General features: G+C 39.9%; 52 protein-coding genes, 2 pseudogenes and 1 other annotated feature (2 of these 55 cut by a window edge). Of the genes and pseudogenes, 17 read left to right on the forward strand and 37 right to left on the reverse strand.

All coding sequences use genetic code 11. The features are described from left to right. The 4 genes from thiI to ezrA all read right to left on the reverse strand — a co-directional run. Nucleotides 1-1,033: the 5' portion of a tRNA uracil 4-sulfurtransferase ThiI gene (gene thiI, locus C1A12_RS14315; RefSeq protein WP_101844673.1), read on the reverse strand. The gene continues 173 nt to the left of window position 1, outside the view; only the first 1,033 of its 1,206 coding nucleotides appear in the window; its start codon is at nucleotides 1,031-1,033; the stop codon falls past the left edge of the window. After that, nucleotides 1,030-2,175, reverse strand: coding sequence for a cysteine desulfurase family protein (locus tag C1A12_RS14320; RefSeq protein ID WP_101844674.1), 1,146 nt, complete (start codon nucleotides 2,173-2,175; stop codon nucleotides 1,030-1,032). Before C1A12_RS14320 ends, thiI begins: the two co-directional genes overlap by 4 nt. A gap of 122 nt (nucleotides 2,176-2,297) precedes the next feature. Further along, on the reverse strand, nucleotides 2,298-2,627 hold the full coding sequence (locus C1A12_RS14325) for a hypothetical protein (protein WP_101844675.1): 330 nt from the start codon (nucleotides 2,625-2,627) through the stop codon (nucleotides 2,298-2,300). Between the two features lie 12 nt (nucleotides 2,628-2,639). Further along, nucleotides 2,640-4,331, reverse strand: coding sequence for a septation ring formation regulator EzrA (gene ezrA, locus C1A12_RS14330; RefSeq protein WP_101844677.1), 1,692 nt, complete (start codon nucleotides 4,329-4,331; stop codon nucleotides 2,640-2,642). A gap of 160 nt (nucleotides 4,332-4,491) precedes the next feature. On the opposite strand from ezrA, the gene hisJ reads away from it, so the two are divergent. Continuing rightward, entirely contained in the window at nucleotides 4,492-5,295 is an 804-nt protein-coding gene (hisJ, locus tag C1A12_RS14335) for a histidinol-phosphatase HisJ (protein WP_101844679.1), read from the forward strand. On the opposite strand, the gene refZ is transcribed toward hisJ, so the two are convergent. Further along, nucleotides 5,285-5,887, reverse strand: a complete 603-nt coding sequence (gene refZ, locus C1A12_RS14340) for a forespore capture DNA-binding protein RefZ (RefSeq protein WP_101844681.1) — start codon at nucleotides 5,885-5,887, stop codon at nucleotides 5,285-5,287. The two genes, hisJ and refZ, sit on opposite strands and share 11 nt — an antisense overlap. Nucleotides 5,888-6,010: 123 nt before the next feature. Between refZ and C1A12_RS14345 the strand changes: the two genes are divergently transcribed. Continuing rightward, nucleotides 6,011-6,490, forward strand: coding sequence for a GAF domain-containing protein (locus C1A12_RS14345; protein ID WP_101844683.1), 480 nt, complete (start codon nucleotides 6,011-6,013; stop codon nucleotides 6,488-6,490). Between the two features lie 260 nt (nucleotides 6,491-6,750). Further along, nucleotides 6,751-7,353: a 30S ribosomal protein S4 gene (gene rpsD, locus C1A12_RS14350; protein ID WP_101844686.1), complete on the forward strand. Its 603-nt coding sequence runs from the start codon at nucleotides 6,751-6,753 to the stop codon at nucleotides 7,351-7,353. A gap of 283 nt (nucleotides 7,354-7,636) precedes the next feature. Here the strand turns inward: rpsD and C1A12_RS21130 are convergent, their stop codons facing one another. Beyond that, nucleotides 7,637-7,801, reverse strand: coding sequence for a hypothetical protein (locus tag C1A12_RS21130; RefSeq protein ID WP_159462196.1), 165 nt, complete (start codon nucleotides 7,799-7,801; stop codon nucleotides 7,637-7,639). A 200-nt stretch (nucleotides 7,802-8,001) separates the two neighbouring features. Next, nucleotides 8,002-8,187: a hypothetical protein gene (locus C1A12_RS14355; RefSeq protein WP_101844688.1), complete on the reverse strand. Its 186-nt coding sequence runs from the start codon at nucleotides 8,185-8,187 to the stop codon at nucleotides 8,002-8,004. Between the two features lie 535 nt (nucleotides 8,188-8,722). Here C1A12_RS14355 and arr point away from each other — a divergent pair. Beyond that, nucleotides 8,723-9,139, forward strand: coding sequence for an NAD(+)--rifampin ADP-ribosyltransferase (arr, locus tag C1A12_RS14360; protein ID WP_101844690.1), 417 nt, complete (start codon nucleotides 8,723-8,725; stop codon nucleotides 9,137-9,139). A 180-nt stretch (nucleotides 9,140-9,319) separates the two neighbouring features. Here the strand turns inward: arr and C1A12_RS14365 are convergent, their stop codons facing one another. From C1A12_RS14365 to C1A12_RS14400, 9 genes and pseudogenes are all read right to left on the reverse strand, one after another. After that, complete coding sequence (locus C1A12_RS14365) at nucleotides 9,320-10,453, reverse strand: zinc-dependent alcohol dehydrogenase (RefSeq protein ID WP_101844692.1); 1,134 nt, start codon at nucleotides 10,451-10,453, stop codon at nucleotides 9,320-9,322. 547 nt (nucleotides 10,454-11,000) lie between these two features. Next, the gene (locus C1A12_RS14370) at nucleotides 11,001-12,356 is read right to left on the reverse strand and encodes an aromatic acid/H+ symport family MFS transporter (protein ID WP_101844694.1); all 1,356 of its coding nucleotides are present in this window, start codon (nucleotides 12,354-12,356) and stop codon (nucleotides 11,001-11,003) included. Between the two features lie 66 nt (nucleotides 12,357-12,422). Beyond that, nucleotides 12,423-12,716: a Dabb family protein gene (locus tag C1A12_RS14375; RefSeq protein ID WP_101844696.1), complete on the reverse strand. Its 294-nt coding sequence runs from the start codon at nucleotides 12,714-12,716 to the stop codon at nucleotides 12,423-12,425. A gap of 10 nt (nucleotides 12,717-12,726) precedes the next feature. After that, nucleotides 12,727-13,977 carry a flavin-dependent oxidoreductase gene (locus C1A12_RS14380; protein WP_101844698.1) on the reverse strand — a complete coding sequence of 417 codons (1,251 nt, stop codon included), beginning with the start codon at nucleotides 13,975-13,977 and terminating at the stop codon, nucleotides 12,727-12,729. 391 nt (nucleotides 13,978-14,368) lie between these two features. Then, entirely contained in the window at nucleotides 14,369-15,982 is a 1,614-nt protein-coding gene (locus tag C1A12_RS14385) for an ABC transporter permease (protein WP_101844700.1), read from the reverse strand. 25 nt (nucleotides 15,983-16,007) lie between these two features. Continuing rightward, complete coding sequence (locus C1A12_RS14390) at nucleotides 16,008-16,889, reverse strand: ABC transporter ATP-binding protein (protein WP_101844702.1); 882 nt, start codon at nucleotides 16,887-16,889, stop codon at nucleotides 16,008-16,010. A 60-nt stretch (nucleotides 16,890-16,949) separates the two neighbouring features. Next, nucleotides 16,950-17,285, reverse strand: coding sequence for a hypothetical protein (locus C1A12_RS21415; RefSeq protein ID WP_235001602.1), 336 nt, complete (start codon nucleotides 17,283-17,285; stop codon nucleotides 16,950-16,952). 117 nt (nucleotides 17,286-17,402) lie between these two features. After that, a pseudogene (locus C1A12_RS21520) lies at nucleotides 17,403-17,579 on the reverse strand (TetR/AcrR family transcriptional regulator); the annotation flags it as partial. Nucleotides 17,580-17,944: 365 nt separating this feature from the next. Continuing rightward, complete coding sequence (locus C1A12_RS14400; RefSeq protein ID WP_101844706.1) at nucleotides 17,945-18,406, reverse strand: GNAT family N-acetyltransferase; 462 nt, start codon at nucleotides 18,404-18,406, stop codon at nucleotides 17,945-17,947. Nucleotides 18,407-19,139: 733 nt separating this feature from the next. Here C1A12_RS14400 and C1A12_RS14410 point away from each other — a divergent pair. Then, nucleotides 19,140-19,601, forward strand: a complete 462-nt coding sequence (locus C1A12_RS14410) for a CarD family transcriptional regulator (protein ID WP_145997053.1) — start codon at nucleotides 19,140-19,142, stop codon at nucleotides 19,599-19,601. Between the two features lie 753 nt (nucleotides 19,602-20,354). Continuing rightward, nucleotides 20,355-21,628, forward strand: a pseudogene (locus tag C1A12_RS14415) (IS110 family transposase). 117 nt (nucleotides 21,629-21,745) lie between these two features. Here the strand turns inward: C1A12_RS14415 and C1A12_RS14420 are convergent. Beyond that, entirely contained in the window at nucleotides 21,746-22,666 is a 921-nt protein-coding gene (locus C1A12_RS14420; RefSeq protein ID WP_101844710.1) for a DMT family transporter, read from the reverse strand. A 169-nt stretch (nucleotides 22,667-22,835) separates the two neighbouring features. Between C1A12_RS14420 and C1A12_RS14425 the strand changes: the two genes are divergently transcribed. Further along, the gene (locus C1A12_RS14425; protein ID WP_159462197.1) at nucleotides 22,836-24,278 is read left to right on the forward strand and encodes a PLP-dependent aminotransferase family protein; all 1,443 of its coding nucleotides are present in this window, start codon (nucleotides 22,836-22,838) and stop codon (nucleotides 24,276-24,278) included. A gap of 118 nt (nucleotides 24,279-24,396) precedes the next feature. On the opposite strand, the gene C1A12_RS14430 is transcribed toward C1A12_RS14425, so the two are convergent. Then, nucleotides 24,397-25,101 (reverse strand): hypothetical protein, encoded by a 705-nt coding sequence (locus tag C1A12_RS14430; protein WP_145997054.1) that lies wholly within the window; start codon nucleotides 25,099-25,101, stop codon nucleotides 24,397-24,399. Between the two features lie 494 nt (nucleotides 25,102-25,595). Beyond that, on the reverse strand, nucleotides 25,596-26,858 hold the full coding sequence (locus C1A12_RS14435) for an MFS transporter (RefSeq protein WP_101844947.1): 1,263 nt from the start codon (nucleotides 26,856-26,858) through the stop codon (nucleotides 25,596-25,598). Between the two features lie 431 nt (nucleotides 26,859-27,289). On the opposite strand from C1A12_RS14435, the gene C1A12_RS14440 reads away from it, so the two are divergent. The 5 genes from C1A12_RS14440 to C1A12_RS14460 are packed head-to-tail and all read left to right on the forward strand — an operon-like array spanning nucleotide 27,290 to nucleotide 33,291. Next, on the forward strand, nucleotides 27,290-29,377 hold the full coding sequence (locus tag C1A12_RS14440; protein WP_101844726.1) for a bifunctional aldolase/short-chain dehydrogenase: 2,088 nt from the start codon (nucleotides 27,290-27,292) through the stop codon (nucleotides 29,375-29,377). A 23-nt stretch (nucleotides 29,378-29,400) separates the two neighbouring features. After that, a complete protein-coding gene (locus C1A12_RS14445; RefSeq protein ID WP_101844728.1) occupies nucleotides 29,401-29,772 on the forward strand; it encodes a sensory rhodopsin transducer in 372 nt (123 codons plus the stop codon). A 27-nt stretch (nucleotides 29,773-29,799) separates the two neighbouring features. After that, nucleotides 29,800-31,020 carry an L-rhamnose isomerase gene (gene rhaI, locus C1A12_RS14450; RefSeq protein ID WP_101844730.1) on the forward strand — a complete coding sequence of 407 codons (1,221 nt, stop codon included), beginning with the start codon at nucleotides 29,800-29,802 and terminating at the stop codon, nucleotides 31,018-31,020. Beyond that, nucleotides 31,017-32,507: a rhamnulokinase gene (gene rhaB / locus C1A12_RS14455; RefSeq protein ID WP_101844732.1), complete on the forward strand. Its 1,491-nt coding sequence runs from the start codon at nucleotides 31,017-31,019 to the stop codon at nucleotides 32,505-32,507. Before rhaI ends, rhaB begins: the two co-directional genes overlap by 4 nt. A gap of 19 nt (nucleotides 32,508-32,526) precedes the next feature. Further along, the gene (locus tag C1A12_RS14460; protein ID WP_101844949.1) at nucleotides 32,527-33,291 is read left to right on the forward strand and encodes a DeoR/GlpR family DNA-binding transcription regulator; all 765 of its coding nucleotides are present in this window, start codon (nucleotides 32,527-32,529) and stop codon (nucleotides 33,289-33,291) included. Nucleotides 33,292-33,540: 249 nt separating this feature from the next. Here C1A12_RS14460 and C1A12_RS21250 read toward each other — a convergent pair whose 3' ends face one another. Next, nucleotides 33,541-33,696 carry a hypothetical protein gene (locus C1A12_RS21250; protein WP_200816593.1) on the reverse strand — a complete coding sequence of 52 codons (156 nt, stop codon included), beginning with the start codon at nucleotides 33,694-33,696 and terminating at the stop codon, nucleotides 33,541-33,543. A gap of 124 nt (nucleotides 33,697-33,820) precedes the next feature. Further along, nucleotides 33,821-35,092 carry a tyrosine--tRNA ligase gene (gene tyrS, locus C1A12_RS14465; protein WP_101844734.1) on the reverse strand — a complete coding sequence of 424 codons (1,272 nt, stop codon included), beginning with the start codon at nucleotides 35,090-35,092 and terminating at the stop codon, nucleotides 33,821-33,823. Nucleotides 35,093-35,147: 55 nt separating this feature from the next. After that, nucleotides 35,148-35,357 (reverse strand) — a binding site (T-box leader). 119 nt (nucleotides 35,358-35,476) lie between these two features. On the opposite strand from tyrS, the gene C1A12_RS14470 reads away from it, so the two are divergent. The 4 genes from C1A12_RS14470 to C1A12_RS14485 all read left to right on the forward strand — a co-directional run bounded on the left by C1A12_RS14470 (nucleotide 35,477) and on the right by C1A12_RS14485 (nucleotide 41,206). Then, the gene (locus tag C1A12_RS14470; RefSeq protein WP_101844736.1) at nucleotides 35,477-38,596 is read left to right on the forward strand and encodes a transglycosylase domain-containing protein; all 3,120 of its coding nucleotides are present in this window, start codon (nucleotides 35,477-35,479) and stop codon (nucleotides 38,594-38,596) included. Between the two features lie 137 nt (nucleotides 38,597-38,733). After that, a complete protein-coding gene (locus C1A12_RS14475) occupies nucleotides 38,734-39,384 on the forward strand; it encodes a GNAT family N-acetyltransferase (RefSeq protein WP_101844738.1) in 651 nt (216 codons plus the stop codon). 2 nt (nucleotides 39,385-39,386) lie between these two features. After that, nucleotides 39,387-40,034, forward strand: a complete 648-nt coding sequence (locus C1A12_RS14480) for an acetoin utilization AcuB family protein (RefSeq protein ID WP_101844740.1) — start codon at nucleotides 39,387-39,389, stop codon at nucleotides 40,032-40,034. Then, on the forward strand, nucleotides 40,031-41,206 hold the full coding sequence (locus C1A12_RS14485; RefSeq protein ID WP_101844742.1) for an acetoin utilization protein AcuC: 1,176 nt from the start codon (nucleotides 40,031-40,033) through the stop codon (nucleotides 41,204-41,206). Before C1A12_RS14480 ends, C1A12_RS14485 begins: the two co-directional genes overlap by 4 nt. Nucleotides 41,207-41,270: 64 nt before the next feature. Here the strand turns inward: C1A12_RS14485 and motS are convergent, their stop codons facing one another. From motS to C1A12_RS14555, 14 genes are all read right to left on the reverse strand, one after another. Beyond that, nucleotides 41,271-42,062: a flagellar motor protein MotS gene (gene motS / locus C1A12_RS14490; protein ID WP_101844744.1), complete on the reverse strand. Its 792-nt coding sequence runs from the start codon at nucleotides 42,060-42,062 to the stop codon at nucleotides 41,271-41,273. Then, the gene (gene motP, locus C1A12_RS14495) at nucleotides 42,052-42,882 is read right to left on the reverse strand and encodes a flagellar motor protein MotP (protein ID WP_101844746.1); all 831 of its coding nucleotides are present in this window, start codon (nucleotides 42,880-42,882) and stop codon (nucleotides 42,052-42,054) included. The genes motS and motP overlap by 11 nt, the downstream gene beginning before the upstream one ends. Nucleotides 42,883-42,931: 49 nt before the next feature. Beyond that, nucleotides 42,932-43,933, reverse strand: coding sequence for a catabolite control protein A (gene ccpA / locus C1A12_RS14500; protein ID WP_101844748.1), 1,002 nt, complete (start codon nucleotides 43,931-43,933; stop codon nucleotides 42,932-42,934). Between the two features lie 180 nt (nucleotides 43,934-44,113). Next, the gene (locus C1A12_RS14505; RefSeq protein ID WP_101844749.1) at nucleotides 44,114-45,172 is read right to left on the reverse strand and encodes a bifunctional 3-deoxy-7-phosphoheptulonate synthase/chorismate mutase; all 1,059 of its coding nucleotides are present in this window, start codon (nucleotides 45,170-45,172) and stop codon (nucleotides 44,114-44,116) included. Between the two features lie 145 nt (nucleotides 45,173-45,317). After that, nucleotides 45,318-45,644: a bacillithiol system redox-active protein YtxJ gene (gene ytxJ, locus C1A12_RS14510; RefSeq protein ID WP_101844751.1), complete on the reverse strand. Its 327-nt coding sequence runs from the start codon at nucleotides 45,642-45,644 to the stop codon at nucleotides 45,318-45,320. A gap of 60 nt (nucleotides 45,645-45,704) precedes the next feature. After that, a complete protein-coding gene (locus tag C1A12_RS14515) occupies nucleotides 45,705-46,139 on the reverse strand; it encodes a YtxH domain-containing protein (RefSeq protein WP_101844752.1) in 435 nt (144 codons plus the stop codon). Nucleotides 46,140-46,144: 5 nt separating this feature from the next. Continuing rightward, entirely contained in the window at nucleotides 46,145-46,573 is a 429-nt protein-coding gene (locus tag C1A12_RS14520; protein ID WP_101844950.1) for a DUF948 domain-containing protein, read from the reverse strand. Nucleotides 46,574-46,720: 147 nt separating this feature from the next. Further along, nucleotides 46,721-48,034, reverse strand: a complete 1,314-nt coding sequence (gene murC, locus C1A12_RS14525; protein ID WP_101844753.1) for a UDP-N-acetylmuramate--L-alanine ligase — start codon at nucleotides 48,032-48,034, stop codon at nucleotides 46,721-46,723. Between the two features lie 210 nt (nucleotides 48,035-48,244). After that, nucleotides 48,245-49,360 (reverse strand): nicotinate phosphoribosyltransferase, encoded by a 1,116-nt coding sequence (locus tag C1A12_RS14530; protein ID WP_101844755.1) that lies wholly within the window; start codon nucleotides 49,358-49,360, stop codon nucleotides 48,245-48,247. Between the two features lie 100 nt (nucleotides 49,361-49,460). Then, on the reverse strand, nucleotides 49,461-52,082 hold the full coding sequence (locus C1A12_RS14535) for a DNA translocase FtsK (RefSeq protein ID WP_101844757.1): 2,622 nt from the start codon (nucleotides 52,080-52,082) through the stop codon (nucleotides 49,461-49,463). Nucleotides 52,083-52,325: 243 nt separating this feature from the next. Further along, nucleotides 52,326-52,931, reverse strand: a complete 606-nt coding sequence (gene ytpR, locus C1A12_RS14540) for a YtpR family tRNA-binding protein (RefSeq protein ID WP_101844759.1) — start codon at nucleotides 52,929-52,931, stop codon at nucleotides 52,326-52,328. A 2-nt stretch (nucleotides 52,932-52,933) separates the two neighbouring features. Beyond that, complete coding sequence (locus tag C1A12_RS14545) at nucleotides 52,934-53,752, reverse strand: DUF1444 domain-containing protein (RefSeq protein WP_101844761.1); 819 nt, start codon at nucleotides 53,750-53,752, stop codon at nucleotides 52,934-52,936. Between the two features lie 335 nt (nucleotides 53,753-54,087). After that, nucleotides 54,088-54,405: a thioredoxin family protein gene (locus C1A12_RS14550; RefSeq protein ID WP_101844762.1), complete on the reverse strand. Its 318-nt coding sequence runs from the start codon at nucleotides 54,403-54,405 to the stop codon at nucleotides 54,088-54,090. Nucleotides 54,406-54,438: 33 nt separating this feature from the next. Then, on the reverse strand, nucleotides 54,439-55,455 hold the full coding sequence (locus C1A12_RS14555) for a PTS transporter subunit IIC (RefSeq protein ID WP_101844764.1): 1,017 nt from the start codon (nucleotides 55,453-55,455) through the stop codon (nucleotides 54,439-54,441). 434 nt (nucleotides 55,456-55,889) lie between these two features. On the opposite strand from C1A12_RS14555, the gene C1A12_RS14560 reads away from it, so the two are divergent. Continuing rightward, complete coding sequence (locus tag C1A12_RS14560; protein ID WP_101844766.1) at nucleotides 55,890-56,330, forward strand: YtoQ family protein; 441 nt, start codon at nucleotides 55,890-55,892, stop codon at nucleotides 56,328-56,330. 17 nt (nucleotides 56,331-56,347) lie between these two features. Here the strand turns inward: C1A12_RS14560 and C1A12_RS14565 are convergent, their stop codons facing one another. Further along, nucleotides 56,348-56,866 carry a DUF84 family protein gene (locus C1A12_RS14565; RefSeq protein ID WP_101844770.1) on the reverse strand — a complete coding sequence of 173 codons (519 nt, stop codon included), beginning with the start codon at nucleotides 56,864-56,866 and terminating at the stop codon, nucleotides 56,348-56,350. A gap of 89 nt (nucleotides 56,867-56,955) precedes the next feature. Then, nucleotides 56,956-57,671, reverse strand: the 3' portion of a protein-coding gene (locus C1A12_RS14570) for a M42 family metallopeptidase (protein ID WP_101844772.1). Its footprint extends 352 nt past the window's final position; the window shows 716 of its 1,068 coding nt (coding positions 353-1,068); the start codon falls outside the window, past its right edge — the gene reads right to left on this strand; it ends in the stop codon at nucleotides 56,956-56,958.

Raw genomic sequence — 57,671 nt, forward strand, 5'->3', positions numbered from 1 at the left:
AGCAGTCTTCATACGGCAGTGTCGAGATGGTATACGTGTTAATTTTTTTTGAGATATCTATAATGTCTAGCTTGTCCATTGCAGCAAGTGGACGAAGGATTGGAAAGTTTGTAACCTCGTTAATCGTATTCATGCTTTCCATAGTCTGGCTGGCCACCTGGCCCAAGCTTTCTCCTGTGGTCATTGAAAGTATTCCTCTCGCTTCCGCAATCTTTTCACTTATCCGCATCATCATGCGACGCATCACCGTCATACTGTACCCTTCAGGGATTTGCTGATGAATTTTTTGCTGAAGCTCAGTAAAAGGCACAACATGCACATTAATGCGATGACCATACTTCGCAAGTTCCCGTGTTAAGTCGAATACCTTCTGTTTTGCGCGCTCACTTGTAAATGGAGGAGAATGGAAGTGAATAGCTTCGAGCTGTACACCTCTTTTCATCATCAAGTAACCTGCCACTGGACTATCAATCCCTCCGGATAATAACAATAATGACTGTCCTGAAGTTCCAACCGGAAAACCGCCAGCACCAGGATAATCCTGAGCAGTGATGTATGCAGCATCATTTCGAACTTCTATCTTAATTTCTACGTCAGGCTGGTGAACATCTACAGTCACTCCTTCGGTATGAGCAAGAATATGGCCTCCTACTCTATAGTTTAAGTCTTGAGAACCAATCGGGAAACTTTTATCCGCTCTTCTAGAAGAAACCTTAAATGTACCAGCCTCCGGGTCATCCTGAAAAGCGTATAAAGCAGCATCCTTGATTGCCTGTTCCTCCTTTTCTACCTTTACTGCAAAAGAGAGGGTGTGTATGCCAAAGACTTTCTGACATTCCTGCATAACTTTATGTGGATCTTCTCCATTCAATAACACATACATTCGATCTCTTTGCTTTCTCACTCGGGTGTGTTTAAATTGCTGACTTAGTTTTTTAATGAGATTATCTTGTAGCTTACGTTCAAAGTATTTCCGGTTTTTACCTTTGATTGCCATTTCCCCATAGCGAATTAGAATAGAATCGAAATTCATGATTTATCTCCTTTACCTTTTAAATAGGCCACTGTTCGTTTAAAACTTTTTATAAATGCATCTGCTTCTGAACGATTATTTTGATAAGACAGACTTATTCTAAGTGCTGAGACCATAACTTCCTCAGAAACCCCGCAGGCCTGCAGGACGGCGCTTCGGTCCGGGTGCTTAGAAGAACATGCAGATTTTGTTGAGATGTAGATCTCATCCTCCGCCAGTGCATGAACCATAACTTCCGGCTTTATCCCCGGCACTGACAAATTTAATATATGAGGTGCCCCATCTTCAGGAGAATTAATAACTACTCCATCTAACTGTTGGAGCTTTGTAAATAAGTAATTTCGAAGATTTCTCAATTCATTTACTTCCTCATTTTGTTTGATGTTGATTAATTGTAATGCCTTACTAAATGCGATCATCCCTGGAAGATTTTCAGTACCTGACCTGAGGTTCATTTCATGTCCACCACCATGAAAAAGCGGAAATAATTTGATACCTTCTCTTACGAATAACACTCCTGTTCCTTTAAATCCATGAATTTTATGGCCCGAAACAGTGAACAAATCTACTTTTGCTTTTTTTAATGACAAAGGTGTCTTCCCCTGCCCCTGCACATGGTCTACATGGAAATATGCTTTCGGAAAACGGGAAGTGATGTCGGCAATTTCTTTAATCGGCTGTATCGTTCCTAATTCATTGTTAACTGACATTATACTAATAAGGATGGTGTCTTTTCTAATTTCTTTCTCGATTTCTACAGGATCTACGTATCCATGACGGTCTACTTCGACATAGGTTACTTCAAAACCTAACTGCTCTAGACCCTTAAACGCTTCAATGACTGAGGGATGCTCTACACTTGAAGTAATTATATGCCTTCCCCTCGTTTGATGTTGAAGAGCTATTCCTTTAATAGCCAGGTTGTTCCCCTCCGTCCCCCCGGAGGTAAAAATAATTTCACGTTCTTTTACTTCCATCTGCTCCGCAATCTTTTTTCTGGTTTGAATCATTAACCTTTCTGCCTCTGCACCTAACGCGTGCGGAGAGGAAGGGTTAGCAAAATATCGACCAGATGCCTTTTGAAAAACTTCAAGAACTTCCGGGTATGGCTTTGTAGTTGCACTGTTATCAAAATAAATCATTTCCGTAACTCCTTTAATCATTACATAGCAATCCAATATCTTATCACAATGTGATTAAATACGTCTAACTTGTACAATAAAAGCTAGTATTCCCTTAAGAATACTAGCCTCATTTAATAGTATTATTCAGATTGTGTTATATCTAAGGCTTCTAAAAGAGTGTCTATACTCATCTTGCCGTCCTCGCTCATGTCAGCTGCCCAATCCGCTTTTATAACCTGACTGCCAATAACAGTATCGGCCTTTTCCTTTTTATTCTTTTCCTGTGCAGCTTCCATAGAATCAAAATTACTGGAGACACCAACCGATCTGCGTTCAGAAAATGCAGGGGAATGAGCTGAACTATGACCGCTGCTGTTCATTCCTTTATCAACAGTAAAGAAAAGAATGAGCGTGGTTGTCCATATAAGAACAGCACTTCCACCTAAAAGGTATAATATTATTTTCTTCATAGGGCGGGCACCTTATACAAGAACCTCTTCTTTATCTTCAATCCTGTTAACTGCACCAGGATCCACTTCTTCTATAGCTGCGGAAGCTCGTTCTAACGCTTCCTCATATTTGTAAGATCTGAAATCATTTTCAGCTTCCATTAATTTGGCAGCCACCAGTGGGTATTTACTGCGATAACGGTTTCCATACTGAATAACTCGTTCAGCCATATAGGCCTGATGCAGAAGTTTCTTCGCTTGCTCGTTCACTTCTTCTGTCTGAGCTACGGCCGCCTCCAATTTGTCATTTACCACATTCATATCTAGAGGTTGTTTCTCTAGACTTTCAAAAACGTCCTCAATGTTCTGACTGGCCTGCTGCATTCCTTCAAAAAACAAAGTTGGAATGCCAGGAAGATTACTTCGTTTTAACCTTCGATCGGTGTCATTTATGAGTTGTTCCATTTCAGAAAGTTTGGATTTTGCTTCCAGTTCATCACTACGCAAATTCTGAATCCTTTCGCTAAAGAGCTGATGACTTCCTTTAAGGTCTTCAAGTTCTGACATCATTCCATCCAGGTCATCTCGCAGTACAGTATAGGATGTTTGATTATCACTTAATTTCCTTTCAAAACTTAGATACTTTTTCTTCAACTGAGTCATTTTCTGAACAATATTCCTGTGGACTTCTGCGTCTTCACCCTCCATTTGATAAGTCATCTGCAGATCCTCTAATTCATTGTTCGTAGCTTCCATCACTGATTCTAATTCTTCTAACAAACTTTTTAAAGATGGATGCTGCTGATCAACATAACTGTGGGCTAAAGCTTCTTTTTCGAGCGTTTGGTACATTTCCTGGATGCGCGGTTCGATTTCTTCAATCAGGTCCTGAACCCCTTCTTGGTTCCCCTTCTCCAATTGCTCTGCATTCGCGCTTAATTGTTCTTTGTAGTTTTCAATCTCAGTCTGAAACCCTAAATACTGAACACGATATCCTTCTTCATCCATCTCTTTAATACCGCTGAGAAGTTCATCAAGCTGCTCCGGGATCTCTTTATTCGTTTTCTTAAAGCGGTCCGGAAAAAGATTAACTTCTTCATTTAGCATTTCAAGTTTTTCTCTAATTATTTTTACAAGCTCACTCGCTTCGAGGTAATCACCTTGTGTAACCAGTTCTTCATATTCTTCTAAGTCTGCTTCGAGCCCTTTCATACGCTGTTCGAAAACTTCTGCTGCTTTTCCATATTGATGCCGGCTATGTAAAAGTGTTCTTTTCAGCTCTTTTAATTCAGGCACAATAGCTTCAATCTCCATGCGGCTGCTCTTCTCAGAATCGAGAAGCATTTCCAACTCCTCAAGCATTTTGGAAATATCTTCTTCGGTACTTTGTAGTTTTTGTTCTGTATGGTTTAGTACCTTTCTAACTTTAGTCAGGCGGTACCGATCGGCAGCTTCTTCTGCATCGAATAAATCTTCTTCTAAGTCAGGAAGTTCTTTCGTAAGAATTTCATCCCATCGATTACGCCAGGATTCGAACCTTTCCTGGGTCTCTCCAGAGAGGTTGAGTGCTTTCACTCGAGACAACTCATCCGACACATTGCGATGCATAATATCCATCTTCCAGCCTTCGAGTCTATCAACTTCATCGTACACTTTTTTACGCCAAATTAATCCAACGATAATCAGAGCAATTAATACCAAAATGCCCCCAATAACGTACCTCATAGACAGCCTCCTTACAATATCAACAATGGGAAGAACTATATCGTCCAAAATTAAAATTAGTTGTCTATTATGATACCATGAGAGAGACCTATTTGGCTAAAATATTTCAAATAAATTATTAGAATGACAATAAATTCAAGTACGAAAGGAGAACATCGTCATGAACGACGGTCATATCCATACACCCTATTGCCCACACGGTTCCAGCGAGCCCTTGAAATCTTACGTCGAAAGGGCTATCTCACACGGTTATACCTCAATCACATTTACAGAACACGCACCTTTGCCGGAAAAATTCATTGACCCTGTACCTGACCAGGACAGTGCAATGAAGACGGAGGACGTGGAAGATTACATCAGGGAAATTACTCAGCTAAAGAAGACCTTCTCAAATGAGATTGACATTCGTTTAGGGTTTGAAGTGGACTATATTAACGGGTATGAAAGGGATACTGAAGACTTCCTTAATCATTACGGACCGTATATGGATGACAGCATTCTCTCTGTTCATTTTTTAAAGCCTCAAAAGCAATGGTATTGTATTGACTTCAGCGCGGACATGTTCAAAATGGCAATGGAAGATGCAGGTTCAATCCATAATCTATATCAACTTTACTTTGATACACTAGAGAAATCTGCCCTAGCAGACTTAGGAAATCATAAGCCATTAAGAATCGGTCATATGACTTTAATTAAAAAGTTTCAGTTATTATACGATCCCCCGGCAGATTGGCACAATAGAGCTGCTTCATTTTTAGACATAGTTAAGAAGCAAGGAATGACCCTTGACTATAATGGGGCGGGGACACAAAAAGAGTACTGTTTAGAATCTTATCCGCCTCAGACAATCGCACGCCTTGCTTCTTCTAAGGGTATTCAATTAATTTATGGTTCTGATGCTCACCACCCTGCCGGATTAAATCAGGGGCTGGATAAAATAGAGCAGAGCCTTATCACGAGGTAACCGCTTTCATCGAAAATGCATCTTGTTTTTTCATCAATTCTGCATACGTTTGAATAAAATGATGGACTGATTCCTCAGATAAATAAAGACCCTCGAATTCCTGAGGCATCATGTGAGGCACATTTAACATGCCTTTAAACTGTAAAAGACACAACTTCTCTCGATAGGAAAGTTCTAATTTAGTATGCTTATTAAACAAGATCTGAGCCAACAAATGATTTTCCTTGGCAAGATAAGTTACGAGCATCTCTTTAGCAAAGATCGTATTTAAAGAAAGCTCGCGGTAAACCAAACAAGATAGTTGATAATGAACCTGTTTATAATGTAAAATTCCCTTAATCAATTGTTGGAGATCTGTGTCTGATTGAGCTTTCGCTTCATGCTCAATCATTTCCAGGTAAGGCTCAAAATATTGAATGGCTAAAGATTCAAATAAGCCTTGCTTACTTTTAAAGTAATAGTGAATTAAAGAAACATTGACTTTCGCTTTCTTTGCAATATCGCGGACAGAAGTACCGTTAAACCCATTACTATAAAACAAACTACAAGAAACATCCAACACTCGCTGCCTTGTATTCATTTCACGGTTCATATTTTGGATTCCTCCCTAATAGGAGAATTCGCTTTTTTTAACACAATTCCTTTAAAAATCGTCCACCAATTCCCGACAACAGCCTGCGTGTTTTGTCGAATGTATAACGAGGAGGTTCTATTTATGTTTCAATCTACACAATATAAAGGTACGAAAGAAGAACAATATCAATTATTAATTAAACAACTAGATGCTCTGCTTGATGGGGAATCTGATGAAATTGCCAACTTATCAAATGCCTCTGCTTTATTAAACCAATTCTTAGAGGATGTTAATTGGGTAGGCTTTTATGTGTGGAAGCAGGACGAGCTAGTGCTTGGTCCATTTCAGGGGCTCCCCGCCTGTGTGAGAATTCCTTCCGGAAAGGGCGTGTGCGGCACGGCTGTCGCTGAAGCCAAAACTCAACGGATTGAAGATGTTCATGCTTTCCCAGGACACATTGCCTGTGATGCTGCAAGTCAGTCAGAGATCGTCGTACCCTTATTTAAAAATGGTGAAATTTACGGCGTGTTAGACATTGACAGTCCTTCCATTGGACGATTTGATGAAATCGATGAAGAGTTTTTAACCCAATTTGCAAAAACTCTTGAGAAACATATTTAATAAAAAAAACGAGCAGACAGCTGCTCGTTTTTTATTAACCCTTGACTTTTCTTCCTAAATTCTTATATAATAGCCTTTGTGTAAAATAAATGGCAGCCTATGTGGAACCGGCGACTGTCTTCATTTTATTCCTCAATTATGAGGTGCATCGTGTAACTCTCTGCTGCTGGAGCGATGGTGCATGAAAATAAAATGTGCAGCGTTCTCAGGAACACACTGTTTTTATTTTATGCAAAATAAAATAAAAGGAGGAAATACCTATGGCACGTTACACAGGATCAACCTGGAAAAAATCACGTCGTTATGGCATTTCTTTAAGCGGAACTGGTAAGGAACTGGACAAGCGCCCTTACGCTCCTGGACAACACGGTCCAAATCAACGTAAAAAACTATCTGAATTCGGACTTCAGCTTCAAGAGAAGCAGAAGCTTCGTTTTATGTACGGTTTGACTGAACGTCAATTCCGTCGTCTATTTGAAGAAGCAGGTAACATGAAAGGGATCCACGGTGAGAACTTCATGATTCTTCTTGAATCTCGTCTGGATAACCTTGTTTACCGTTTAGGTTTGGCTCGTACGCGCGCACAGGCTCGTCAGCTGGTTAACCACGGTCACGTTACTGTAGATGGTGGTCGTGTAGACATTCCATCTTACCGTGTAAAGCCTGGTCAAACAATCGGTCTTCGCGAAAAATCTCAAAATCTGGATATCGTACAAGAAGCTGTTGAAGTAAACAACTTCGTACCAGAATATCTTACTTTTGATGAAGAAAAACGTGAAGGTTCTTACTCTCGTTACCCTGAGCGTTCTGAACTTCCTGCCGAAATCAACGAAGCTCTTATCGTTGAATTCTACTCTCGTTAATAGAGTTAGAATGTATATTGTAGCAGTAAAAGCCTTAGAAATGTTGTTAATTCAACTTTTCTGGGCTTTTTTTATATTTAAGTATCTTTGAAAAAGAGAGTATATAATTAATTCAATCTGGGGAAATCTGGGGTTGATTATTAATCCGTGGACAGCTCGGCCTTTACACTAATTTATTATTCATGTTTCGTTAGCGTAGCATATAATTTATATGTGGATATGTTAACGATAATTGAAACAAACCAAACAATTATAATGCAGTAATGAATGGCTAATAGTTAACCTATTTATCTCCTTTACTTATGAATACCCCGGCGGCCATCACAATAGCACCCAAAGCTAGTGATGCTATACAAATATTTGTGATAACAGGCTCTAAATCATTTATTTTAGATACCCAATATACCAATGCTGACAAGATCATTAAAATCAAACCTACCCATTTCATTAAATCACCCCTTAACAAACCTTAGCTTGAATTTAATGTGTGAAATTATTTATTCCAATAAAAAAGAAGCTGCCACAATAACTCCTGAATTTAAACTCTTGCACACGATTGTTTAACAGTTAGATTCGGGAAAATCATAGTAAGTAAATTCATCTAAAATAAAACGGTTTTGCATTTTCTTACTGTTATTATTGCAGATTTTATCCGTGTTCTTGATTGTTGTTTTCCGCCCCGGTGTTTGTCTTTCTCTTATTGAGCACATATATGGCATTACCAGCCACCACTAATGCAAACACGGACACATACCCTATCGCAAATATGAGGTTTAGTTCACCTCGGACGATAAAAATTGCAATAAAAGTTCCAAGAAGTGCCGCTAGTGCCATAACACTTAATCTCCACTCAGAATGTACGAGTTTCTTTTCTCTCTTAATTTTTTTATCACCCTTTCACTCTTCCTTTATTCATGGGCTATAGCACCATTGACTGAGTATGTTAGTTTTCGTTGCTTATAGAGGGGTTAGTAATTCCTAATTTAGAACTTCAACGAATTCCCTCATTCTCACTTACACATATTACATGTTAAAACTCATTTTCAAGATAATATTCATTTGAACTTAGTTGCGTCAGGAATACGCTGTTTATAAGGTTAAGTAAATTCATAAATAAAAGTCCCAGTTTCTCTATATTAAAATTGAGAAATTGGGACTTTAGTTGCTCTGTTAAAACGCCCGATTGTTTAACCTGCTTCTTTAAATACAAAACAATATGTCAGACCATAATATCCCCGGCAACCATAAACCGATCGCATTGTCTCTATCTACATTATACACCTAATTATAATTTATTTATAGACTACTCTTTCCATAATTCCTTTCCTATACTGTTATATACAAATCAAAAAATTAGAGGTGTACCCGTATGAATAACAAAAATGATGTTTTAGATGATGGTCCTTTCTTTCATGGTACTAAAGCAAAACTAAAAATCGGAGATCTATTAGTACCCCAACACTTATCAAATTACCAAGACAAAAATTCTAACTATATATATTTCACTGCAACTTTAGATGCTGCTAAATGGGGTGCAGAATTAGCAGCATCTAAGTCAAAAGAAAGAATTTATATTGTAGAACCAGTAGGTGATTTCGAAAATGACCCGAACTTAACTGACAAAAAATTCCCCGGAAACCCTACACGTTCTTATAGGTCAAAATCACCTTTGAAAATAATAGCTGAATTAGGCTCATGGGAAAGACATTCCGATGAAGAAATAAACCATATGCTTATATCTTTAAAAAAATTACGTGAACAAGGAAAAGCTGTAATAGACGATTAGCCTTTTACAGCTTTAAGTCATCACTTTAAAAACAAAAAATCAATTTACTTTTTACAATTGGTTTTCATTTTGGCACTGGAATGAACTTGATAGACCTTAAGCGTCGCCCCGAATAGTAAAACTCTGTAAAAGAAGCTTATTCAATCTTTGATTTTTTGGACATAAAGGTGTTCAAGTTCTCTAAGGCTTCAGCACCACTTTAATACAGTTATCTTCCTTTTTGTTGAAGATTTCATATCCATGAGCAGCATTCTCCAGGGGCATCTGATGAGTAATAATTTTTTTGGGGTTGATTTCGCCATTAATAATTTGTTTATAAAGAGGTTCCATAAAAGAACGCGCATGGGCCTGGCCCATTTTCAATTGAATGTTACGTGAAAAAAAAGCACCTAAAGGAAAGAGGTTATAATTTCCTCCGTATACTCCTGTGATTTGAACGGTTCCGCACTTCTTTACAGCTTTTGTTGCTATTTGAATGGGGCCAAGCGTTCCACCCTGCAGTTTCATTTTTTGTTCGACGAATTCCAAAGGGGATTTCTTGCCGTCCATACCTACACAGTCAATGACGATGTCGGCGCCACCCTTCGTGATTTCCTTCAACGTTTCACCCATATCTGGATATTGCGTGAAGTCAAAGACTTCTGTTTGATTCACTCTTTTCGAATGAAGCAAGCGATTTTCGATATAATCAACAGCAATAACCCGCTCAGCTCCCTTTTGCCAGGCAAACTGCTGTGCCATCAAACCGATCGGACCACAGCCAAGAACGATCACTGTATCTCCTGATTTTACGCCGGCATTTTCTACACTCCAGTAGGCTGTCGGCAGGACGTCTGAGAGAAACAGAAGAGACTCATCCTCTAATTCACAGGACTCCGGAATTATAAACGGTGTATAATTTCCAAAAGGTACGCGTAAATACTCAGCCTGACCTCCCGGATGATCTCCGAATTTCTCACTATATCCAAAATACCCTCCAGAATCATAATGGGGGTTCGCATGATCACACTGACTTTCACGATGAGAATTGCAATATAGACACTGCCCGCAAGCTACTGTAAAGGGAATGACCACCCTATCCCCTTTCTTTAGCTTGCTTACTTTAGGGCCGATTTCCTCCACAATCCCCATTGGTTCATGACCAATGACATAACCGATTGGAAGAGGAAAGTTCCCCTGATACAAATGCAAATCCGATCCGCATATCGCAGTGGAAGTAATCCGTATAATCACATCTTCTTCATGTTCTATTTTGGGAAAGGGAACCTGTTTGACTGCTATCGATTTTTTTCCTTGATACGTAACTGCTTTCATTATTAACTCACCTCTATTTATACTTAACCCTAATAGTGTGAACTTTTTTGAAGTGTTCATTCAGTTAAATTATCCAGGCTATTCTAAAAACGTACAGCATTCCAGCTAAAGTTATCGGGACAGATCGCATTATCAGCCCAAGTTCCATGAAGAGCCGAAAACGAAATACCTTTTAGTGTGCTTTTATTTACCATCGATTACTTTAATTGAATGGCTTCACATTGCCCATCACTGATACCCGTAAGTATCCCCTTCATCCCCGCTTAATTATAGGAAGGTTTCTGTTTTGGCAAATGTGCTGGAAGTCCGCCTAATCATTCATCCTACACTCTTGGGCCCAGAAAAATAACTATATTTTTCCTTTCTCTACTTGTTAAGTAAGTATTCCTTCGAGTTAAGGAATTCAATCACTGAGACAGGGCGCCGTATGCTCGAGTTAGGGAGGAGGTCTTCTAATTAGAGCAGGAACAGAGTCCAGATTTATTGTTAAGCAATAAAAAACAAGCTGGGCAGTAGTAACCCAGCTTGTTCGTTTTAAATACTATGATCATACAACTTCTTTCGTTTTATCATCCCCATCATACGATTCACCTTCTCTGTTATAATGAGCATGTTTTTCCTGAACAAACAAAATCGCTACACCCCCGAGAACGGCGGCCATGGCGATCACTGTAAAATTCACCTGGGAAGACATGTTCATTGTCAGTAGAATACCGACAAACGTTGGGGCAAAGATGCCGCCTACCCTCCCAAATGCCATTGCGGCTCCGACCCCGGTGGAACGCATGGAAGGCGGATAGTATTGTGAAACAAAGGCATTGCTGATATTCTGGACACCAACCGATGCAGCCCCGATCATCCCTATTAACAGATAAGCCAATATAATATTCTGTGTCAAACCGATACTCGCCAGTGCCACAGCCCCGATAATATAAAGCGGAACCATAACTTTTTTAAAGCCCCACTTGTCCGCCAGCCTTCCAAAAATAATCGTACCGACGATGGCACCGACATTCATCATAGCGACGAACACTAAACTAGAGCTCAAACTATATCCCGCTTCGATCATCAATTTCGGCAGCCAGGTATTCATCGCATAAATAAGCACAAAACAGGAAAAGCAGGAGATCCAGAACATAATCGTGCTGATGGCACGTTTCTTTTCAAAAAGTTTCACCAATGGAAGTCCTTTTCTTGCAGGCTCAGGTTTCTCAAAGGTAGTTCTGTCATCTAGTGTAGTTTCCGGATCGATTCTTTGCAGGAGCTCCCTTAATTTCTCTTCCTTCCCTTTGGCTAACAAGAAGCTTGCTGATTCTGGAAGACTTTTTGCGATAAAAGGGATCAGCAATAAGGGAAGACCTGCGATCCAGAAAATCGGCTGCCAGCCAAGCGCAGGCAAAATGGATTTACTGAACAATGCAGCCGCAATGGCTCCGATCGAGTACCCACAAAAAATAAAAGAAACCATCGCAGCCCTAATTTTTTTCGGAGCATATTCAGTGGAGAGTGCGATTACGTTCGGCATAACTCCCCCAAGTCCCAGTCCCGCAATCACTCGGAATACCGTAAACATCGTCGGTCCTGCAGCAAATGCCGACAGGGCGGTGAACAAACTGAAAAGGACGGTACATAGCAGGATGACATTCTTTCGGCCCAGTTTATCTGCCAATAATCCGAAAAGTACAGCACCGACAGCCGTGCCGGCAGCAGTGTAGCTTCCAATGGCTCCTGCTGTTACGGAAGATATGTTCCACTCTTCTATTAAGGAAGGGACAACCGAGCCATAAATGACAACATCATACCCATCCATAAGAATGATGAAGAAGCACCAGAAAATAATAGAAAAATGGAAGGAACGAAAGCGACTGTTATCAATAATTTGTTCTGGATGAACAGCTTTCATAAAAATCCCCCTGCGAAATTTTAAATTAACGCGTTCAAGCACTAAAGCTTAAGATTAAAAATAAGATTAGATTTCAAAATCCACAATAATACTGTCTTCGAGACCGATATTTTTCAAATAAGAAACAATTTCCTGATGGGCGGGATGCGGTCCATAATTTTCCAGGGAATCCCTGTCCTTGAAGCGCACCGTCAGTCCGACATCATAGCCCTGGCTGCGACTGGAAAAATTAATGCCCTGCTGAATATCCACGATTCCCGGGATTATGTTCTTCAGCCGCAGTGTCCTGCGAATCAGCTCCTGCTTCTGTTCAGTTGTTGTTTCATGAGAAAACTTAACTAATACAATGTGTTCTATCATAGCTGCACTCCTATTTACTATTCAATGTCTCCCGATCGAAGCCGGCAAGCTTTTTATATTTATTAGCAACTTCCGCTAGCTCATCATACGAAATCACATCTTCCAATTTATCAAAACCTTCAGGCGCCCGATCTTCGACCATCTGCATAACAACTTCAGGCCCGTTCTGCCGATTAGTCCGAACGATATTGGCTGTTGGTTCCAGTCTTGCTTGTTCATATGCTCGCAAAGCAGCTTCTGTATTCGGCTCTTCTGCAAGGGTTTGGGCTAAAGCATCAGCATCAAGAATCGCCTGCGATGCACCATTCGACCCAATCGGATACATCGGGTGAGCAGCATCTCCAAGCAGCGTTACACGTCCGAATGTCCAACGAGGTACCGGATCACGGTCAACCATCGGGAATTCATAAACAGCATCTGTTTCTTCAATCAACCGAGGAACATTCAGCCAGCCAAAATCCCAGCCAGCAAAATGAGGAGCAAATTTTTCTTTATCTATTTCCATGTTCCAATCTGCCCGTGAAATCAATCCCTCATCCACTTTCAGTTCAGCAATCCAGTTGACAAGAGACCGCCCTTTTTCATTTACCTTCGGACATACAGGATAGGCAACAAATTTTTGATCCTGGTAACCAGCCATAATCATCGACTTACCCGTCATAAAGGGAGTGGATTCTGTCATACCACGCCATAAAATCCTGCCACTGAATTTCGGCTCTCCTTCATTTGGATAATAAAATTTACGGACAGCCGAATGGATGCCATCTGCTGCGATCATTGTATCGGCGCTATAAGTACCTGCATGTTCCCCTGTTTTTTTATTTTTAAAATGAGCGGTTACCTTGTCACCGAACATTTGAAATGAAGTCAAGTGGTGTCCGGTATAAACGGCATTCTCACCTATCCGTTCTTTAACAGCGTTCAGCAAAATCATTTGCAGTCGGCCGCGATGGATCGAATATTGAGGCCAATGATAGCCGGCATTCAGCCCTCGGCCCTCCTGCCAAATCTTCTTGCCAAACTTATTGACGTACATAAGTTCGGCAGTCGGAAGACCTTCCTTTTTAAGCTCATCATCCAGGTCCAGTTCTGTCAGAACCTTCACCGCATGAGGTAAAAGGTTAATTCCAACCCCTAACGCTTTAATCGTTTCTACACTTTCAAAGACACGCACTGACACGCCAACGCGGTGAAGCTTAAGAGCCGCAACAAGCCCGCCTATCCCCCCGCCGACGATTATCGCCGTCCTAGTATCAGACATCTCGAATCCTCCCTGATAAAAATTAATAATATTATATTTTTTCTAACAATTTAATCTGTTTTACTATTATTACATAAAAAATCGAGATTTCAATATTAAATTTACATGCAGTGAAAACTCGGCAAAGTCAGCTCCTAGCGTTAAGTCAGAATATGCTTCCCGTAAGCGTAAAGGTGAAATCTATTATTTCATTGAGTCAACAGTATAGAAAAAAGGTAACTACATTTTTTCCTCGTCTTTTTTGTAAAGTATGTTGAAAGGTAAGTGTCCTTTTAGAAGTTAGGAAAAGCGACTATCTATAATTAGATAATCGCTTCTTAAATGGAAACGTTCGTTTGGCCCGTTACATAGATCATGGAGTTAATTAGTTTTCAAGGTTTCCCTGACAAGATTAAGCCCCTTCAACCAAATCCCGTCGATTATAACCAAGGAAACCAGTTACTATCAAAGCAATGCTTATTACGCTTATTGTCAGGAAAGTTACCGTATCAAAATCTTCTAACGGTAATCGAGGTATCCAGCTTTGGATGGCTGTTTTTGAAAACCACTCTGGCAAGTCTAATATACCTCCAAAGTAGTTTATCAAGAAGGAGTAGGCAAGATAAACATACACCACTTTACCTAACTTTGGGGCCCAGCCAAGAGCTAATGCCGCCATGCCAGTAAAGAACAATACGGACGGTAAGAAATTGAAGCCAGCAGCAAGAAAGTCAATCATATCCATCGTTGACTTATCTCCCATGGTTGTGATCGCTGTGCCCCCAAGAGTGCCCGCAGCTAATAAAATTCCTATCAGACCGGAAACCATGGCTAAACCAATACTGGTCCAATAGAACCGGCTGCGGGTAACTCTTGTGGCATAAAGCTGACTTAAGCGTGATCGGTTTTCTTCAGCAAAAAGTTTATTTACAAGAACAATTGGTAAAATGGAAACTAACCCGATCATGACCATCATAATCGTGCCAGTGAATGATTCTTCAATTGAGGCTCCAGAATGCGAAAACATCTGCTGCACGATTTCATTACTCTCAAGAAAGGTTTGCATATCTCCATAGATGGAGCCATAGGCTGCACCCATCACAACAAAGGTAATCAACCAGCTAATCATTACACCTTTGTTAATCTTTATTAATAAACCGCGGACAGACAATAAGGATTTCCTGGCACTTTCCCGTCCTTGTCTTTCAGGGAGATAGCCAGCTCCCATATCGCGAGCCCCTTCAAGTGCAAAAGCAACGGCCATCATGATTAAACTAAAACTCAATGCAAAAATAAGTGGGATCCAGTTATTTTCTGTAAAAGGATAAGTCAAATAGGTCCAGCCCATAGGATTAATCATGGACAGATCCACATTGGAGACATCTGTTCCGGCACGACTAATATAAAGAAGTCCTATTATCCCAAGTGCTGAACCTGTTGCACCTGAGGAAGCAGGCATGATCTGTGCCATAACCAGAGCAATTCCGGCACCGATAACCCCGGCCATTCCGATGGAAGCTCCGAACAAAAAGGAGCCTTCAACAGTAATCGTTTCAGCCCCAAAATTTAACATTACACCGCTAATAAAAAGGGCCAATAAAACATTAATAAATACAACTTCTACCATTGTGGCAAGGGAATTTGCTTGACGTCCTATTCGAAAGGAGCGCACGATTTCAGTCAACCCGCGATCCTCCTCTTTACGAGTATGGCTTACTACGTGTAAAACAGCGATGACCATTGCAAATAAACCACAAAACAGTAGCATTTCATGTGAATACATAGCTCCTAAAGTATACTCACCAGCTGTTTCAACTGGCGTAGGCCCTACCATGGCGATCATAGCAGGATTTTGCAAAGTTTCGTACATCCCAATCAAGCCCTGACCTTTTGCGATTTCTTGAAAAGCTGGAACATAGGCAGCTGAAAATAAGCCGAGTCCTATAACCCAAACCATCATTTTCTTCCAATCACGTTTTAGGTAAAGCAGAAACAGGGTATTCCAGCCCGCAAATTTTTCCTTCATCGTCGTTCAACCTCCTTTCAAACAGCTATCCTTCATAATGACGCATAAACAAATCTTCAAGAGTCGGCGGAACAGATTCAAATTTCATGACTCCCAGTTTGCTTGCTTCTCTTAAAATATCATCAAGGTATTTATGATCAGCAGAAAATGTTGCATGGTTATCTTTTTGTTCGAAATCAAATACTCCATTTACATTGGCCATTTCTGACACATCGCCTTCTGTTGCTAAAGTTATGGTAGAACGAGTCAAGTGGCGTAATTCTTCCAGACTGCCTGATTCCACAATCTCACCCTGGCGAATGATGACTACCCTGTCGGCCAAGCGCTCTACTTCACTCAAAATATGAGAGGATAACAGGATGGATTTACCTGCTCCTTTGATTTTTTCTACTTCTTCTTGAAAAATGGCCTCCATTAAAGGATCCAGTCCAGATGTCGGTTCATCGAAAATATATAAATCCGAATCAGCAGCTAATGCTGCAATTAATCCAACCTTTTGACGATTCCCTTTCGAATACCCCTTAGCTTTTTTCTTCGGGTCCAACTCAAAACGTTTGATTAAATCGTCGCGTTTTTGTTTATCTCCGCCGCCGTGCAATTTAAGGAACAAATCGATAATCTCGCCACCGGTCAGGTTTTCCCACAGTGTGACATCACCTGGAACGTATGAAATACGCTTATGAATTTCAAGGCTGTCTTTCCAAGCATCCTTACCGAATATTTCTGCAATACCGGCATCTCGTTTAATAATCCCCAGCAGGATACGAATCGTCGAAGATTTTCCAGCCCCATTGGGACCAATAAAACCGACCACTTCTCCAGCGTTCACCTTAAATGTCACGTCACTTAATGCCTGAAACTTACCGAATGTTTTTTGTAAACCCTGGATATTCACAATTTCCGACATAACACGAACACTCCTTTTATTAAAGTGAAGTTAAAACTTCCCTATGAAAGCATGATATCTTTATTTATAAAAGCTCAACTTCAGTATTTCAGCATAGCTTTGCCAGTCTTTAAGATATTGCTCTCCAAATTCAATCATGTTTTCAAAGGTATCGATCTGCTGGATGGCTTTATCACCAAATCCAAACATGGTCCAATTGAGGATTTCAATGGCCTTTTCAACATCGATCTCTTCACGGAACTTGGAGTAATCAATATTTTGATAGATCAGCTTCGTGCCTCGCTCATAGATGGCATCAACTTTATTCTTAACAACTTCTTTTACTTCAGGCGATTCCTCCTGGATCGAATTAGTCAGAAAATCAAATACGTGAGGATATTTTTTGTGAATATACAATTTCTGCATTCCAATATTTTCAAGTCTTTTAAAGAGATCGGTTTCAGTTAAATCAATCTGTTCATAAAGCTGCTCGATAATTTGTACACTGTAATCGATTAAATATACGTAAAGATCTTTCTTGCTATTAAAATAATTAAATAACGATCCTTTAGAAATTTTTGCTTCCTTTACGATGTCGTTTGTGGATGCTTTATCGAAACCATTTTGAACAAATTCCTTTATGGCCGCGTTAATAATCAGTTCTTTTTTCTCACCATTTAATTTATGAAAATTTGAATTAATGACTGTAATCTCCTTCCAGTGATTATTTGACCAATTTGGTCATTTTAATAATAGCATTAATGACCACGTTGGTCAACGAAATATATAGGCGGTCAGCTGCTTTTTAATGAGCTCAATTCTTACAACCAATATTAAAAGAATCCATTTTCAAACAAAAAATGGATTCTTTCTGAAGTACTATATAATTTTCTTTAACAAACTTGCTGATCTCATAAGCTGACCATCTGAAGAGCAACTATTAAATCATTTAATTCCCTTACCCCTATCTAAAGTTTAAATAGCAAAGAGATTATCGCCTGCTGGAAAGCCGCTCCCCTACTTATACGCAAAATCAAGTTTTTCAGCCAATCCCCCTAGAAGAAATTAGAGTGATGTTAAATGTAACCTTTCATCCTCATAACCTTTCCTTCCACTTCTAACCCCACTTCTCTCATTCCGATTTTGTGATAAAAATTTATGGCAGAAGTATTTGTTATAGAAACTCTTAGATGGTAGTCACTTACATGATGCTCTTTAAAGAATTTGATTGCATATTCATTTAATTCTTTCCCCTTACCTTTTCCACGCATTTCAGGGATTAAATAATACAAATGAACATAGCCAATCATTTTTCCTTCATATTCCCGTATTGATAATTCCAATTGTCCAATGTATCTTTTATCTTCTTCAACTAAAACAAAACCCCCGGGGAAATCGTTTGTTTTTTGTTCCAGCCAATTAATATAATCCAGTTTTTCAAAGTTTGACATCTTCCCAAAACTGACTTTAAATGAATCTTTTCTGAATTCCACCACTTGATCGCGGTGCTTATCAATATCAATTGTTTCAAAGTGCAACTCATCACCTCCGCCTTACTTATTTAGACATGAAAGGATAGGGTGCTACCACTGGTTGAATTTAAGAACCACTGTTAATTGATTGAAGTATCGATATTAAACTAAATGACAACTTCAGCATCTTGTTTATTTAGATCCCCATTTTGAATATATATAATAGTTTAAGGTTCCTTTAATTAGGAACAGGGGCTTTAGTGGAGACAACTTTTAGATGTCTTTATTTACGATTACATTGCCGTTTTCATCTAACAACAGAGTAAGGCCGCTGCCCCAAATATAAAAATCAATAAACTCAGGGCAAATGAAATATATACTATTTGTATGATTACGTACATTCAAAAGTTGAAAGTTTATGTTGTGTTTTAGTTTTTTCTAGATGCCGTAAATAGAAAGTGGAGCTAATAAGTATCACGCTAGAAATGGAATTCTGCAAAATGATTAATCTTATCTACTCCTTCCTTAGCTATTTAAGTAAACTGCCACTTTAGTAAAAAAGCGATCGTCTCCCTTTAGTTCGTTATGACTTTAAAGAATACAGACTGATCAGCAACCAATAGTTAAATGTATAGTTTCCTGAAACCACTGTTTCCCGACAAGATTACAAGTGTGTATGAGTTCTAATTTCAAGAAAAATAATTGATTGTTATTACTTCATTATGTTATCATTAAAATTTTGTTAAAAACATTATGTGTGTTAAGCTTAATAAGGTAGACACATACGGAGGTGGATTTTTTGTTTCAAGTTGGCGATAACATTGTTTATCCAGTGCACGGAGTAGGTATCATTAAAGCCATAGAAGAAAAGGAAATCTCAGGAAAAAAACAAGAGTATTATGTCATAAAAATGGTAATCAGTAATATGCAAGTGATGATTCCTACGGGGAAAATATTGAGTTCAAGTATACGTCCAATTACTGACATAAAGGCATTAAAACACATTATCCATATTTTTCAGGATGTAGAAACAGATAGAGTACTGTCGTGGAAACAAAGATTTAAAGTGAACACAGACAAAATAAAAACAGGTAACATACTAGAAAGTGCTGAAGTTGTACGTGATTTAAAACGTATGAAGAAAAACAAAGCACTGAACACAAGCGAAAAAAAAATGTTTGATACCGCACATGAATTTTTGATTAGTGAACTGAAATTAATTAGAGGGATCACTGAAAAGCAAATAAAAATCTTCAGTTAAAGGGAATTATAGTCTTGAAATATCCAGAGTCTTTCGGGGATATGATAACTAGTAAAGGAAATCCAGGATCGTGTTATACGTTATTAAGCTGCAACGGTTGTAAAATCGCCGCAGCTTTTTGATGTGAATTCATTATCTTCTTCTCACCTTTTCACACTACATGACTATAACAAAAGCGATTACTTTAAAAACGTATGCAAGAAACCCTTCCTTCTCCTTCCGACATTGCCCTCCTCATAAACATTTCCTCCCCCTTATTAGAAGAAAAGAAAACACCTGTCCATGCAGGCATGCTGCCTAAAGAGCTTTATAACACCCCCGCCAAAATCGCCTTATTTTCTGGAAAAGGTTATGAAGTTCATAAGATATAACCTTATAATAGGAATTATCTCAGTCCCATATCGTTCCAAAAAAATATTCATATAACGATATGACTTCATATACAAAAACAGGAATACCAATGATTAGATTTTTTCATTAACGCCCCCTCGTATATTATTATTAACCAGATTTTTCTGGTTTTAAATCCATCATACCTTTAGCTGAAGGTATAATGGGGTTAAATCAGATTGAGGTTGTCGCTCTGCCCCCTTGAAGCATTGTCTTCGTGCTATAGACTGACACCTCTTTCTTTATAGAACTATTCGTATAAGCTGGATGGTACATAGTTGCCGCATATCGAACGAGGTTGAGTATCTATAAAGGTAAGAGGTTTCCTTTCATCTGATTAATATTATGTGGGTGGTATCGTTTATGATTTATCTTGGTATTGATATTGGAAAACGTCATCATGAAGCTGGATTAATCAATGAAAGTGGGAACCCTATTGGAAAAACCATTCGTTTTGCTAATTCCAAAAAGGGTAGTGAAAAGCTTCTGACATTCTTAAACCAACACCAGGTAACACCTGAAAATTGTGCTTGTGGGATGGAAGCTACGGGTCACTATTGGTTATCTCTCTTTTCTTTCCTTCATCAACTTGGATACAAAGTGACATCTTTCAACCCTATGCAATCGGACGCACTCCGTATTATATTCGAAAAACCAAAACAGATATTAAAGACGCGTACTTAATTGCTCAAGTGATTCGCATTGACTCTCCAGAAGCGACTCCATTCGTTCAAGAAGACCTCCTTCAACTTAGACACCTCGAGAGGCTGCGTTATGCATTGGTAGACCAAAGTTCAGACGTTAAGCGTAAAATCATTGCTTTACTAGATCAGGTTTTCCCTGAATATGAACAAGTGTTTTCTGATGTATTTGGACTATCTTCGACAGAAATTCTTTTAAACTTTACACTACCCGAAGACCTCTTGGACATCGATACAGACAAACTAGCCGATGTCCTTTATCGTGTCAGTAAAGGACGGTACGGGATTACAAGAGCTCGTTGGAAAGCTGAACAATTGAAAGAAAGTGCCCAAAATACCTTCGGTATTTCCATAGGTACAGAGGCATTTAAAATGCAAATCCATCTTCTCCTAGAACAAATAGCTCTATTTGAAAAACAATTGGCTCAAATAGAAAAAGAATTAAAGGAGCTCTCGGACCGACAACATCATTATTTAACAACCATAACAGGTGTAAATGATGTCACGGCGGCAGTCATTTTAGGTGAAGTTGGTTCCATTGACCGTTTCGAACATCCAAAACAATTAGTTGCCTTTGCAGGCCTGGATGCTTCCGTGCACCAATCCGGTGAGTTTAATGGATCTAAAACGAAGCTTTCCAAAAGAGGTTCCCCTTACCTTAGACGTGCTATATGGCAAGCAGCTTTCGTGGCTAGCTTTAAGGATCCTGCCCTATCCCTTTATTATCAAAAGCTACGAGAACGTGGGAAAGCTCACGGTACTGCGGTAGGGGCCGTAGCTCGTAAATTGACACACATTATATTTGCCATTTTAAGAGATCAAAAGCCCTATGTAACTCGCCCTCAAACCAATGATGATAAACCACTTTTTGCAGTTTTAATAATTACACGAGTGAGGTTTATTTGGTATGCAAAATTTTATTTAAGTGAGCGTTAAAAAGCTTCTACCTGGTTACTTGACATTTTATAGCTGGTCTTTTCTTTAAGACTCGGTTTCAAGATAATATTTGATTATTAAAGTTTTAATTCGATTTCTAAATCCTTTTCTATAACTTCAATAGTTTGCTGGCTTACTTACCTGTTTAGCATAAGACGTACCTTTTTCAACCTCTTTTTCTTTTATCGTAAATATAGTAGAAAGTGATACACCAATTAAAACAATAATACCTCCAACTATGGATAAAAGTGTAGGAATCTCTCCAATCCAAATCCACGAAATTACTATAGCTAATGCAGGTGTGAGGTATAAAGCACTTGTTGCTTCAGAAGCCCCTTGCTTTGCTGTTGCATAGGCAATTGCGAAATAAGGAATAACTGTCGGTAACAGACCTAGATAAATAACGGTCATTAAGCTTTCCATTGAAGCATCCTGAATGGCTCCGGTAATTCCGGGGGAAAAGAACAACATACATAACGTTCCGGCCCAAATGGTATAAGTAGTAAATGGCAAGAAACCATATTTTTTTAAATAATTCGATTGCAGCACAAAATAAAAACTCTCACCCAGAGCTGCAGTCAAAATGATCAGTACTCCCCATTCAAATTTGAATTCTCCAGTTGACCCAAACGTTATAAGTGAAACTCCAAAAAATGCTATAACTGAGCCGATCCATCCATATTTACCAAAGTACTCTTTTAGAAAAAATCTTGCAAGTAAGGCAGAAAACAGTGGGGTCGTTGAAACAACCAAACTCGCCGTACCAGCATCCACGGTTTCTTCCCCTATACTTAAAAAAGTATGATAAACAGAGAACCCTAAAAATCCAAGGACCAGGATGGGCAGGATGTCCTTCGTGTCTGGTAGCCTCATTCTTGTGGCTAATGCAAAAATCAACAATCCTATTGATCCAATTAGCAGCCGCAACATAGACAGATGTAATGGTTGAAAAGAATCTAATCCGACTCTAATGGTTGGAAAAGCAGAAGCCCATAAAATGATTGCGATCGCGTACGCCAGTAAAACTCTAATATACATAAATCCACACTTCCTTTACAAAAAATAAAGAGAGGATTGGCCAAATTTGTTTTGCCTTCCTTTCCTTATAGGTCTTAGTGGTTCTTATGTTAGAGTAATTACTAAGAATTGGAATCAACCATTTCCTTTTAAAAGAGACCAACCAATTTCAGCAAGAGGATGAATGAAAATGAAAGATAAAAAGATTGAGAACAAATTAATGAATTCTTATAGAGATATTGTGGCCTTGATTGAGAGGAAAGTAGAGGCAGGTGAATGGTCAGCTGGAAGAAAACTCCCTACTCAACGGGAGCTGGCAGACGTATTTGATGTAAATAGAAGTACTGTTATTCACGCTTTAGATACTCTTAAAGGCAAAGGGATCATTGAATCAACCACTGGGAGTGGAACTTATATTTCCAGTAATTTTTCGTCCAACTTATCGAAAAACTTAATGAATTGGAACGATTTCTCCAAGTACAGCGTTCATCCAACGAATTACGATATCGTTAGGAGAATAAACAACCTAGAATTAGACAATTCACTCATACAATTAGGAAAAGGAGAGCTTCATCAAGAGCTTTTTCCCAAGGCAGCGTTTAATAAATCTCTTCGCTCCCTGGAAAATACTTATGATCAATATGGATATAACAATGGAACAGGAGACTATAGATTTCGACAGGCTATATCTACTTACTTAAATGAGCGAGGGATCTCTTCTTCTCCGAATACGATCTTACCCGTTTCCGGGGCTCTTCAGGCTCTACAGTTAATTACGCTAGGATTGTTACAACAGGGATCAACAGTTTACGCTCCATACATTTCTTATATACATTCGTTACATATCTTTAGAACGTCAGGGATGAGATTGAAGAGTATTCCATTTAGAAAGCAAACTCTTAATACAAATCATTTACGTGAAGATTTATATAGGAGCCAAAATTCATCTGTTTTATATATAAACCCCTCGTTTCAAAATCCTACGACTATAACTATGGATCTTAATAATCGGGAAGAGTTAGTTGAGCTCTCTAATGAATTCAAAATGCCCATCATAGAGGATGATATCTTTCGAGATCTATGGATTGATCAAAAGCCACTCCCTCCCATCGCATCTCTTGATAACAGTGGTCATACACTCTTAATTGGCAGTTTTTCCAAAACGATGGCTCCGACTTTAAGAATTGGCTGGATTTCGGGACCTGCCGATGTAATTGAAAAATTAAGTGATTTAAGGATGCAGCTAGATTATGGAACTAGCTTCCTGCCGCAACTTGCTGTCTACGATTTCCTTGAAACTGGAGGGTATGATCAGCATTTAGTATCTTTAAGAGAGAAATTACGCTACAGAAGAGATATGATGGTAGACCTACTTGAAAAGAATATTGGAGATTATGCTTCTTGGGAGATTCCAAAAGGAGGTATGTTTATTTGGGTGTTGTTTTCAGAAGACGTAAATGTTCGAAAGTTATTCTCTTCTCTAGTAGAAAGGGGCGTTCTTATAAACCCTGGTTTTGTTTATAGTTCTTACCCTAATCAATACGCTAGGTTTTCCTTTACTAGTTCTTCTTTGGAAGAAATGGAACGTGGAATAAAAATTATCGGTGAAGCTTTAAAACACCAAATCACTTAATTTTAGTGGATTGGTGTTTATAAACAAGAAATTATTATCATTAGCGGCCAAATATATCCCCCCCCTTTGTTTTTTTACTATTGCAGAAAAGCCCCCGTTAGCTTAATAAGAATTGCAGCTAATTTCTATTCTGCGTCTGCTCTCTCACCATCTTGTTTATATCGCTCTTATACGGTTCTACTTTGTATAACCAATCTAAAATATTATCTATGTCTGTAACATTTGTGGCAGTAATTGATTGATAAGAATTATTGTAAGCTCCTTCATATTTATTTAAAATTTCTGCCACTAACTCAATAAGAAATCTTAAATCCCTTATTGTTATTGGAAATTCTTCCCCTAAAATATTGCGATCATCGAAGTATTTTTTATCTGCATGAGCAAAACTTCCATCTCTCCAAGCAAATACTCTATTCAATAAAGGTTCTTGGTCTGATAATTGTACCAATTGATATTCAAATAGTTGTTCTGTTATTCCGTCTGATGTTTTAATCTTTTCTTTAGCTGGTTTATTGAAAATAACTTTGTAATTTGCCCTAATGAAATTTAGGAAATTAAAGATAGTTCTTCCTTTTCGGTTTCTTTTCTCATAGATTTTAGCTATGCCTATAATAACACTGGATAATAATGATTCTTGGACAAGCTGGAAAAAAGCAGGTGACTTATTCAATATTTCTAAACGATCATTTCTTCTTTTTCTTATATGTACGTATAGTTTAAGAAAAGAATTAAGTGTAATTATTTCTTGAAATAATGATTCTTTATATGCTTCAAAGTGATTTATAATAGTATTTTCAGAATGCAGATTATCACCTCCCATCATTGTAGTACCTTAATTAATCTACGAAACAGTAATGATATAGTTTCAAAAAACAATCATTATCTCGAAACTGAGTCTTCCACTAACCTGCCCTATACTGGAAGACTCAGTTTCGAGATAAAGCAGATAAATTATGGTGTTGAACACTACAATCCATATGTGAAATTAGTGTCCAAAACTGTACTTTATACGGAAGACTCGCATTGGAGATATCGCCATGAAAGTATTAAAAAACGTACCAAAACGAAATACAATTTATATACTTCATAACTTTCATCACGAAAAAGTTTAGAACTAAAAGTTTGTTATTTGTATAAGCTTGGATTAATACAAAGTAATTCGATTTCAACCGATAATACAGACGGAAGTACAGTAATATAAAATTTTTTCTCCAAACACCTCCCCATCTTCAATCAACGATGTTAATTTAACTTTTCTAGCTAGAATATAAAGGGAGGTCTTTTTATAGAAAAGACCTCCCTGAGGAATATCCCAAGTTATTTAACTGCCTCTTTTTTTATAAGAGAAGGATCTTCTTGTGTGCCATATCGCTCTGCTTGAATTTCTTCCAAAGATTTTCCACGTGTTTCTGGGGCTAGAACCAGTCCTACGATCATATGAATAATGAGGAGACCAATCATAACAGCTCCTGCTGCTTGGAAACCAAGCGTTGTGATCATAATTGGAATGATAAGCGAGATCAATCCGACAAGCACACGTGCTGTGCAGAAAAGAAATCCCTGGGCAGCGGCTCGATACTTGGTATGGAATAGTTCTGCTGACCAAAGGCCATAAAAGGCTTGAGCACCAAACCCTGCTGCAAGTCCCCATAAAATAACAAAAGCAAGCAGTTCAAAGGTTCCCATACCGCCAAAGGATAAAATAATCCACGCGACAATCCCCATTCCAGCGCCTACGCTGAAGATCATCTTACGATTAACTTTATCGCCAAATTTAATGAAAACAAAATACGTAGATAGAACCGTCAATATCCATAAAAACGCTTGCAAAAGATTGGCTTGAGCAGAAGTCAAACCACCAACTGTTTCATAAATGTAAGGCATAAAGTAACCCATAACGCCGGCTACCATATTCCAAAATGCATAAACCCCTACAAGAAGTGTAATCGCACGCAGATTTGCTCGGTTTGTAAACAATTCTTTTAGGTTTTCTTTGTTGAAAATGCCATCTTGATTTGTGGCTTTTTCTTTTTTCTTTTGTTCTTCCCAAATCGAAGACTCATCAATTTTTCTTTGAAATAACCATGTAAAGAACGCGACTAAAAAGAGCTGGAAGAAAATAATTCGGCTTCCTAACAGCCCTAAAGGTGCCAAGGCTACAGAAAGTAATAATACGACAGCCGGTCCCATTGACCAGGCGAACTGCCCCCAGCCTACACGAGCGGCCCGTTCATTTTTAGGAGCTTCTTCTGCGATATAGGTCCAAGAAGGTGGAATGCCGGCTCCGACTGATATCCCAGTAATAATGTAACCTATTAAAAGCATTGGAAAATTAACAGAACAAGTAATTAATAATATCCCGAACATGTACACTAATAAATTGTATTTGTAGATAAATTTTCTTCCATAACGGTCAACTAGAAATCCACTTATTAATGCCCCTACGGCAGCGCCAAAACCATTAGCACTCAGTGCACCGAGCAGTCCAACTGTAGTATCAGTTAAACCAAGGTACTGCACCCATAAGGTTAACCCCGCAGCCCCAGCTACGATAGACCCGGCTTCTAAATAGTTGGACATAGAAACGGACAGCGTAGCTGCTAAACTTCCTTTCTCTACTTTCTTCAAATTTTTCACCCTTTCATAAAATTCTGTCGATTCAAACAAAAACGAAATAGCACCTTATTGTCTGGATAAGTGCTATTGTTTTGTTTTTGTTTGTTATAACTTTTGTTTGTTTTTGCATTTTACATTGTAAGGGCTTTCTTACATAACGTCAACTATAACTTTATTAGATTAATTCGTTATTTTTGTTTTTGCACGATTTTTATAAGCTAGTTTAGGAATTGAAATCAAAAAAATCAAACCATAACTAAATTAATATGGTCTAACTAATATATACGAAACTATGAATCCGCTAACATTTTTTAAAATAAAAGTATTCAAAAACAAAACAACATCTGTTATGATTATTTTTAGGAAAAACAAAAATTTAAAATCGGAGGTAAGAAATGATACAAGCATATGATACTGTTAAGAACAAATGGAATGATAAGGATGCACAACAGTTGCAAACAGGATTGGATGAACTGGTTTACCGTTCTAACTTGTTAGGGTCTGATCGTTCTGTATGTAACTTTGGCGGCGGAAACACTTCTATGAAAACTACAGAAAAAGATTTTCGTGGTCGTGACATAGAGGTTATGTGGGTTAAAGGCAGCGGTTCAGACCTTGCTACAATGGAAGCAAAGCATTTTACAGGATTGAAAATGGAAGACATTCGTCCCCTGCTCGAGCGTGAGGAAATGAGTGACGAAGAAATGGTTGAGTATCTATCCCACTGCATGATTGACAGCAAGCACCCTCGTTCCTCTATTGAAACACTTTTGCATGCGTTTCTACCTTTTAAACATGTCGACCACACGCATCCGGATGCCATTATCAGCCTTTGCTGTGCTGATAACGGATATGAAACAGCAAAAGAAATTTTTGGAGATCGTTTTGTATGGGTACCGTATGTCCGCCCTGGTTTTTCCCTTTCCAAAATGATTGCAGAAGGTTTACAGAATAACCCTCAAGCTGAACTTGTTCTTATGGAAAAACATGGGCTTGTTACCTGGGGAGAGACATCAAAAGAAAGCTACGACCGTACAATTGAGGTCATTCAAGAAGCAGAGAATTATGTTGCTCAAATGATCGAAAACCCATCTATTTTTGGCGGATCTAAATACGAAGAACTGCCAGCTCAGAAGCGCAAACAGACATTGGCAAAGGTGATGCCGATTTTACGCGGGGCTGTCAGTGATGAGAAAAAAATGATTTTAACCTACTCTGACGACGAGGAAGTACTCGAGTTTGTAAACAGCAAAAATGCTGAAGAACTTTCTCAGGTAGGTGCAGCCTGCCCTGATCACCTTGTCCATACAAAACGAGTACCGCTCTACATTGATTGGGATCCACAAAACGACGATACCGATCAATTAGCTCAAAAAATAAGAGACGGCGTATCCGCTTTTAAAGAAGAATATAAGCAGTATTTCGAACGTAATAAAAATGAAGGCGACGAAATGTTCGAAGCGGCTCCAAGAGTAATCTTGATCCCTGGTATTGGAATGATTAATTCCGGTAAAAACCTGAAAATGGCAAATGTAAGCGGCGACTTGTATCACCGTGCGATCGCTGTAATGAAAGGAAGCACTGCTCTTGGCGAGTTTGTCTCTTTGAACGAAAACGAGAGCTACAACATTGAATACTGGCCGCTTGAGCTTTATAAATTATCCTTAGCACCGGCCGAAGCGGAACTCTCCCGTCAGGTTGCATTCATTACTGGTGGAGCCGGAGGGATCGGGAATGCGGCAGCAGAAGAATTAATCGCACAGGGAGCGCACGTGGTTCTTGCTGATTTAAATGAAGAAGGAGCACAAAAAACTGCTGAAGAACTTAATAATAAACATGGTACCGGCCGTGCATTCGCGGTAAAGATGGACGTAACTGCAGAAGAGCAAGTACAATCCTCCTATCAGCAAGCAGCTCTTCAATACGGCGGCGTTGATATTATCGTTAATAACGCAGGACTAGCTACTTCCAGCCCTCTTGAAGAAACAACATTAAAAGAGTGGAATTTAAATATGAACGTTCTTGGCACTGGTTATTTCCTTGTCGCTCGTGAAGCTTTCAAACAAATGAAAGAACAAGGTACTGGAGGAAGCATGGTATTTGTTGGGTCTAAAAATTCCGTTTACGCAGGTAAAAACGCATCAGCCTATAGTTCTGTTAAAGCGCTTGAGGCCCACTTAGCACGGTGCATTGCAGCTGAAGGCGGAGAGCATGGCATTCGAGTAAACTCTGTGCTTCCAGATGCCGTCCTGCAAGGATCCAAAATTTGGTCTTCTTCCTGGAAAGAAGAAAGAGCTGCTGCGTATGGTATCCACCCAGATGAATTAGATGAACATTACCGCCAGCGGACGACACTAAAAGTTAATATTTATCCAAAAGATATTGCAGAAGTGATCGCTTTCTTTGCTTCTTCTAAATCAAACAAAACAACAGGCAGCATGGTAACCGTTGACGGCGGTGTTCCAGCCGCATTCGTCCGCTAACCATTTAGAGGGGAGAGAAAAATATGCAAGCAGATAATAACAGAAAAACCCATTGGATCATTCCCGATGGGTTTATCCCCCCTCAAAGCACAGGGGAACAGACGAGCCACGAATCGATTTGTGTATTAAACGCTAATGACAGTGATGCTCATCTTCACGTTAACATTTATTTTGAAGACAGAGACCCAATTGAAGAAATAGAAACAGCAGTAAGAAGCAAGCGCACCAGTCATATTCGTACGAGCAGCTTAGAGAAAGACGGGAAAACAATCCCGGCTGGTGTCCCTTATGCAATTGAAGTACAAAGTGATGTTCCAATTATCGTACAATACAGCAGGTTGGATTCTACTCAGCCTGCGCTGGCTTTAATGAGTACCATGGCATTCCCTTTGTAAAAAATATATATGAAAGGCTGTGAACCAATGAGCGATAAACATTACACCCTCTTTGAAGAGCAACAAAACCAGCGAGGAATCAATTTAAACAACGTAAAAGACAAATTAAAACAACTAAAAGTGGAAACGCCTTCATGGGGATTTGGCGATTCAGGCACCCGCTTTAAAGTGTTTCAGCAGGAAGGTATACCTCGTGATCCATTCGAAAAATTTGAAGATGCAGCACAAGTTCACCGCTACACAGGGATGAGCCCGTCAGTTGCGATTCATATACCATGGGATAAAGTAGATGATTATTCTAAATTAAAAAACCACGCAAGCAGTCTGGGCTTGTCGGTAGGAGCAGTAAACCCTAACTTATTCCAGGATGATGACTACAAATTTGGCAGTGTTACCAATACGAATCCCTCCATCCGCCGAAAAGCAACAGATCATTTATTAGAGTGCGTGGATATTGCGAAAGAAGTAGATTCCGATATTGTAAGCCTCTGGTTCGCTGATGGGACCAACTATCCGGGACAAGCGGATTTTAGACAAAGAAAACACTGGATGGAAGAATGCCTGCAGGAAATGTACGGGTCTTTAGATGATCATATGCGCATGCTGATTGAGTATAAGTTCTTTGAACCTGCCTTTTACCACACAGACCTTCCGGATTGGGGTATGGCTTACAATATGGCTATGAAGCTGGGACCACAAGCAGAAGTACTTGTAGATACCGGACACCACCCACAGGCCACTAACATCGAGCACATTGTTGCTTATTTATTAGACGAGAACAGACTGGGTGGCTTCCACTTTAACAGTCGCAAATATGCCGACGACGACTTGATTGTTGCAGCGCATAACCCTTATGAGATTTTCCTAATCCTTCATCAGATCATCTCTGCAGAAGATGGAACAGATGTGAAGGCCTCCAAGAATGCTGCCAACATCGCCTATATGCTCGATCAGTGCCACAACATCGAACCAAAAATCCCAGCCATGATCCGTTCCATTTTAAATGTGCAGTCTCTTTATGCGAAAGCCTGCCTCATAAACTTGGAAGAATTGCGGGAAGCCCAGAAGAACCAAGATGTTTTGGCAGCCGAGCAGACCGTAAGAGAAGCATATGAATGTGATGTGACACCTTTATTGCAGGCAGTAAGAGAAGAAATGGGCGTACCAGTTGATCCAATGAAGGCTTACAGAGAAAGTGGTTATGGGGAGAAAATCTTAGCCCGCGGTAAAGGCGGTGCAAGCTGGTGAGTGTCTTAGCGTTTGACTTCGGTGCAGGAAGCGGCCGGGCGCTTCTGGCGGATTTAAACGAGAAAACTCTTAATATACAGGAAGTGCATCGTTTCAACAACGAACCTGTCCAAGTTGGAAACCGGTTACACTGGGATATTTTACGGCTCTACCATGAAATCAAACAAGGTATTATAAAAGCAAAACAGACAGGTCGTCCACTTGAGGCACTAGCAATTGATACCTGGGCGGTTGATTTTGGACTTTTGGGAGCAGACGGCGAGCTGCTTAGAGCTCCTTACCACTATCGCGACCATCACACGGACGGCCTAATGGAAGAGATTCATGAACATACCCTTAGCCGGGAGAAAATTTTTCAGAAGACAGGGATTCAGTTTCTCCCATTTAACACCATTTACCAGCTCGCTGCTATGAAAAGAGACCGTTCCTCTGTTCTAGAGCAGGCTGAAGACCTGCTGATGATTCCTGATTTGCTCCGCTATTTTCTCACCGGTGAGAAAAAAAGTGAATTTACAAACGCTACTACGACCCAGCTATTTAACCCTAAGACACAAGAATGGGATCATGAACTGCTTGACGTTTTGGAACTCCCTGCTCACCTATTCCAGGAAGTAGTGAAGCCAGGTACAGTAATCGGACATTTAAGTCGGGAAGTGTGCAAAGAACTGGACGTCCCTCCTATTCCGGTAGTAGCTGTCGGTGAGCATGATACAGCTTCAGCTGTCGCAGGTGTCCCCGCTTTGGATGAAAGCTTTGCCTACTTAAGCTGCGGAACCTGGTCGCTTATGGGAACAGAAGTGAGTACCCCGGTCATGGATGAGCAAGCACTTCGCTGGAATTTTACTAATGAAGGCGGTGTGCAGGACACCTTCAGGCTTTTAAAAAACATTATGGGTCTCTGGATTCTTGAAGAATGCCGCCGTATGTGGAAAACTGAGGGAGATGCTGACTATGAAAGCTTGTTACAAGAAGCTCAGAAATCCCCTTCGTTTCAATCTTTTATCGACCCGGATGACATCCAGTTTTTAAATCCTGCCAACATGCCGAAACAAATTCAAGATTACTGCGCTCAAACTGAACAGAAAGTGCCCGGTACTAAAGGAGAGATCGTACGTTGTATTTTGGAGAGTCTTGCTCTGAAGTACCGCTATGTGTTTGAGCGTGCTGAAATTTTGTCCGGCAACTCCTTCTATGGATTGCATATGGTAGGCGGCGGGATCAAAAATGAAATGCTTTGTCAGTTTACTTCTAATGCCCTTGGAAAACCTGTGTGGGCCGGCCCTGCGGAAGCAAGCGCCATCGGCAACATCGTGATGCAATTCATTGCCCTCGGAAAGCTCAATGGACTTGGTGATGCAAGATTGTTAAATTTAAAATCAACAAGCATGCAATACTATTTTCCAGAAGAGCAAGACTTCTGGGACAAAGCATACATGGATTTTTGTGTTAAAATTGGAGTAAGTAATGGAACAAACCTTATCAAGTAATAGGAAAGTTGGTAAAAAAGTGCTTGTTGCAGAAAGATATGAACAGATCTTGCGTATGGTAGATGAAAAAGGAAGCATTCGTGTCTCTGAATTGAGCCGGCAATTCGGGGTCACTGAGGAAACCATCCGAAGAGACCTCGATCAATTGGAAAAAGCAAATAAACTCAGACGCAGTCATGGCGGAGCTGTATCTTTAAAACAAGAAAAAACAGAATCACCCTATTTTGAAAGAGAAATTAAAAACATCCATTCAAAAAGAAAATTAGCAAAAGAAGCAGTAAACTATGTGGAAGAAAATGATAACATTATTCTAGACGCTAGTTCTACAGCCTGGTACATGGCTAAGGAATTACCAGATATCCCTTTAACCATTCTTACAAATTCCATTAAAGTAGCAGCTGAGCTTAGTGATAAAGGAAATATCCAGGTGGTGTCTACCGGCGGGTTGCTGTCTTCTAGATCTTTATCATTTGTCGGACCCTTAGCTGAACGCTCGCTGGATGAATACCATGTAGATAAGGCTTTTCTTTCCTGCCAGGGAATTCACTTGAAAAGAGGCCTGAGCGATTCCAATGAATTACAAGCGCATTTGAAACAAAAAATTATTGAAGTTGCAGATAGCGTGTATTTACTTGTTGACCATAGTAAATTCGGGGTTCAGTCCTTTGCAAGAATTGCAGGATGGAAAGAAATCGATAAGGTTTTAACTGACGCCCAAGCAAAAGCTGAAGACATTCAACAGTTAAAAGAAATGCAAGTTAACGTTCAAAAACTTATGGAGTAAAAGGGCCAGGAATAAGTATGAAGGTAAGTGCTTCTCGCGTAATAATCCCGAGATGATCTTCATTACTTTTGAAGAATACGGTTTGAATGGAGTCGCGGTAAAAGAGAAGCTTATTCTTTAACAAACGCTCTATGTACAAAGGGTGTTCATTGTTTTTGACCTCTTCCCTGGTTAATAAAAGTATTGAAGAAGACCCCCCTCAAAGGAGTGCCCCTTTTGAAGGGGGTCTTCATTTATACATAGCTCTGCTTATTGTGAGTTTTGCTGCATGCCGCCTGCCATTTTAGCAGCATTCTGAATAACACTTGTCAGCTGATTGGACTGACCTGTCATCATGCTGTAAGTTGCAGCACCAATACCTACAGATGCGACAAGCGGAAGCCAATGAATATTGTTATTTTTCATTATTAATATCCTCCTCACATGTTTTAAGTGGAGCCTTTATATTCTGACTCAGTTCAGCTTAAATATAAGTGTTAATCCTTGCCTGTAAAAAAGCCCCGTGTACATGTACACGGGCCTCCCTCCACTATGAACTATAGCGAATTAGAAAATATTTTTTCTTCCCACGGCGAATTATGGTAAAACGATCTTCAATCCGATCTTCTGCTGAGATGGAATGATTTAGATCCTGGTTTCTTTCTCCATTAATATAAATAGCCCCATTCTTAATGTCTTCTCTAGCCTGTCGTTTGGATGAAGAAATATTAGCCTCTACAAGTAGTTCAATAAGCGAAGAATCTTTCTTATCGGTATCAAATGCGGGCACATCTTTAAATCCCTGTTCAATTTCTGAGCCTGTCAATTCCTTGATGTCTCCACTGAATAAGGCCTTAGAAATTCTTTCTGCCTGTCTCAGTGCTTCCTCATCATGAACCAGCTTTGTCATTTCTTCAGCAAGTCGCTTTTGAGCCACTCGTTTTTCAGGCTGGTTTTCCACTTCTTTTTCCAGCTCTGCAATTTCCTCGTGAGATAAAAACGTGAAGTATTTGAGGAATTTAACAACATCGCGGTCATCAGCATTGATCCAGAATTGGTAAAACTCATAGGGAGACGTCTTATCTCTATCCAGCCAAATAGCTCCTCCTGCTGTTTTGCCAAATTTCGATCCATCCGCTTTTGTAATGAGAGGCATAGTCAACCCATAAGCTTCCACATCTTTTTCACCGGCTGCTGAACGGCGAATTAATTCTAATCCGGCTGTAATGTTCCCCCACTGATCGCTTCCGCCAATCTGCAGTGTGCAGTTTTCTTTTTCATTTAACTTTTGAAAATCCAAGGACTGAAGAATCATATAACTAAATTCAGTAAAACTGATTCCGCTCTCAATGCGGGATTCAACGGAGTCTTTAGCCAGCATATAGTTTACCCCAAAATGCTTGCCTGTATCACGCAAGAAGTCGATTATTGTCATTTTTGATAACCACTCATGGTTATTACGGGCAACCGCTGCATTTTCTCCTTCATCAAAATTTAAGATTTTTGCTAATTGGTCCTTAAGTTTCTCACTGTAATGATGGACTACCTCCGCAGAGTTTAACTGACGCTCCGTTGAACGTCCGCTCGGATCACCGATCATTCCGGTTCCTCCGCCGACCAGCGCAATCGGTCTGTGTCCAGCCTGTTGAAACCTTTTAAGAAGTAGTACAGGCAGCAGATGACCAATGTGCAGACTATCCCCCGTAGGGTCAAATCCACAATAAAGAGTTACTTGCTTTTCCGTTAAATGTTTTCTAAGACCCTCTTCATCGGTAATTTGATTAACCAGTCCTCTTTTTTCTAAATCCTGCAAAATATCCATGGTTTGGCTCTCCTTTGCTATAATTTCCCAAACAAAAAAGACCTCTCCCCAAATATATAGGGACGAGGTCTGTTCGCGGTACCACCCTGATTGCATAGAAATACTATGCCGCTCAAATTGATAACGGTGCCTACACCGTCTTCCGATTCATACCAGAAGAATGCTCCTGACCGTATTTCAAACACTAATTTGTACTGACTTGCACCACCCGTCAGCTCTCTAACACAGGGAATAGTCTTTTACTGCAATCATTCATCGCTCATTTTAAACTGTATTATATTATTAGCATATTACTGATTAAAAAGCAACAAATTTTATTATCGAATCATGTCCGTTAAGCACGGCGTGTGTTATAATATAGGGTGGATATTAGGAGGTTTTGCAATGTCGAACAACCCAAAGAAAGAACGGAATAAAGTGGATTGGAAATCGCTCTGGCAAAGCGGCAAAATCCAGAAAAACAGCAGGATCGGTTATGAAGTTGCCTGGAATGTGATCTTATTTTTTATCATTATAGGTATTATTGGTTTATTTTTTGCCGGTGGTGTTGGAGCAGGATACTTTGCTTCACTTGTCAAAGATGAGCCGACACGAAGTCAGGCTGACATGGAAGAAGATATCTACAACTACGAAGAAACTTCTGAAGTATATTTTGCTGAAGAAGAGTTCCTCGGGGATGTGCAAACGGATCTTTACCGTGAAGAAATTGCGCTCGAAGATGTTAGCAGTAACTTAAAAGATGCCGTTATTGCAACCGAGGATGAATATTTTAACACCCATGACGGAGTCGTACCTAAAGCGGTAATGCGTGCAATGGTACAGGAAGCCACTAACTCCTCAGTTAAGACAGGAGGAAGTACGCTTACTCAACAAATAGTGAAAAACCAAATCTTAACGAATGAAGTATCATTTGAACGGAAAGCAAAAGAAATACTTATAGCCATGAGAGTGGAACGTTTTTTCGAGAAAGATGACATTCTCGAAGCATACTTAAACATTGTTCCCTTCGGGCGGAATGCGAATGGCGATAACATAGCCGGGGCTAAAACAGCCGCTGAAGGTATTTTTGGCGTTTCTCCCGAAGATCTTGAAATTCCTCAAGCTGCGTTTATTGCCGGGCTTCCGCAGAACCCTTTCAGTTACACCCCGTTCCTGAACAACGGAGAAGTAAAATCTGAAGAAGCTTTACAGCCTGGTATAAACCGAATGAAAGACGTGCTGAGCCGTATGCATGAAGCCGATTATATTTCTGACGAAGAATACGAAGAAGCGCTTGAATTTGATTTAGTCGGCAGTTTAACTGAACCTACAAGTAAATCAAAAGACGAATATCCTTACCTTACCGATGAAATACAAAGGCGGGCAAAAGACATTATGGTAGAGCAGCTTGCCAAAGAAAACGGTGACTCAATGGAAGACTTAGAAGAAGATGAGGAACTGATGGAAGAATATGACGAACTTGCCGAGAGACAATTGAGCTCAGGAGGCTACAAAATTCATACGACCATCGACAAAGAAATTTATGATGTCATGCAAGAAGTTAAAGATGAGTACAACAATTACGGAGCAAACCGTACCGTGTCGCTCCAAAATGAAGAAGGTGAACTGGTTGAAACAGAAATTCCAGTTCAAGTCGGAAGTACTCTGATTGAGAATTCTACCGGCAAGATTTTTGGTTTTATTGGCGGACGTGATTTCGAAGAACAGCAATTAAACCATGCTACACAAGCGAATCGTTCTCCCGGCAGTACAATGAAGCCGCTGGTCGCGTATGGCCCTGGTATTGACATGGGTAAACTTCATCCGGGGTCAGTATTAGCTAACGTCCCTTATAAATATCCTGGAGGCACTGACGTCAGTAACTATGGCGGTGGTTATGGAGGACTTACATCAGCTAGACAAGCCCTTACGGAATCGTCAAACGTACCTGCCGTTAAAGCTTATATGGAGATTATCGATGAGAACCCAGCAAAAAACTATCTAGATAAGATGGGTATTACGACGTTAAATGAGGAACAATATACCAACCCATCATTAGTCCTCGGCTCTGCAGACGTAACAATCGAAGAAAACACCAATGCTTATGCTACTTTCGGTAATAACGGAAAGTTTGTTGATGCTTATATGATTGAAAAAATAGAGACAAAAGAGGGCGAAACCTTTTATGAGCATGAAAGTGACGAGGAAGAAGTCTTCAGCCCGCAGTCTTCCTATTTAACCATTGATATGATGCGTGATGTCCTTGATTCAGGTACAGCCTCTTCTGTACCGGGTCAACTTACCAATCCAGGTGTAGATTGGGCAGGGAAAACAGGGACTTCACAGGAATATAAGGATGCATGGTTTGTAGCTACAAACCCTAACGTTACGATAAGTTCATGGATTGGCTATGATTTTCAGGAACAGCTTAATAGCAGCGGGTACAGCCAGCGAAACACAGGGTTATGGGCAAGAATTGTTAATGCAGTGTCTGAAGTACGCCCTGACTTAATGGTCCCAGAAGGCAACTTCGAAAAACCCGAGGGAATTGTTAATCGTTCCTACTGCGCCACTTCTGGTCTGTTAGCATCAGATCTCTGTGAGTCCGCAGGGCTTTCTAAAAATGACATGTATATATCTGAATTTGCTCCATCAGAAGAAGATGACAGTTTAATGGATGGAGAATTCGTTGATATTAAAGGGGATATTTATCCTGCAGGTGACAATACTCCCAGTGAATTTATTATAGATGAAGGCAGCGGGGTAATTATTAAACCTGAGTTTCTTGAGGAAAATGATTATGATTCCTCAGATATTTTAGATCATTTAATCCCTGGTTCAAGTACATGGGATAATGTGGCACTGCCTTCAGGAGAAGGTTCAGCTACTTCTTCAGGCGAAGTAGATAACGATGGCGGTTCCCCGTCAGCACCCGGTTCTGTATCCGCCGACTCTTCTACTATCAGCTGGTCTGAATCCTCCAGTGATGATGTAGTAGGCTATCGAATTTATCGATCATCTTCACCTGACGGCTCCTTTTCAAGGATTGGGAGTACGAGAGGTACGAGTTATGATTATTCGGGAGACGATGGCATATACGCTGTTCGTGCAGTTGATTATTTTGGAGGAACATCGAGCCTCTCCTCTACAACAGAAGTAGGTAATCCTGGTGAACCCCAAGAAGATGACCAATCTGAGAGTGATTCTAACGATAACCGTTCCGGTAACGACTCTAATAACAATAACTCAGGAGACAACGGCTCAGGTAATAATGATTCCCAAGATAATGATTCTGATGACGATAACTCGGAAAATAATGACGAAGAATCAGGCGACGAGTCAAGCGAAGAAAACTCAGAAAACAATGAATCAGATAGTGAGAACTCAGAGGAAGAAAGCTCAAGTAACAACGAGTCGGATTCCGAGAATAATGAATCTGAGGAAAACAACTCAAATAATGAAGATGAGGAATCTGAAAACGAAGGATCAGATAACGACGATGAAGAAACCGATGATGACAACTAAATAACCATGAATGTTGACCTTTAAACTCCAGTCCAAACGGGCTGGAGTTTTCTTTAGTTATCCCCTTAAAAACAACCTATGTTCATGTATAATGAAAACTATGGAAGTTCTCATTTCTTTAGACAGGTGGTGACGCTGTGAAACATAAAAAAACTTTTAATGAGCAGACATTTCAAACAGATTACGGACCAATGACCATCCAGGGACCTTTATCAGCAGAACAGCTTAGCGAATATTCTTTTCACGAAGATTTGAATGCGTTCCGACCGCCAGGTAAGCAGTTTGAAGCTTTGAAAAGCATTGCAGGCTTTGATGAAGGAAGAATTATTGCAGCTACACATGAACAGACCATTATCGGCTATGTGACTTATCTTCATCCTGACCCAATGGAAAGATGGTCTGAAGGGAATATGGAAGACCTGATCGAGTTAGGAGCCATTGAAGTCGTGCCTCAGTTTAGAGGCTTTAGGGTAGGATCCAGGATACTGGAGCTTTCCATGCAGGATCCCTTTATGGAAAACTATATCATTATCTCTACTGAATACTACTGGCACTGGGATTTAAAAGGTACAAAGCTGAGTATTTGGGATTACCGACGGGTTATGGAAAAGATGATGGGCGCCGGTGGACTGACCCCTTCTCCAACAGACGATCCCGAAATCATTTCTCATCCCGCAAACTGCTTAATGGTTCGAATCGGCAAGAATGTACCAGAGAAATCCATTGAGCAATTTGACGAATTAAGGTTTTTAACGAGAAATCAATATCGTAAAGTAAAGGGGGACTAATTATGCTTGTAGAAGAAGTTATGAAAACGGAGGTATTAACTTTAACACCTTCTGATCCTATTGAAGCTGCAATCAAGCTATTAAACGATAACCACATTCGTCATATTCCTATCATAAACGACCGAGACTATGTGATTGGTATCGTTTCTGACCGGGATGTACGCGATGCCAGTCCATCAGTCCTGGATGATACATCAGAAAACAGGCAGTTGAAAAAACCGATCGAGACTATTATGACGAGTCCTGTTATTACCGTACATCCCCTTGATTTCGTAGAAGAAGTTACTTCAATTTTTTACGAACATGAAATTGCATGTGTTCCCGTTATGAAGAATGATAAGCTTGTTGGAATAATAACAGAAAAAGATATGCTTCATACATTGATTCAACTAACAGGGACCCACGTTCAAAGCTCTCAAATTGAAGTAAAAGTCATTAATAAACCAGGCATGCTCCCTCAAGTTATGCAAGTGTTTGGAAAGCGTAAAGTCAATATAAGCTCAGTCCTTATCTATCCCTACAAGCCGGACTCTGACTATAAAATTATCGTTATCCGTATTCAAACTATGAATCCGTTACCCACAATTGAACACTTAAAAGGGGCTGGATATGAAGTACTATGGCCTAAAATGCCGGGGATGTCCTCATGAAATGTGATTCTAAATTTATCTTTACAGATGAATTCACGAACTATAAATTTCGTGATGACCATCCATTTAACCAGCTTAGAGTCTCGATGACGAAAGATCTTTTAGAGAAAGTAAACGTATTGAACAAAGATCATCTCATAAAACCGAGACCAGCCACTGAGGAAGAATTGAAGCTTTTTCACAGCGCAAAATATATTGAAGCTGTGAAAAGAGCCAGTTGTGAAGGGTTGACAGAAGACGAAGGACTGGAATATGGGATTGGCACCGAAGATACCCCTATGTTTACGGGTATGCACGAAGCTTCTTCTCTGCTCGTAGGGAGCACGCTGAGCGCAATTGATGAAGTCATTGAGGGAAAGGCCGATCACGCTCTCAACTTAGGAGGAGGACTTCACCATGGATTTGAGCGTAAAGCATCGGGCTTCTGTATTTATAATGATGGAGCCGTAGGAATTAAATATATCCGCAAGCATACGGATTACAAAGTTCTTTACGTAGATACTGATGCTCATCACGGGGATGGCGTCCAGTGGGCTTTTTATGACGACCCTAATGTATGCACATTCTCCATCCATGAAACCGGCCGCTATTTATTTCCCGGAACAGGGAACGTGAACGAGCGCGGATTGAAACAAGGTTATGGTTATTCTTTTAATTTACCAATCGATGCTTTTACAGAAGATGAATCATTTCTAGAGTTATATGAATACGCTTTCAGAAGAATAGTGGACTACTTCAAGCCCGACATTATTATTACACAAAATGGGGCAGACGCTCACTACCTGGACCCGTTAACTCATCTATGTTCCACTATGAAAATTTATGAAGAAATACCTAAAGTGGCTCACGAATTAGCCCATGAGTTCTGCAACGGCAGATGGGTGGCGTTAGGAGGAGGCGGATATGATATTTGGAGAGTTGTTCCCAGGGCTTGGGCTCAAATTTGGAAAATAATGCTTACAGGAGAAGCATTTACAGGCAAACTGCCTTCAACCTGGCAAATGGAATGGCAGCCTCTTTCCCCAGTAAAACTGCCAATGGAGTGGAGTGATCCTGACGATCCCTATCAAGCCATACCAAGAAAACAGGAAATCACAGAGAAAAACAAAAAAGTACTACAAAACTGTATGCAATTTATCCACAACCAGAATAGGTATAATTCTTCTATGTAAAAAGAATATCCTATCAAAGCATAGAAAAAGTGACTCCCACATTACATATGGGAGTCACTTTTATTTAAGAGGAGTAGTCCTCATCTAAAATCACAATTTCGACACGGCGGTTCTCCTGCAAATTCTCTTCACTATCATTAGGCGCAACTGGACGAGTATCCGCATATGCCGCTGCGGAAAGCCTCTCACTTTGAAGGTCGTCATTATCGTTCGTTAAAAAGCGGATCACACTGCCCGCCCGAGCTCCTGAAAGCTCCCAATTTGAAGGGTACTCTACCGTGGAAATTGGACGGTTATCCGTATGACCTTCAATCTTTACATCATTGGGGATAGACTCAAGCAAGCTTCCTACTTTTGATAAAAACGGTTCTCCAGACGATAATATGTCTGCTTCTCCTGTCTCAAAAAGGAGTTTTTCCTGCAGGACTAATACTACCCCTTGCTCTGTTCTGGTAGCAGAAATAATATCCTGTAATTCATTATTGGCAAGAAAATCTTCTACTTCTTTTAAAAGTTCGTCTAAATCTTCTTCCTCTGATTTCTCTTTTTCCCCTTCAGCATCCGCTTGAACATCAGAACCTTCTATACGTTCATCATTCTCATTCGTATCTTCACCATTTTCTTCCAGTTTTGACTGGTTGGTCGGATTATCATTTTCTACAGGGGAAGGATAAAAGTCAAAAATCATCTGATTTCGAAAAGACTCAGCAACAGCTTCAAATTTCACTTGATTTATTTGAGACATTGAAAATAGCAGAATAAAAAAAACTAGAATTAACGTAATCATGTCAGCATACGTGGTCATCCACTTAGGTGAGCCCTTGGTCCTCTGTCTATGTCTTCTTCTAAGCTTCATTAGCAGCTTCCTTTACCTGTTCTGCTTCTTGCTTTTCGGAAGCCTCCACCCTTAATTTATCTTCTTCAGAAAGAAAAGCGCTCAGCTTCTCTTCTAAAATTTTTGGGTTTTGTCCTGATTGGACTCCTATAACTCCTTCAATGATAATCTGCTTTGCAAAAATCTCCTGATCTGTTTTGTTGGCCAATTTTCCGGCCATCGGCAGAAAAACGAGGTTCGCAAGCAGGGTCCCATATAAAGTGGTAAGGAGTGCAACAGCCATTTTGGGACCTAATGTTTCTGGATCAGTTAACGACTGGAGCATTAAGACAAGACCAATCAATGTACCAATCATACCCCACGCGGGAGCATATTCCCCTGCTTTTTCAATAATTGTACGTCCCCTGTAATGACGTTCCTCAAGCGCTGTAATCTCTGCACTTAAAATATCATTGATAACATCGGGCTCAATACCATCCACTGCCAGGAGGACCCCTTTTTTTATATATGGGTCTTCCACATCTTCAAGTTCTGCTTCTAACGCTAATAACCCTTCCCTTCGTGCCCTCTCCGATAAACGTACGAATAACTGGATGAGTTCACGAACATTCATATCATTCTTCTTAAATGCTTCTTTACTGACACGGAAAGTAAGTTTAATCTCGTTGAAATTAAAGTTTACTAATAATGCAGCTGCTAACCCGCCCAGAACAATCACAACTGAGGAAACTTGCATAAACGAAGTGACACCATCTAAGCCTGCATTTGTCAGGATACCAAACATCACCATAATAAACCCAAGAGTTATACCTATTGGAGTTAGGAAATCTCTTTTACTCATTTAACTCTCTCCCCGATTGATAAATACCATTACAGTATTTATATCGGCACTATTGGTTACGAGTTGAGTTTCTTTCAACAATTCGATGAGGTAAAGTTACGTTTTGCTCTTCTACTTCCTCTTTGTTCATAAACTTAGTCAGGAGTCTCATTGCCACAGCTCCGATATCATACATAGGCTGTACGACGGTAGACAAGGTAGGACGTACCATTGTTGCTAGGCGGGTGTTATCAAAACCAAAAACTTCCAGGTCTTCTGGAACTTTTAAGCCGATATCCTGAGCTCCATGAATAACTCCAAGTGCCATTTCGTCCGATGCAACAAAAATAGCTTTGGGTTTATCTTCCAAATCCCATAACTGCTCAAAAGCTTCCAGTCCTGAATCATATGAATAATCTCCAGTTACTATTAGTTCTTCACTAACTTCTATTCCTTTGTCGCGTAAAGCTCTCTTATACCCTTCAAGCTTTTGTGTATTAATTTCCGTATTCTCAGGTCCTGATACAAATCCGACTTTTTCATGACCATGAGACAGTAATAATTCTGTTGTCTCATAAGCAGCGTGTTCATAGTTAATATTCACGGAAGGTGTTTCCCCAGATTCGTCAATTGTAGCTGCTAGTGCTACTGGAACTGAGGCATTTTTGAATTCACGAGTGTGATCCTCAGTGATTTTGCCTCCCATAAACACCAGTCCGTCTACCTGTTTGCCCAGCATAGCATTGATAAGGTGCAGTTCTTTATCCTTATTCTGGTCTGAGTTACTTAAGATAATATTATAGTTATACATGGTGGCGATATCCTCAATACCTCGCGCTAATTCCGCAAAGAAAATACTTGAAATATCAGGAATAATCACCCCTACTGTTGTCGTTTTTTTACTCGCCAGGCCTCTTGCTACTGCATTAGGACGATATCCTAAACGCTCAATTGCCTCATGTACTTTCTTTCTTGTGGCCGGCTTTACGTTAGGATTTCCATTTACTACACGTGAGACCGTGGCCATTGATACATTTGCTTCTCTAGCTACATCATATATTGTTACATTCATACTGCTTCCTCCTTCGTCATTCAATTGACGACATGTTAATAAAATAATCATACGATAGTTGTACTCGTTCCGCAATATTCGAGTAAATTTTCCCTTATGAATACCTTCTCTATTATAACGGATTTTCATACTTCAAAAAAATAAGTCAGGCTATATTGTCAGCCTGACTTTAATTTTTTATTATTTTTTCAGCTCTGCCATAAAGTTTTCAAATGTCGGGATATCCATCTGCTGAGCTGAATCTGACAAGGCGACTGCCGGGTCCGGGTGAACCTCAGCCATTACCCCGTCTGCCCCTACAGCCAATGCAGCTTTAGCAGTTGGAAGAAGTAAATCTCTTCGTCCAGTAGAGTGTGTTACATCTACGAGCACAGGCAGGTGGGTTTCCTGTTTAAGAATTGGCACAGCAGAAATATCTAATGTGTTACGCGTCGCTTTTTCGTAGGTGCGAATACCACGCTCACACAAGATAATGTTTTCATTACCGCGTGAAATAATATATTCAGCTGCATTAATGAATTCAGAAATCGTTGCTGACAGTCCACGTTTAAGGAGTACAGGTTTGTTCACGGAACCAGCTGCTTTAAGCAGTTCAAAGTTTTGCATGTTACGTGCGCCGATCTGGATAACATCGAGGTAGTCCACGGCTTTTTCAATATCAGCAGGGTTTACAATCTCACTCACTACAGCTAAGTCATGTTCATCTGCTGCCTCTTTTAGAATTTTAAGGCCTTCTAACCCAAGCCCCTGGAAGTCATATGGAGATGTACGAGGCTTAAAGGCTCCACCGCGCAGCAGCTTAATACCTTGATTTTTCACAGCCTCAGCCACTTGTGAAACTTGTTCGTAACTTTCAACCGCACACGGCCCCATAACAAAGTGAGGATTACCATCCCCAATACGGTCCCCTTTTATATCAACGATAGTATCTTCCGGTTTTTTCTTACGGGATACGAGTAATGCTTTTCGATGATCATCTTCCTGTAATTCAAGACCGGCTTTAAAAATTTCTTTGAATAAATGAGTGATTGTGGAGTTTTCAAATGGTCCATCATTATTTTCTGTAATTTGATCAAACATCACGCGTTCGCGGACTGGGTCAAAACGATTCATGCCTTGTTTTTCTTTAATTTGACCAATATCCTTTACCAGATCACCGCGTTTATTGATTAAATTCAAAAGCTGCAAATTAACCTCTTCAAGCTGACCGCGCAGCTCATCTAATTGTTGGTTGCTCATATTGAATCCTCCTAAAATTTTGTTGGATTAATTATTATAATAATTTCATAGATAATTAGGGACAATTATAGCTAATATTAGAGCAGTTGTCACCCTTTTAGCAGATATTCATTAATTATTTTCTCTAAAAATTTTTAATAATGCATTAAAACTGTTCTAAAGCGTGTTGTAACGTGCTTACGTTAATGTTGGAATGACTCGCATCCCAAATAATACTGCCTTCATTAAAGTAAAGCGCTTGCGGGGACTCGTGGCGGATGTTGAACTCTTCTTGAATGTAATTACTTAATGGGCGGGATTCCTGGACATACAAAACGTAGCAGGGCTCATCCGTGGTGTCACTAAATGATTTGTACTCTTTTAAAGCGTTCGCACTAATTGGACACGTTAAACTATGTTTTAATAAATAAAAGGAAGATTGTTTATCTTTTATTACTTCAAATTCATTTTGATCATACAGTACTTGTACCATGGCTTATCCCTCCAAAATTGAATTAGAAAAACAGAGGCAGTACACGCCTCTGTTTGTTTATTAAATATTAGATGAAGTCGTAGAACTCTGCTGTTTTTCAAGCTCTTGAGCTGCTTCTTCAATGGCTTCAGCCACTTCTTGTGCAGCTTTTTCTGCTTCCTCATCTTCGCTTAATTTAGAACCCTTTACTTTGTCCTGTAAGGTTTTAGTAGAATCTTTTACTTTGGCTCCAAGTTCCTGCGACTTTTCTGAAACATTTTTAGAGAATTGAGAAGAAGATTCCACCGCACGGTCTTTCCACTCCCCTGCACGTGCTTTCCATTCACTGGAGCTTTCATTAATGTTGCCTCGAAGCTCACGACCAGATTTAGGAGCCATTAATAGAGCAACTACGGCTCCTACCACACCGCCGATCAAAGATCCAAATACGAAATCTCTTCCGGCTTTACTGTTTGTTTGTTTCTCCTCATTTACCTGATTCTTTTCTGTACTCATTAAACTCAACCTCCTGTTTGATTTAAATCATCTTTCTTTGATTTCTTCCATAAATTAATGGCAACTTGACCCCACTTCATTGCTTGTGCAGCGGAATCGTTGTGGTCCTGTGCGGAATGACTTAAACCTCTAGATATGGAACGTATGGACTGGCTGAATTCTAATAAAGAATCTCCAATCCCTTTTACTCCGTCTACGAGGGTATTTAACTTTTGAGATTTATCCCCTACGTCTTCAGCTAGCTTGTTTGTTTTACTTAGTAATTCTGTTGTCTCCAGGGTCATCCCTTCTAATTGTTTCTCAACCCCCTCAAGAGTATCTGCTACATTGTTCATAGTACGACGAACGGCTGTTAGTGTTCTGGCCAGAAAAATAACCAACACACCAAAAGCTACTGCGGCAATCAATGCCGAGATGTACAAGATGATAACCATATCCAAGGTACACTCCTCCACATATGTATTTACCACATTAGTATTTACCCAAAACAGTAAATTATAAACTATTCTGTTTTAATTTTATATTCGCCGTTCGTTATTAAAATCCTTTTTTTTAATTAATAAAATTGAAAAGCGTGTAAATTAATTTACACGCTCTTCATCTTTACTTATTTCCTCATAGGCATGTTGAAACTTCTGAATATCCCCGGCACCCATAAATAATAAAACACTGTCATTGTGCTCTGCTAAATGAGCGGTCTCTGAAACATCCAGTATGTGCGCATCAGGAACAAGCTCCTGCAGGTTTTCTATCGTCAGCTTGCCGCTGTTTTCCCGTGCAGACCCAAAGATATCGCACAAATACACGGCATCAGCCAATTCAAGACTTTCAGCAAATTCTTTTAGGAACGTTTTTGTCCGTGTAAAAGTATGAGGCTGGAATATAGCTACTACTTCTTTTTCCGGATATTTCTTCCGGGCAGAATCAATTGTAGCTTTAATTTCAATTGGATGATGAGCATAGTCATCCACTAATATTTGATTGTTCCATACTTTTTCAGTAAACCGCCGTTTCACTCCACCGAATGTAGATAGTCTGCTAATTTCGTCTACTGACATTTCTTCGTAATGGCAAATAGCGATGACACTAAGGGCATTCAGGACAGTGTGCGTACCATACTGCGGAATAGTAAACGTAGCATAAAAAGTATTTCTTACAAACACATCAAAAGTGGTACCATTTTGATCTTCGTGAATATTTTGAGCTTGAAAATCATTAGTATCAGCCAATCCATAATACAACACAGGGACGTTTGCTTGAATATGCTGAAGATGTTCATCATCTCCACAGGCAATAATCCCCTTCTTTACTTGCTTTGCCATTTGTTGAAAGGCCTGAAACACATCCTCAATGCTGGTGAAATAGTCTGGATGATCAAAATCAATGTTTGTCATAATGGCGTAATCCGGATAATATTCTAAGAAGTGCCTGCGATACTCGCAAGCTTCAAAAACAAAGTACTGACTGTTCTCGCTTCCTCTTCCTGTCCCGTCACCTATTAAGTAAGAAGTTGGATAATTCTCGTTCAGAACATGAGAGAGCAGTCCGGTAGTAGATGTTTTCCCGTGGGCCCCCGTTACGGCGATACTCGTGTATTTCTTCAGCCATTCACCAAGAAACTCGTGATAGCGATAATAAGGCAGTCCTAATGCCTTCGCTCTTACGATTTCTTCGTGATCATCTTTAAATGCATTTCCTGCAATCACTGTCAGGCCTTCTTCGATGTTTTCTGCTGTAAACGGTAAGACTGGAATGTTCTTTTCGTTTAACACTTCTTCCGTAAAGAAAAACTTATCTATATCAGAACCTTGAACTGTCTCTCCTGAGTCATGAAGAATTTGTGCCAGAGCACTCATCCCTGTTCCTTTAATACCAACAAAATGGTAAGTCGTCATAAACCTGAACCTCCAAAATAAAGTGGAACACTTTAAGTATTATATGTAACTTTTCTTAGCATGCGAATGCTGCCTCGTACATATTCAGTATTGTTATACAATCAATATCCTATTTTAACACGATCGCCTTGCTGGAAAAAGCGTAATACGACCTGAAGCCTACTCCCGTGAAAGTTTCCAAAAAAGAGTAAGCTTCTAAGAAATTCGTCTTTAGTTTTCATCGAGAAAGGGAACCTTTTCCAGACGAGGGTTAGGCTTATAACGTCTTCCTTCTTTAGCTTCGTGATCCCCATTCATGATCACATTATCCCCTGTAAAACCAATCCCGATCTTAAGCAAGCTGCCCCCTACGCCATACATATCCACGGGGACTTTGAGTTCTTCAAATGCTCGTATGCGGTCTTCAGTAAAACCACCGCTTACTACGATTTTCACATGTTGATAGCCTTCCTCATCAAGTGCTCTACGTAACGCAAAAACAAGTTCCGGGTTTACTCCTCTTGGATCGAAAGTCCCCATCAGATGCTGATTTCTCAAAAAATATTTATCGACTAAATTACGAGAAGTGTCAATCCGCACTCCTTTTAACTCATTCCCAAACTCACGGGCAACCTTAAGAGAATCCGTAATCACGTCGTTGTTATAATCAACGAGTGCCATCAGTTCATCTTCAGGGAATTGCTGTTTATAGGCTTTCGTTGCAGCAACGACGTCTCCTTTAAACATTTGAATTAAGGCATGAGGCATGGTGCCCATCCCCTTTTTTCCCCACCATTCATTCATTGCGTGTGTGGCCTGGGCAGTAGAACCACCGATAAATGCAGAATATCCATCTCCCGCCTGCTGGGTAAAGTGATCATCACGGTCTCCCATAAAAATAATCGGCTTCTGTTTCCCGGATGTTCTGGCTGCTTTCACAACGTCATATACATTTGTCGCCACAGAAGTTCTTCTTGCAAGGATGCCGTCAATAATCCCTTCCAAGTAGCCGAAGTATTGATAAGGTCCAGTGATGGTTAATACTGTTTCATAAGGTTCAACCTTGTCGCCATCTTTTAAAGAATGGATCTCAAGTCGTTCAGGGTGATCGGAAAACGTATGAATAAGTGCGATCGCTTCATCCGTACCACAGAGAACCGCGTGTCCTTTTTGAAAGAACTGCATCGTTACAATATTTTCATTTAAATGATGTTCCACAATTTCCTTGGTCTTTAAAAAATAGACAGCTGAAAACCAGCCTTCAGCTACCCTTTCATCAAATTTAAAAGTTTGATTCGTTAAACGCGATATTTCACCATTGAGTTTTCTAGCAATTTCTTTTTCCATGACGTAACTCCTTAAACATAGGTTCTCTCATACATAGTGGTTTCTTATTTTATCATATAAAATTGGGGACTTTTTAACAAGTCCCCATCTCTTTTGCTTCTTATTGTACCATCATATCTTCCACCTGTTGGGATGTAAGCAGTATATCTCTTGGCTTACTTCCTTTTGATTCAGATATAATGCCATAATCAGCCATTTGGTCAATAAGCCGAGCTGCACGGTTGTATCCAACTTTAAAACGTCGTTGAAGAAGGGATGCACTTGCTCCATTCTGCTCAATAACGAACTGAACGGCTTCTTCAAAAAGCTCGTCTGTTGATTCTTCACTGGAAACCTGCTGAATTAATTCTTCCTGCTCAAACAAATAATTGGGCGGTGCTGTTTTCTTTACATAGTTTGTTACACGTTCAATTTCATCATCTGAAACAAAAGCTCCCTGGATACGAACGGACTGACCAGCTCCATTTTCAATGAACAGCATATCGCCTTTTCCTAACAGCTTCTCCGCTCCTGCTGTATCTATAATCGTCCGTGAATCTACTTGAGAAGATACGCTGAAAGCTATTCTGGTAGGAATATTGGCTTTAATTAATCCGGTTATAACATCAACGGACGGCCGTTGAGTAGCCAGCAGCAGATGGATGCCGCAAGCTCTGGCCTTTTGAGCGATACGACAAATTGAATCTTCTACTTCTTGAGGAGAAACCATCATCAAGTCGGCTAATTCATCAATTACAATGACTAAATAAGGCATTTTCTCTGAACGACGGTCCTGTTGGATCATTTTTTCATTGTAACGCTCTACATCTCTCGCTCCTTCAGTTACAAATTTTTCGTAGCGTTCTTCCATTTCTTTAACGGCCCATTTAAGAGCAGAAGTTGCAGCTTTAACATCGGTAATCACAGGAGATACCAGATGCGGAAGATTATTATAAGGCGCCAATTCCACCATTTTAGGGTCTATAAGCATAAATTTAACGTCCTCGTGGTGGGCTTTATAGAGCATACTAATTAGAATCGTGTTAATACATACGCTCTTCCCTGACCCTGTAGCACCCGCTATTAACCCGTGAGGCATTTTCTTTAAATTAGTCACGACCGTGTCTCCGCCAATATCAAGCCCGAGACCTACCGACAAGGGAGATGGGTCGTTTTTAAATGCATTTGATTCAAAGATCTCCTGCAGCCCTACCATTTCTGGTTGACGGTTGGGTACCTCTATCCCTACAGCTTGTTTACCTGGTATGGGAGCTTCAATTCTAATGTCTCTTGCAGCCATACTAAGCTTAATATCATCGGATAGATTTGTGATTTTACTAACTTTCACACCAGGCTCAGGCTGCACTTCAAATCGGGTTACAGCTGGACCCTTCATTGCATGCACTACCTTTGCCTTTACATGGAACTGTCTCAGCGTATTCTCCAGCAGATCCATTTGAGACTGAATCCAGCCATCATCGTCTTCGGATCTCATTTTTTTATCATTTAAAAGGTGCAAAGGTGTCGCTTGTTGAAGTGGTTGCTCCGCCTGTTCGGTGGTAGTACTCTTATTTAGAGTTTTTTTTTGCTGATCACGTGAGCGCTTATCTCTCGGCGTCATCACTACATTAAATGGAACGCTTTTCCTTTCCATTCGTTTTTCTCGATTTGACTGTTTATTAGATTTCTTATTTTCTACGGGTTGGGGTTTAGTTTTAACCTCAACATCCATTTGCTCTTCAGCTGTTTTTTCTACATGCCCTTCATGTTCTTGTTCACTCGCAGATGAAGCACCTATTTCCTGATAAGCTTCCTCATCATCAGCTCGGTGCCCGGATTCAACTTCAGCTTCATTGGTGTCCTCCTCAGGTGCCGGCTTTACTACTTCATTTTCTTCAACCGCAGGGAAGAAACCAGCTTCTTCATCAGCTTGATGTTTCGGTTCAAACCCGCTTTCCATCCAATCCTCAGCTGGAACCTCTGCCTGTGCCTCATCTTGTTGTTCTTCAGTAACAGGGAAAGAACCAATTTCCTCCTCGAGAATCTCATTTTCAGTTTCGGCTTCATCTGCTGGAACACGGTTTAAAGAAGAAGGGGCATCGTCAAATTCCGAATTGTCTTCTTCAAATGCTTCGGTTTTAAAATCCGAAGCGGCTGCGGATTCTGTTTCTGCTGATTCTTGTTCCTCTTTAGCTTGCTTACTTGATTGTAACTTCCCTAAAACTCTCTGGCGTACAATCTGCCAGTGTTCTTCGTCATAACGTGCCTGTTCCATTTTTGCTGTTTTCCCATTACTTTCATCTTTATCAGGTAATTCTTCAAAGTTTGTGGCCGGAGTAGACCGGGGGTGAAATCCATATACAGGAGAAGGTACATCTGTTGGTGTAAATGGTTCAGCCGGAGTTTCCGGAAGTTCGACCTTATTCGAACGCTGTTCTTCAGAAGGAGTACGATTCCTTCTCTTAGAACTCTTTGGAGCAGGTGCATCGCCCTCTTGACTAGAATACCTTGCCCTCTTTCGGGAAGGTCGTTCAGTTGTTTCCTGTTCTTCTATGGGCTTTGAATGATCAGGTATAACAGGAAAGCGAAAATTACCTTGTTTTGGATATCTATAGGTCATCTTTGTGTTTGCATTTAATTCATTGCGGTCCCGTTCATTAGTGGAGTAAGGTGCTTTTTTGTACTCTCGGCTGTCATCATCGTCAAAGAAACCTTTAAATTTATTTTTAAATTGATTCCACATGATATTCTCACACTTTCCTTTTCTCTCTTTATATTAGTAGTACCTCTTATTTTAACAGGTTTTTTAATAGATTTGGTTTACATTCTATTTAAAAATTTAGAAGAAAATAAAAAGAAGCAAAGGGCTTAGTACTTAAGGTCCCTTTGCTTCTCGAATTCAAGCTTTTTAAATTTCTGTGTGATCTCTATCTCAGAACATGCCTGGAGATTTCGGAATACTCTCTGGCTCGTATAACTAATCTAATTAAAGATTGAATGGCTCTCCCGGCTTCTCTTCCCCGCTTAAAACCAGAATTCCTTTTTCTTTTGGTGCATCTTTTAAACCAAGCTCCTTCGCTGAGCATATCATCCCTGTAGAAGGAACACCGCGCAGCTCGGCTGATTTAATTTTCATACCACCAGGCATAGTGGCACCAACCTTTGCCACAACAACGTGTTGACCTTCCTCTACGTTGGGAGCCCCGCAGACAATCTGCAAAGTTTCGTCTCCTACATCAACCTGACAGACACTTAACTTATCAGCATTTTCGTGAGGCTCTTTGGCGTTAACATACCCCACTACAAATTTAGGTGAAAGATCAAAATCTAAAGCATCATCGAGGTTACTTTCATGAAATAATCCTTTCAACTGGTCCAGTAAGGTTTCTGTCATTTCAATCTTACCGTGTTCGGCAAGTGTAAAATAACGGGAAGCATTAAAGATATTGTAACCTAACAAAGAGTGATCATCCTGATTAGTAATTTTTACAATATCCCCGTATGTTTTATACGTTGAAGTCAATCTTTCCCCATCTTTCACTGGAATTATTAAAACATCCCCTATACCTTTAGGGTTGTAAAATACATCCATTATTAATCTTCCTTTCGTTTATCCTTTGGTTTTTTTTGAGCTAAAATAAAGATAGGTTCCAATGTTTTATCTTCGTACAAGAAGGAAAGAGAAGTAACCGGTACAGTACCTTCAGCAAAAAACTTCATGGCCATTTGAGCTAGAATGTCATACCCTTCAGGATTCTTGATATCGGCAAAAATAATCACATCCTGATGAGGTATGCTTATGGCAAGTTCTCCTTCAAACTCCGCCTTCATCTTCTCAAGCAGAACTTCGTTTAAGATCCTACTGGCATCATAACCATCCCTCGTAGATTGAAAATAAAAATCATTTCCATAAACCGTGTCTCTTTTTAAATCAACAGATAATGAACGGGCATTAAAGCTGGCTATTTCCTTCAATCGTTCAATAGACCAGTTTTCACGTTCTATCATTTCTTCATCAATTAATTGATAGGACTTTCCTAAATCCAATGCATAAAATATACGGGTCTCCGCAGTATGTTCAGCAGAAATTAATTTCTTTCCACCTTCTGTTTCTGTCGGAAAAGATCCCGCTCGGATAACAGGAAATATGTTCTTCTCTTTTCCGTTTAAAGAATGTGTTTCATTCATAATCCGCAAGGCTTCTTCAACGTGGTCCTCTAATTCGTCCACTGCAGGCTCCCCGCGGCTTTCGTATTTAGCAATTACTTTTGGCAAAGTGATAGTGATTCCTTTGCCTGAGTCCTTCCACTCAATTCGAAACGTATCTTTATCACGATTAAACGTAGTTTTCCACTCGTCTTTTTGAAATCGTTCTTCTAATATTTTTTTCATTTTTATACTCGTAACTTTCATGTAAGCTGTTCCTCCTTATTTATGAAGAGGTTGAATCCGTTGTCTATTTTAGCATAATTAAAGCTGATACACGAAAATGACCCTCCAAAAAGAAAACCAGGCTGGGACAAAACTGAATAAATCATAAAATAATCCGAATGATTCTGTAGAAATCAGTTCGGATTATTTATGTTAAAGAGAATTTACACCATCGCTCTGTCAAAATATTCCACTTTCCTGCGGGATCCGCTGCTCGCGCTTTTCCCACAGGAGTCTGCGTACTTTGACTACGCTAATGATCTGCGTTTATACGAATGTTGTTTTTTACTCACTGCTTTACTTATGTCCCAGTGCGATTAAACTTCTACGTTTTTAATGAATTGCTCGATTTCTTCTCTGGATTTCGCATCTTTACTAACAAACCGGCCAACTTCTTCCCCGTTGTTATAAGCTAGAAAACTTGGAATTCCAAAGATATCGTTTTCTGCACATATATGAATAAATTGGTCGCGATCCACATATACAAATGTCCATTCTGAGAACTCTTCTTCAAGCTCCGGAAGAAAGGGTTCAATTACACGACAGTCCGGGCACCATTCCGCTGAGAATAAGAGTATGGCTTTGTCGTTGTTTATAATATCTTTTAACTGTTCGTCCGTTTTTAACGTGATCATGTCAGCACCTCCGCCTGTTATTTTAGCATAAGTTTATTCATAATCAATCACCATGTCTCCTGGCTTTATCCACCCTTTTTTTCTAAACCATGCAGCTATAAGTAAACTAATCAGCGCAGGTCCAATGAAATGCAGCATAAATATTCCCCATGCTACTTCCCAGGAGAATCCCAGGGACTCAAAAGTCATAATTTGCCCTACGAGACCACTCGTTCCCATACCAGCACCTGCAGCGTTATTTTCAAATTGCAGCCAGGTGGTTGCAATGGGGGCTAACAATGCTCCTGCGACAGTAGGAGGTACTATAATAATAGGTTTCTTAACAATGTTAGCAACTTGAAGCATGGAAGTCCCAATTCCTTGTGCTATAACACCCCCAACTCCATTATCCCGATAACTTATTGCTGCAAACCCAACCATTTGAGCCGCACAGCCTACCGTGGCAGCCCCAGCTGCAATTCCATCAATCGAGAGCATTAAGGCAATAGCTAGACTTGAGATAGGTGCAGTTAAAGCTATTCCCATCAATATAGCTACGAGCACTCCCATTACGATCGGCTGCTGCAGCGTAGCCCAATTAATAAGCTGCCCAAATCCAGTCATAAATTGATCAATCGGGGGTCCGATTAAAGAACCAACCGCAAATCCAATAACTATAGTAACGAAGGGGGTGAGAATAATATCAATTCTAGTTTGTTTACTTATCAGCTTCCCAAATTCTGTGGCTGTCAGGGCAGAGACGTAACTCCCTGCCGGACCTCCTAGTTCAGCCCCGTAAGCCCCGCTGAATAAAGCAGCAAAAATAACAAGAGGAGGAGCCTTTAATCCATAGGCAATAGCTGCACCAATCGCCCCTCCCCATATTTTTGAGTCCATAGCAAAGCTTCCCATTTCAACAAATGAGTCAATATTTAACTGCTCGCCAATCGTTTGAATAATCAAGCCAATAATTAATGAAGAAAACAAACCGAGCGCCATGTAGCTTAATGCAGTTATAAAATAAGCATGAAACGAAATATGTATATTTTTCTTCGCTAGAAATTCTTTCATAGTTTCTACTCCTTTCTTCAACGTAATACATCTTACAACACTATTTTACAAGTGTAAATACACTGCTAGTCTGCAACTTTAATTACAATACGCAATCCTTCTTTTATTTACGCTAGTTAGCTTATAGAGCTTATTACGATTTAACGAAAGAGTATGAGTGCTAAATATTGAGAGAAACTTTCGGAATAAATGCAGGAACATTCAAGAGAATTGGCTTATAAAGGTAATTTAAACAAAAAAGAAATATAATAATCCCATTTTTTATAAAAACGGGATTATTTTTCGTGAGTATAAGATAGTGAATAATTGACTGAACTTGCGAAAAGTATAAATTCGCAGGAATAAGTATTTTACATTTATAGTTTGTACCACTGGACAAGAATAATAGTTTGTGAACATACTAATCATAGAGTATCTTGAGGAGGGGTTTTAAGATGGAATTCACTGTATATTTAGCTGGCCAGATTCATGATGATTGGAGGGAAAAGGTAAGAAAAACAGCGAAAGAAAGAGATCTGCCTATTCATTTCGTCGGCCCTCAAGAAAACCACGAACGTTCCGATAGAATAGGAGAAGAAATTTTAGGGCCACAGCCGAACAAGCGGCTTACCGACGATGCTGCTTCTGACATAAATAATTTTAGAACACAGCTTCTTCTTGAGAAAGCCGACGCCGTTATAGCTTTGTTTGGAGAGAGTTACAAACAATGGAATACAGCTCTGGATGCAGGGCTAGCTGTACAGGCTGACAAACCATTAATTTTAGTGAGACCGGAATCGTTAATTCATCCATTAAAAGAACTATCCAACCAAGCAAACGTCACCGTTGAAACTATTGATCAGGCGCTGGCCGTTCTGTCTTACGTTTATGAATAATCAAAAAGAACATCCCTTCAAGATGAGGGATGTTCTTTTTGATCGTGCTCCCATTGCCCTTTCAACAGTTTGACAACATGAGAGAACATTTCCTCACGTTTAATCACACTGTTCGTAAAAATACCAATCGCACCTTCATGCTTACTTACATTTGCCTTTTCAGCATAAGCATCCATCAGCTCCCCTAGCTCTCTTCCTGTCTGCAAACCTTCACTAATCTCATCTGGAAGAGGGATCCTTGCTCCACTGGCTCGATAAACATTTTCCTTCTGATCGACTAAAGCTCCCCAATTGCAGAGAAATAGGTCGCCTTCAATCTCCATAACTCCGCCTTCTAGACCGATCCCAAGTTCACTTTTTTTCATAACAGCACATTCACGGGCTCGGTTAACGGCTCCTTCCAATGTCTCTTCATCAGAAAAAGGTTGAGCAGCTACTTTGGATTCTACTTCAACACTTAATACATCATCATTAGCAAATACTTTTTTTACTGCTTCAACTTTTGTTGGGTTTGTCGAACCAATATAAATCTTCACTCACCGTACACCTGCCTATAACTAATCTGTTTTTATATCTTAACACAAAGCCGTCAAAGCTATCAGCCCTGTCCGACTCGTTCTGTCCTTTAACTCTTCGATTTAATATAATCAACGGTATTTTGGTCTGTTGATTTCACAAGCTGCACAATCAATTCTTTAGCAGCAGCATAATCATCAACATGAATAATGGAGGAGGACGTATGAATATACCTTGAGCAGATCCCTACTACGGCTGAAGGAACACCCTCATTGGTGACATGTACACGGCCAGCATCCGTTCCCCCCTGCGAAACAAAATACTGATAAGGTATATCATGCGTTTCTGCTGTATCTAAAATAAAATCTCTCATTCCTCGATGAGTTACCATCGATTTATCTAAAATCCTTAATAAAGCTCCTTTTCCAAGCTGTCCAAATTCCTTATCATCCCCGCTCATATCATTAGCTGGAGAAGCATCCAGCGCATAAAACACGTCCGGATCAATCATATGGGAAGCCGCCTGAGCTCCTCTTAACCCTACCTCTTCCTGTACGGTAGCGCCGGAGTATAGCTGGTTAGGAAGACTCTCTTCCTTCAGCTCTTTTAACAGTTCAATAGCAAGCCCACAGCCATAACGGTTATCCCATGCCTTTGCAAGTATCTTCTTATCATTAGCCATTGGTGTAAACGGGCATACCGGCACAATCTGCTGACCGGGCTTAATCCCTATTCTCTCCGCATCTTCTCTGTCGTCTGCTCCAATATCAATGAGCATATTCTTTATTTCCATCGGCTTTTTTCTTTGTTCAGGTGTTAAATTGT

Origin of the sequence: Halobacillus sp. Marseille-P3879 (assembly GCF_900240285.1) — a bacterium.
Taxonomy (GTDB): domain Bacteria; phylum Bacillota; class Bacilli; order Bacillales; family Halobacillaceae; genus Halobacillus_A.

What these genes read in the sequence shown, in the direction of transcription:
- C1A12_RS14380 (WP_101844698.1), bottom strand. Translation starts at nt 13,977, where the DNA reads ATGTCTGATACTAGGACGGCGATAATCGTCGGCGGGGGGATAGGCGGG.
- C1A12_RS14390 (WP_101844702.1), bottom strand. Translation starts at nt 16,889, where the DNA reads ATGTCGGAAATTGTGAATATCCAGGGTTTACAAAAAACATTCGGTAAG.
- C1A12_RS14325 (WP_101844675.1), bottom strand. Translation starts at nt 2,627, where the DNA reads ATGAAGAAAATAATATTATACCTTTTAGGTGGAAGTGCTGTTCTTATA.
- C1A12_RS14445 (WP_101844728.1), top strand. Translation starts at nt 29,401, where the DNA reads ATGCAAGCAGATAATAACAGAAAAACCCATTGGATCATTCCCGATGGG.
- C1A12_RS14375 (WP_101844696.1), bottom strand. Translation starts at nt 12,716, where the DNA reads ATGATAGAACACATTGTATTAGTTAAGTTTTCTCATGAAACAACAACT.
- C1A12_RS14420 (WP_101844710.1), bottom strand. Translation starts at nt 22,666, where the DNA reads ATGTATATTAGAGTTTTACTGGCGTACGCGATCGCAATCATTTTATGG.
- ccpA (WP_101844748.1), bottom strand. Translation starts at nt 43,933, where the DNA reads ATGAATGTAACAATATATGATGTAGCTAGAGAAGCAAATGTATCAATG.
- C1A12_RS14550 (WP_101844762.1), bottom strand. Translation starts at nt 54,405, where the DNA reads ATGATCACGTTAAAAACGGACGAACAGTTAAAAGATATTATAAACAAC.
- C1A12_RS14370 (WP_101844694.1), bottom strand. Translation starts at nt 12,356, where the DNA reads ATGAAAGCTGTTCATCCAGAACAAATTATTGATAACAGTCGCTTTCGT.
- C1A12_RS14515 (WP_101844752.1), bottom strand. Translation starts at nt 46,139, where the DNA reads ATGAGTACAGAAAAGAATCAGGTAAATGAGGAGAAACAAACAAACAGT.
- C1A12_RS14505 (WP_101844749.1), bottom strand. Translation starts at nt 45,172, where the DNA reads ATGAGCAACCAACAATTAGATGAGCTGCGCGGTCAGCTTGAAGAGGTT.
- motP (WP_101844746.1), bottom strand. Translation starts at nt 42,882, where the DNA reads ATGAGTAAAAGAGATTTCCTAACTCCAATAGGTATAACTCTTGGGTTT.
- C1A12_RS14485 (WP_101844742.1), top strand. Translation starts at nt 40,031, where the DNA reads ATGAAATGTGATTCTAAATTTATCTTTACAGATGAATTCACGAACTAT.
- refZ (WP_101844681.1), bottom strand. Translation starts at nt 5,887, where the DNA reads ATGAACCGTGAAATGAATACAAGGCAGCGAGTGTTGGATGTTTCTTGT.
- C1A12_RS14555 (WP_101844764.1), bottom strand. Translation starts at nt 55,455, where the DNA reads ATGAAAGAATTTCTAGCGAAGAAAAATATACATATTTCGTTTCATGCT.
- C1A12_RS14560 (WP_101844766.1), top strand. Translation starts at nt 55,890, where the DNA reads ATGGAATTCACTGTATATTTAGCTGGCCAGATTCATGATGATTGGAGG.
- murC (WP_101844753.1), bottom strand. Translation starts at nt 48,034, where the DNA reads ATGACGACTTACCATTTTGTTGGTATTAAAGGAACAGGGATGAGTGCT.
- motS (WP_101844744.1), bottom strand. Translation starts at nt 42,062, where the DNA reads ATGAAGCTTAGAAGAAGACATAGACAGAGGACCAAGGGCTCACCTAAG.
- C1A12_RS14480 (WP_101844740.1), top strand. Translation starts at nt 39,387, where the DNA reads ATGCTTGTAGAAGAAGTTATGAAAACGGAGGTATTAACTTTAACACCT.
- C1A12_RS14535 (WP_101844757.1), bottom strand. Translation starts at nt 52,082, where the DNA reads ATGTGGAATCAATTTAAAAATAAATTTAAAGGTTTCTTTGACGATGAT.
- C1A12_RS14320 (WP_101844674.1), bottom strand. Translation starts at nt 2,175, where the DNA reads ATGATTTATTTTGATAACAGTGCAACTACAAAGCCATACCCGGAAGTT.
- C1A12_RS14440 (WP_101844726.1), top strand. Translation starts at nt 27,290, where the DNA reads ATGATACAAGCATATGATACTGTTAAGAACAAATGGAATGATAAGGAT.
- C1A12_RS14365 (WP_101844692.1), bottom strand. Translation starts at nt 10,453, where the DNA reads ATGAAAGCAGTTACGTATCAAGGAAAAAAATCGATAGCAGTCAAACAG.
- C1A12_RS14530 (WP_101844755.1), bottom strand. Translation starts at nt 49,360, where the DNA reads ATGGAAAAAGAAATTGCTAGAAAACTCAATGGTGAAATATCGCGTTTA.
- rpsD (WP_101844686.1), top strand. Translation starts at nt 6,751, where the DNA reads ATGGCACGTTACACAGGATCAACCTGGAAAAAATCACGTCGTTATGGC.
- hisJ (WP_101844679.1), top strand. Translation starts at nt 4,492, where the DNA reads ATGAACGACGGTCATATCCATACACCCTATTGCCCACACGGTTCCAGC.
- C1A12_RS14520 (WP_101844950.1), bottom strand. Translation starts at nt 46,573, where the DNA reads ATGGTTATCATCTTGTACATCTCGGCATTGATTGCCGCAGTAGCTTTT.
- C1A12_RS14355 (WP_101844688.1), bottom strand. Translation starts at nt 8,187, where the DNA reads ATGGCACTAGCGGCACTTCTTGGAACTTTTATTGCAATTTTTATCGTC.
- C1A12_RS14435 (WP_101844947.1), bottom strand. Translation starts at nt 26,858, where the DNA reads ATGTCCAACTATTTAGAAGCCGGGTCTATCGTAGCTGGGGCTGCGGGG.
- ytxJ (WP_101844751.1), bottom strand. Translation starts at nt 45,644, where the DNA reads ATGGTACAAGTACTGTATGATCAAAATGAATTTGAAGTAATAAAAGAT.
- C1A12_RS14385 (WP_101844700.1), bottom strand. Translation starts at nt 15,982, where the DNA reads ATGAAGGAAAAATTTGCGGGCTGGAATACCCTGTTTCTGCTTTACCTA.
- arr (WP_101844690.1), top strand. Translation starts at nt 8,723, where the DNA reads ATGAATAACAAAAATGATGTTTTAGATGATGGTCCTTTCTTTCATGGT.
- C1A12_RS14470 (WP_101844736.1), top strand. Translation starts at nt 35,477, where the DNA reads ATGTCGAACAACCCAAAGAAAGAACGGAATAAAGTGGATTGGAAATCG.
- C1A12_RS21130 (WP_159462196.1), bottom strand. Translation starts at nt 7,801, where the DNA reads ATGAAATGGGTAGGTTTGATTTTAATGATCTTGTCAGCATTGGTATAT.
- rhaI (WP_101844730.1), top strand. Translation starts at nt 29,800, where the DNA reads ATGAGCGATAAACATTACACCCTCTTTGAAGAGCAACAAAACCAGCGA.
- C1A12_RS14545 (WP_101844761.1), bottom strand. Translation starts at nt 53,752, where the DNA reads ATGAAAGTTACGAGTATAAAAATGAAAAAAATATTAGAAGAACGATTT.
- C1A12_RS14430 (WP_145997054.1), bottom strand. Translation starts at nt 25,101, where the DNA reads ATGATGGGAGGTGATAATCTGCATTCTGAAAATACTATTATAAATCAC.
- tyrS (WP_101844734.1), bottom strand. Translation starts at nt 35,092, where the DNA reads ATGGATATTTTGCAGGATTTAGAAAAAAGAGGACTGGTTAATCAAATT.
- ytpR (WP_101844759.1), bottom strand. Translation starts at nt 52,931, where the DNA reads ATGGATGTATTTTACAACCCTAAAGGTATAGGGGATGTTTTAATAATT.
- C1A12_RS14425 (WP_159462197.1), top strand. Translation starts at nt 22,836, where the DNA reads ATGAAAGATAAAAAGATTGAGAACAAATTAATGAATTCTTATAGAGAT.
- C1A12_RS21250 (WP_200816593.1), bottom strand. Translation starts at nt 33,696, where the DNA reads ATGAAAAATAACAATATTCATTGGCTTCCGCTTGTCGCATCTGTAGGT.
- ezrA (WP_101844677.1), bottom strand. Translation starts at nt 4,331, where the DNA reads ATGAGGTACGTTATTGGGGGCATTTTGGTATTAATTGCTCTGATTATC.
- C1A12_RS14345 (WP_101844683.1), top strand. Translation starts at nt 6,011, where the DNA reads ATGTTTCAATCTACACAATATAAAGGTACGAAAGAAGAACAATATCAA.